Here is a 56,098-nt window from a genome sequence, read left to right as displayed (position 1 = left end):
AACAAACGCAGCCTGATGGCTGCGTTGTGGTATCTGGCGGGCAACCCCTTGAAGAGATAACCCCTGACGGGATAAAGAGCCCTTATAGAGAGAACCCTTAGATAGCCAGAGCCTCAAGCTGCGCTTTGGCCGCTTCCATCCCCTTGCTCTGGGCATCCGGGCCCATCCCCATCCCCTCGGCGTAGATGAAATCCACCTCTTTGATACCGATGAAACCGAGCACGGTACGCATGTAGGGAGTGACCAGATCGGTGGCACTGCCAACGTGCATGCCGCCACGAGGGCTGATCACCAGCGCACGGGTATTTTCAACCATACCGACCGGACCGGTCTCGGTATAGCGGAAGGTGACGCCAGCGCGAGCCACCAGATCGATCCAGTTTTTCAGCTGGGTCGGGATGTTGAAGTTGTACATGGGGGCCGCAATCACCACCAAGTCGCTCGCTTTGAGTTCGGCGATCAGCTCGTCGGACTGGGCGATCACCGCCAACTGACGCTCGCTCAGGTTATCACCACCGCGCAGGCCGGAGGCCAGCTCGCCATCCAGCACCGGCAGGTTGAGTGCTGCCAGATCACGCACGGTGACGACATCATCCTGATGGTCAACCAGGAAGCCGTCGATCAGGGCGTTGGATTGGGAATATTGACCCAGGATGCTGGATTTGAGTACGAGGATATTGGCCATGGTGAAACTCCATTTGGTTGTCGGTTGAACAGCCTTGCTGTCGATGGAGGTCACTCTAAACATTGTGCTTATTTGCTGATAGCGAAAATAGATGCTCAACTTGTTCAAATTTTTTGATGCAAGGCCACTTCCTCGCCAGCCAACCCTGCGGCCGCGCTTCAACCCTTGGCAGAACAAACGATTGCCGTTATGATCCGCCGCACTTTTTTCCAGCGACCCGGATCCCATGATACCCTCGCGCAGGCACTCTCCTTTGGCCGGTGCAGTCTGGATGATGGTGGCAGGACTCTGCTTCGCCGCCGTCAACAGCCTGAGCCAGTATGTTAGCTTCAAACTCGGCCTCCCATCGACCCAGGTCGCTTTTCATCAATACCTGATCGCCCTGATCTGCCTGCTGCCCTGGCTGGTTCGCCATGGCTTGCGCCAATCCCTGATGACCAATCAGTTCCGGTTACACCTGTTGCGGGTATTGCTGGCAGTGATCGGCATCCAGCTCTGGCTCTGGGCGCTGGCGTACCCCGTCCCCATCTGGCAGGGGATCGCCCTGCTGATGACCTCGCCGCTGTTTGCCACCCTGGGTTCCGCGCTGCTGCTCAAGGAGCAGGTGAGCCGTGCCCGCATTCTGGCCACCCTGGCGGGCTTTGCCGGCGCCATGCTGATCCTCGCCCCCTGGACTGACGAGTTCAACTGGGCCTCCCTGCTGCCGGTGGCGGCGGCGCTGTTCTGGGCAGGTTACTCCCTGATGGTGCGCTATCAGGCGGCCAACGAATCATCCCACACCATAGTGGTGTATCTGCTTATCTTCAGTACCCCGTTCAACGTCATGCTGGCCCTGCCGGAGTGGCAGTGGCCGAGCGAGAGCCAGTGGCTGCTGGTAGCCGCTTCCGGCGTGCTGACGGCGCTGGCCCAGATGTCCATCGCGCGCGCTTACAGCGTGGCGGAGGCCTCCTTCGTACAACCTTTCGATTTTGCCAAGCTACCGATGAACGTGCTGGCGGGCTGGCTGGTATTTGGCTGGGCCCCCCCCGGCCGTCTGTGGCTTGGCGCCGCCATCATCATTGGCGCCATTACCTTGCTGACCCATCTGGAGCAGCGCGCTCACAAACCCGTTTCCTGAGGTACGCCATGCGTGCCTCTTTTTTTGTCCGCTATTCGTGCGATAGCGATCATCAACAATGACCATCGACATCAGGAGAGATCGTATGTTTGGAACCGCAACCCGCCCCGGCGCCACCCGTGCCCTGCTGCTGGGCTCCGGCGAACTTGGCAAGGAGGTCGCCATCGAGTTGCAACGGTTTGGGATCGAAGTGATCGCCGCCGACCGCTACCCCAATGCCCCCGCCATGCAGGTGGCGCACAAAGCCCACGTGCTGGATATGCTCGATGGCAACGCCCTGCGCGAGCTGGTCGCCGAGGTTAAACCCGACCTCATCATCCCCGAGATCGAGGCCATCGCCACCGATACGCTGGCAGCCCTTGAGCAGGAGGGGGTCAAGGTAGTGCCCAACGCCCGCGCTACCCAGCTCACCATGAACCGGGAAGGGATCCGCCGTCTCGCCGCCGAGACCCTGAGTCTGCCCACCTCACCCTACCGTTTTGCCCAAAGCAAAGAGGAGTTTGTCGCCGCAGTCGAGGCTATCGGCCTGCCCTGCGTGGTGAAACCTGTGATGAGCTCGTCCGGCAAGGGGCAGAGCGTACTGCGCGATCTCGCCAAGCTGGATGAGAGCTGGACCTACGCCCAGGAGGGTGGCCGCGCCGGCCGTGGCAAGGTGATCGTCGAGGGCTTCGTTCCCTTCGAGTACGAAATCACCCTGCTCACGGTACGCGCCGTCGATGGCATTCACTTCTGCGAGCCGATCGGCCACCGGCAGGAAGATGGCGACTACCGCGAATCCTGGCAGCCGCAGATGATGAGTGAACTGGCGCTGGCCCGATCCAAAGAGGTAGCGGCCAAGGTGGTCGAGGCGCTCGGTGGTTACGGCCTGTTCGGGGTCGAACTCTTCATCAAGGGGGATGACGTGTGGTTTAGCGAAGTCTCGCCGCGTCCCCACGATACCGGCATGGTGACCCTGATCTCTCAGGATCTCTCCGAGTTCGCCCTGCACGTACGCGCCATTCTGGGGCTGCCGGTCGGCACCATCACCCAGTACGGGCCGAGTGCCTCTGCCGTGGTACTGCGCGAAGGGCACAGCCAGGATATCCGCTATCAGGGAATTGGTGAGGCATTGGCGCTGGTGCCGGGCGCCCAGCTGCGGCTGTTTGGCAAACCGGAGAGCGCCGGTCGCCGCCGTCTTGGCGTGGCGCTGGCACGCGCAGCGGATTGCCAGGATGCGGTAGAGAAAGCCAAAGCCGTGGCCGCCAAGGTCGATGTGCTGTTCTAAGGGCTTTTTTGCCACAGCAAAACAAACGTTTGCCGATGTGATCGGGCGCAAGGGGCATGGCAATGCCCCTTTTGCATTTCCTCGTCAGGCTTATAATCCCCTCTTCAAATTTGTCAGGAGTACAAGATGTTAGCTGCCGTGATCTTCGATATGGATGGTGTTCTGATCGACTCGGAACCCTTTTGGCAACGGGCCCAAATCGCCGTTTTCTCCGAACTGGGTCACCCCCATACCGTCGAAGATTGTGAGTCGACCATCGGCGTGCGCATAGATCAGCTGGTTGCCCACTGGTATCGCCTGCGCCCGTGGAGCGGCCCAACTCAGGAAGAGGTGGTACAGCGCATTCTGGATCGGGTCAACGCACTGATCCTCTCCGAAGGTCAGGCCAAAGCCGGTGTGCTGGAGGCGCTCGACCTTATCGAAGCCCGCGGGCTGAAAGTGGGTCTGGCCACCTCCTCCCCCTTTGCGATGGTAGAAGCGGTGCTCGGCAAACTTGGCATTCGCGATCGCTTTATCGCGGTTCACTCCGCTGAAGTAGAGCGTTTCGGCAAACCGCACCCGGATGTCTACATCCACGCCGCCGAAAAGCTGGGGGTAGAGCCGGTTCATTGTCTGGCCATCGAAGATAGCTTTACCGGCCTGCTGGCGGCCAAGGCGGCCTCCATGACTGCGCTGATCGTGCCGGATCCCGCTTTAGTGGGTGATCCACGTTTGGCCATCGCCAACTACCAGCTCGGCTCGCTGGCCGAGCTCAATGCTGACACCCTGGCCAGCTGGGTCAAGTAGCGCCTATCGGCGCCTTGCTGCGCTCGCGTTCTCATATCCGCAGGGGGCTCCAGCCCCCTGTTATTACCAGACAAAACCGTTGGCCCCCCCCCTCTTTTTACCTGTCATTCACAACCAGGTTGTTCCTCTCGCACACGACCAGTCCAGCCGGTTGCACCTTGCCATCCATCAGGCTTGATCTCTGTCATAAACGTGCGTTTGCTCGCGGTTAACCCCCTGCAGCCCGACTAGAATCAGGGTAGATAGGCGGCCCCAGGGCCCGAGGAGGTTATCATGATCGAGTACACCAGCAAGCGCATCGTCTGCCCTCACTGTGGCCACCATACCCGGGTCGAGCTGGATGCCAGCCAGGGTGATCAGGAGTTTTACGAAGATTGCATGGCCTGTTGCAATCCGATCCACCTGCGGCTTCACCGCGACGAAGCCCGCGACTGCCTGCAACTCTTTGTGGATGCCGACGACGAGCAACTGTTTTGATTGCGAGTCACAAAAGGCCGAGCAGCTGTTTTGCCTGCAAGTCGCAAAGAGCTGAGCAGATGTTGTGCCTGCGAGCCATAGAAAGTTGAGTGGATATTTTCACCATGTAAATAACAAGGGCCTGCACACTGCAGGCCCTTGCTTATGAGGCGATTGACACCGAGCCGTTTCCTTTCAGTTACCCCCGCGTGCCGCCAGTACCCGCTCCACCGTATCGACGATGGCCTGAGTCTGGGGATCGATCTCGATATTGGTCTGCCAGCCAGCCTTGACCCAACCCAGGTTGGTGCGGGCCAGGGTCTCGGGGATCAGGTGGACGCAAAACTCCCGCTCGCGCACCTCACCTATGGTCAGACTGATGCCGTCGATGCCGATGTATCCCTTGGTCAGCACATATTTCATCAGCTCGGGAGCAAGGCGATACCACACCTGACGGTTGTTGGGTGTGTCGATCACCGAGGTAACCTCTGCCATGCCGATGATATGGCCAGACATGGCATGACCGCCGATCTCGTCACCAAAGCGGGCAGCCCGCTCCACATTGACCTTGTCCCCCACCTGCAACAGGCCGAGGTTGGTGAGACGCAGGGTCTCCTGCATCAGATCGAAGCTGACCAGCTCACCCTCTACCCGGGTAACGGTCAGGCAGCAGCCGTTGTGAGCGACCGAGGCGCCGAGGGCCAGCCCTTCCCCCCACGCCGAGCTTGGCATGCGGATCACGTGGGTACGAAATGAAGCACTCTCTTCGATGGCGACCAGTTCGGCCACACCTTGCACAATTCCGGTAAACATCATCACCTCTTTGTTTCTGGTAACACGCTCTGTTTTTTATCGCGGCCTGTGGCCGCTTCTTTTACATAATCCGTTTTTTACACAATTCGTTTCGTACAAACTGTCACACCTGCTCCGCCGCCTCAGACCGCGCCAGCACACGAGCCCGGCGCTGGGAATGGATGACCACTATGCCAGCCAGCACGATGAGTAGACACCCCGCCATACTACTGAGGGTCGGCATTTCACCAAACATCAGATAGCCGCAGAGGGTAGAAAAAAAGATCTGGAAATAGAAGAAGGGCGCCAGAGTAGAGGCCTGCGCATACTGCATCGCCTTGATAAGGCAATATTGGGAGAGCAGGGTCACCACCGGTAGCGCCAGCAGATAGGGCCAGTCGGCAAGCCCAGGGTTGCGCCACAGTGCAGGCTGCCAGCAGAGTGCGACCATTGCCACCATCCCCAGCATGAAGCAGGTGACGATTAGGATATCGAGGGTGGTCAAACGTGGATCCACCAGCTTGGTGATGAGGTTGTAGCCGGTGTTGGCCAGTACAATGACCAGTGGCAGCAGATAGTAGAGGTTCGCGTCGCCCCCGTCGGGATGGGTCACCACCAGCACGCCAAACAACCCCAACAGCACGGCCGCCACCTTGGTCCGGGTCAGACGCTCCCTGAAAAAGATCACACCCGCCACCACGAAGGCCAGCGAACCAAGCTGGCAAATGATGGTGTAGACGTTGAGCGGTACATGGGCCAGCGCAATCACCGAGACCAGCGCACAGACCAGAAACAGCAGCGAGCGCAACAATAGCCAGCGATCCACCGCCAGCAGCGCCGACATGGTGCGCCTTGGCAACAACAGCAGCAGACCGAGGAAAGGAACAAAGAAGCGAAACCAGACCATCTCCATCACGGAGTAGCCATGGAGTACCAGATATTTGTCCGCGCCATCCTTAAGCGTCAGGGCGAGAAGTGCAAACAGCGTCAGAAAGATCGCCAGTGAGTTGCGCGAAGAGAACAGCATCAAAGAGGCCGAAACAGGAAAAGGGGGCAACCAAACTAACGGGCTTGCCGCAAATTACAACCGCGAGACTGACAAAATGGGAGCAAAACCGCTATATTTGCTCGCCTTTTTACTTTCAAGGAAGCAAATCATGATGGTTTATGAGTGCTGTGAAGCGATCCGTATCGCCTATAACCAGATTGGATCCGGTGAGCAGGGCTATGTGCCGAAGGCCATCGCCGCCACTATCCGCGCCCTCAACGCGGTCGCCGCCGATGAGCGGGTGCCCGCCGAGCTGCGCGAACAGGCAGCCTATGCCGCTGCCAACCTGCTGATCAGCGATCACGAAGACGCCTGATCCTGCCCCCCCGGGGCGGCAACTATTTCGTCCTGGCTGAATTTCAGGCTAGAATGCCTCCCCCACCCTTTGCACTTTCGTCCGAAAGTGCAAAGGCTCTTCCCGATTTCCGCTCTTTTTTACTCTTATCTGATCCACTCGGAGGTGTCATTGCAACGTTATTGGTCCGAGGCGAAGCAGCTCGTCCGTCTAGCCAGCCCCATTCTGGTCGCCCAGGTGGCCCAGGTCGCCATGAACTTCGTCGATACCGTGATGGCGGGACAGGTGAGTGCGGTCGATCTGGCCGCCGTGTCGGTGGCGTCCAGCTTCTGGCTACCGGTGATCCTGCTGGTGCAGGGGATCATCATGGCGCTCACCCCCATCGTCTCCCAGCTCAATGGCGCCCGTAAACGGGAGGCAATCCGTCCGGCAGTTCATCAGGGCTTCTGGCTGGCACTGATCGTCACCCCGCTGGCGATGATTGCGCTTTATTACAGCCCGCTGGCGTTGCAGTTCATGGATGTGGAGCCGGTGATGGCGGCCAAGACCACTGGTTATCTGCACGCCATCCTGTGGGGCCTGCCCGCCTTCGTGATGTTCCAGGTGCTGCGCAACTTCAGTGAGGGGCTCTCCCACACCATGCCTACCATGGTGATCGGCTTTGTCGGGCTGGCGGTCAATATTCCCGCCAACTACATCTTCATTCACGGCCACTTCGGCATGCCGAAACTGGGCGGGGTGGGCTGTGGCGTGGCCACGGCCATCGTGCTGTGGGCCATGCTGCTGGCGATGATCCTCTATGTGAAGCTCTCCCGTCACTTCACCGAGATCCGGCTCTTCTCCCAGCTGGCTCGCCCCAACGGCAGCCGGATCTGGCGCTTGTTCCGCTTAGGGTTCCCCATCGCCATGGCGATCTTCTGCGAGGTGACCCTGTTTACCGTGGTGGCCCTGATGCTGGCCCCCTTCGGCGCCGAAACGGTGGCGAGCCACCAGATTGCGCTCAACTTCTCCAGCCTGGTCTTTATGCTGCCCCTCTCCATCGGGGTGGGTGTCACCATCCGGGTCGGTCACAGCATCGGCGAAGGGCAACCCCATCACGCCCGGGTGGCGGCTCGCACCGGCTTGATGCTGGGGATGGCCATCGCTGCTGCCACTGCCGCCATGACGGTACTGCTGCGCGAGCAGATCGCCTCCATCTATACCGATGATCAGCAGGTGATCGTCCTGGCGGCCATTTTGCTGTTCTTCGCCGCCATCTATCAAATCTCCGACTCGGTGCAGGTGGTCGCGGCCGCCGCACTACGCGGTTACAAGGATACCCAGGCGATCTTCTACGTCACCATCGTCGCCTACTGGGGACTGGGGCTGCCCACCGGCATGATCCTGGGTCTGACCGACTGGCTGGTGCCGAGGATGGGGCCGCAGGGCTTCTGGATCGGCTTTATCGTCGGTCTCACCAGCGCGGCCCTGATGCTGGGGGCGAGATTGCGCTACATCTATGGCCGTTTTGCCACTCCGGAAGCCTGCACTACCCTGTCGCGATCTCAGTAACAGGGCTTGGCGAGCGACAACTCGCCTGCAAAATCAACAGGCTGCGCAAGAACTGGGCAAACAGTCTCCTTTGTGCATATGGCCTGTTGACAGCCTTGGGGGGCATGGGTAGTATGCCGACCACGTCAGCAGCGCTGGCGTAGTGAAGTAAGAGAAAGTGGGTTTATAGCTCAGTTGGTTAGAGCACTACCTTGACATGGTAGGGGTCGTTGGTTCGAATCCAATTAAACCCACCACTTTTCTGTGATGCGTCCTTAGCTCAGCTGGTTAGAGCACCACCTTGACATGGTGGGGGTCGGTGGTTCGAATCCACTAGGACGCACCATTACAGAACACTGATTATGCGTCCTTAGCTCAGCTGGTTAGAGCATCACCTTGACATGGTGGGGGTCGGTGGTTCGAATCCACTAGGACGCACCATTCAGTTTGAAAGAAATGCAGATGTGGGTTTATAGCTCAGTTGGTTAGAGCACTACCTTGACATGGTAGGGGTCGTTGGTTCGAATCCAATTAAACCCACCACTTCTGCATAAAGAAATAAAAGTCGCATTGCGCACCCTGCGTCCTTAGCTCAGCTGGTTAGAGCATCACCTTGACATGGTGGGGGTCGGTGGTTCGAATCCACTAGGACGCACCAGATTAAAAAAGCCCGCTCATCGAGCGGGCTTTTTGCATTCTGCCATGCAGCCACTCCCCTGCCCCGCCAATCTGTTCATCACCGACTGGGCAATGGCGCAGAACCTTGTTCCCATAAAAAACCCGTGCCATCCGATAAACGACACGGGCCGGATAGATGCCGCCAGCGCCTCAGCTCTGCACGGCAATCTCGTACTTCTTTATCTTGCGATAGAGGGTAGCAATCCCAATCCCCAGCGCCTGTGCGGCCAGTTTCTTGTTGCCGAGCCGCTGTAGGGTCTCTTCTATCATCTGTTTCTCCATGCTCTCAAGGCCGCTCTCACCAGGGACGGGTTCAGGCAGTTTCTCCGGCGTGGCGGCGAGCGGAGCAGTGGCAGGCACATTGAACGCCGCATCCAGATTGGTCACCGGGATCGACTGGGCCGCCACGCGATGGGGCTCCTGATTGCGGATGATGTTGGGGGGCAGCAGGCTGGCGTCAATTACCTCGCCCGCCTGGCTGACGTTGACCAGATATTCGATGAGGTTGCTGAGCTCGCGCACGTTGCCCGGCCAGCGATACCCCTTGAGCAACGCCATCACTTCGGGCGCCAAACCGGGATAGACGATGCCAATGCGGCTGGTGTGCAGGTTGAGGAAGTAGTGGGTCAGAAGCTCCACGTCCCCTTCCCGCTCCCGCAGCGGCGGCAGGTTGAGGGGGATGACGTTGATGCGATAGTAGAGATCTTCACGAAACTTCCCTTCGGCGATGTATTGATCGAGATGCTGGTGAGTGGCGGCGATGATGCGAATATCCACCGGCACCGGTCGGCTGGCTCCGATGGGGGTCACCTCCCGCAGCTCCAGCACCCGTAGCAGCTTGGCCTGCATGGTAAGCGGCATGTCGCCAATTTCGTCAAGGAACAGGGTGCCCTGATGGGCCGCCTGAATCAGGCCCTGCTTGCCACCGCTGGAAGCGCCGGTAAAGGAGCCCTTCACATAGCCAAACAGCTCGCTCTCCAGCAGTTGTTCGGGAATGGCGGCACAGTTGATGGCGATGAAAGGCTTATCCTGTCGCGGACTCAGGCGATGGACGGCGCGGGCCACCACCTCTTTACCGGTGCCGCTCTCGCCGCAAATCAGCACGCTGGAGGGACTCTGGGCGATGCGATGCAGCAGTCGTTTGAGGGTGCGCATCGGCTTGCTCTCGCCGATCAGCTGATCGATCCGCACATCCGGATCCGGCTCCTGCACCTGACCGGAATGGGACTGGTGAAACGCCATCAGAAAGAGTTGCTGGCCCTGCACATGGTGTAGCTGGCCGATGATCAGCTCCTGACGACCTTCAAAGGTGATGATGTGCTGAAGATGACCACTCAGCCCCTGTTGGGAGAAAGTGAGCGGGCGGATCCCCACTTCGCGCCCCTGCAGCTGTTCCTGCTGGCAACCCAGATGATGGAGTGCCGCCTCGTTGGCGTAGAGCAGTTGACTCTTGTCATCGAGCAGCAGGCAACCCTGATCCATGTTGGTCATCAGATTGAGGAACACCTTGTTGACCCCGTCCGACAGCCCGCGTGAATCGAGCAACTTGGCCACAAAGATAGTGGAGATGTGGCGCACATAGTCACACACATCCTGCAGATTGTTGTTGAGGCGCGCCTGCTGCTCGTCGCTGAAGGCCACCAGACTGATCACCCCGATACAGCGCTCGTCCACCATGATGGGCACCCCGAGGAAGGCGCGCTCACGGCAGCTCTCCTTGCAAGTACAACCGTCACACACCGGATCATCGCTGGTGTGGGTAACGATCTTCTCCCGCTGGTTATCAATCACATAACGCAGCAGGCGGGAGTCGCCCTCCAGCTGACGTCCGAAGAACTTGCCATAGGGCCCGGTGCCAGCCACCCGAACCATATCGGCATCCACAATCTCGACCTCAAGCTGCAGCACACTCGCCAGCATCTTGGCAAAGCGCAAGATGGTCGGCTGGATCTGCATCAACAGACACTGGTTGCTCACGGATCTCATCCATCATTCCTTTTTGTTCTTGTTATCCTCCCCCTAAAGGGAGTCATGCTGGCCAGATACTAAGGGATATCAGGGGGAACTACTTCGGGGGGGATCACGAAAAGGGAAAATGATCCGTATCCTCCGCGACTTCAGAGGCACAGATAAAATTCAATAAAAACATAAAGATGAAAACACATGCAGCAAGATAAATCACTTGGGCCAACCAAGCCTGCTGATCCGCAAAGTCCATCGACAGATCATGCTGAAGGTGGGGAAAACAGCCACTGAAATGGCATTTGGCTCACGCGCCGCATACCTGTTTCAAGACTTGGCACTCATGGTCGAAATCCGCTTTATCTTGCGGCTGAATGTAACTTTGCCAGCGGGCAAACAGCTCGGCCGTCGGATAACGATGCAGACGAATACCGGTGCGATAGAGTTTGGGAAAAAGTGGGTCTGGCTGGGATCTCACGACCAGACCGCGCAGCTTCTCGCCAGAGGGAATGGCAATCACCAGCTCATCCCCCTCTTTCAACCGTATGGCCCCCAGAATACCGATGCCGCCGATGGCTATGTCGCGCACCACCACATAGGGCACCGGGTTGAGCAACTCCAGAAACCAGTTGCGACGGCGACATTCTGCCTTGTAACCACCGCCACTGAGGATAAAACGGCGGTGTCTGCGCCAGTCATAACCGGTAGGCAATGCTGGGTCATAGCGCGATTTTGCCTGCCCCACAGGATCAGATTGCTCACTTGTGCCCATCCGGTTTCCCTCACTGGCATTGGTTAAACAGTGTCAGTCAGCTCTTTTTCAACTATAGCTGTCGCCGTTAGGCTCAGGGTCGGATACGGGGACGACAGATATATTACGGAGGCAATGATGGACAGAGATGGCATGGATGAGATACGAACGACTGCGGCTCGGTTCGATCAAGCAATAGACCAGTGAGTCGCACCGCCGCAGCGATGCAATCTGACTTAGCCGGGCAGATGAAGTGCCAACAAGACCGCCAGCGGGATCACCAGCACAGAGAGGGCATTGCCGCCGAGCACGATACTGGCCACCTTGTCCGGCTGACAGTGATACTGCTCGCAGAGCATGTAATTCAACACCGCAGGGGGCAAGGAAACCGACAACATCAACAGCGGGATCCACTCCGTCTTGAGCGGCAACAGCCAGATCGCCAGCAGCAGCGACAATCCCCCCGCCAGCAGATAGAGCAGGTTGCACTTGAGCGCGAGGCCAAGGTGATCGAGCTCTCCCTCCATCAGGCGAATGCCCAGCGCAAAGAGCATCAGGGGCACCGAGATCTGACCGAGCAGCGAGGCCGTGGTCACCACATATTCCGGCAGCGTAATGTGCAGGTTGGCCACTAGCAAACCGGCCAGCGCGGCCCACAACACAGGGCTGCGCAGCCACAGCCAGCGGGAGGTATTGGCCGAGAGAATAAACATGCCGACCGAGAAGTGCAGCAGATTGGAGAGCACAAAGAGGATCACGATGGCCCCCAGTTGCTGCTCGCCAAACGCCAGCACCATCAAGGGGATACCAAGATTGCCGGTATTTCGGAACATGGCGGGCAAGATCAGGGCTGCCCGCTCAATTCCTTTGAGTTTGAGCAGCGCGAGCAGCAGACCGGGTAACAGAATAACCAGCGCCCCCGCCGCAATCAGCGGCAGATGCTCCGCCAGCACCAGCGGATACTTGACCAGCGCGGAGAAGACCAGCGCCGGGGTAAACAGCTCGATATTGGCCCGATTGACGTAACCGAGCGCGGCCCCCGGTCGCAATCGCCCATAGAGGGCGCCGAGCCCGACCACACCGAACACCGGAATGACGATATTGAGCAAGGCGCTGAACATGGGCGGCGTCCGTTACAGTTCGCGGGCCGGTTTGCCCATCAGCACCACCGGATCCAGCGTCACTTCCAGTGCGCCGTTACTGACCCAGAGCTGACCATCGGAGATAGTGCAGGTGAGCTGCATGGTACGCTCGACCATGGAGGTCAGCGGCAGGGTCTGGCTGTCGGAGAGTTCGATGATGCTGAGGTTGTCATGCTGGCTGAGCTTGCCCTGGTTCTGCTTCCACCAGACGCTGGTGCCACGACCGCCGTAGAGGTAGAGCACCACCTGACGGGCACGGTTACAGGCCTTTTTCAGCCGTTTTTCATCGGGTTGGCCCAGCTCGATCCAGAGTTCTATTTCGTCCGAGTAGTTCTTGCACCAGAGCTCGGGTTCGTCATCGGCGCTCAATCCCTTGGTGAACTCCAGTCGCTCGGCGGCGTGCCAGGCAAAGGCCGCCAGCCGGATCATCATCCGCTCATCGGTTTCGGAGGGGTGGCGCGCCAGCGTGAGGGAGAAGTCCTGATACAGATTGCGATCCATATCAGACAAACTGATCTGAGCCTTGAATACGGTTGCCTTGAGAGCCATAGAAAACCTTGAACACCTGATAAGAGAAGGGTGAGTGGGAAATACGGGCGCCAGTGTAATCAAAATCGGCGGCAGGTTCGACCATCCTGACCAAAGATTTCCCCTTACCTGCCGGGATAAGTGCTTTAAAAGACACAAAAAACAAATGCCAGTCCGAAGACTGGCATTTGGCGGCATGAGAAGCGACTCACTTCTCGGCGGACTGTACCCCGAACGCGTTCAGCAGCATGCAACAGGTCACTGCCACCGCCACGAATCCGCTCAGAAAGATAAAGGGCATGGCCCCGTATCCCAGTACTGTCCAGATGGTGTGTTCAAGAAGACTCATTGTTGTGTCCTTCATCCGGTGAAAGGTGTGTTCCTTCTGGCGGATATTGGCCCCGCTCTTGATGCCTCCATTTGACCTCAATCAGCGGTTGGGTCCTATGCCACCAAAGTGATAAATGCAGGGTTCATTTGCGCTGGATCAAGCTTTTTGGCCAAATATCCATGCAGTTCAAGCAATTACCACCGCCAATCAAGGATAGACACAAACACGGCAGAATAAAAAAACGCGCCGGATGGCGCGTTTCTTGGACAGCACAGGCAAGGGATCAGTTGTCGCACAGATCGCTTGGCATGTCCTGACGCAGGCGGGTCCACAGCTTGCCGGACTCGATACCGTACTGACGCACCGTCATGAACACGGCTTCGTGGTTCTTGGTCTCCGCCAGATTGAGCAGGGTCTTGTAGTAGGCATCTGCGGTCTCGCGGGCCTGCTTGTCGGAGAAGTAGTAGCTGCCGACCCGGCTGTACAACCCTTTGAAACCGTTCAGGATCAAAGCATAGATCGGATTGCCGGAAGCAAACGCCAGCTGGTGGTGCAGGCGATAATCGAACTCGGCATAAGCCTGGGCGTTGTTCTCGACCCCATCGGCGCCACGCAGGATCTCGGCGGCCTGCTCCGGATTGTGACGGATCGCCCCGCGGATAAAGATGGTGCAGATATGGGTACGGGCGGAGAGCAGCTGAGCTATCAGATCAGGTACCTTGTCCTGATCCAGACGGGCCAACGTCTCCAGAATATTGAGGCCGGAGGTTTCCCAGAAATTGTTCACCTTGGTCGGCTTGCCATGCTGTATGGTCAACCAGCCATCACGGGCCAGTCGCTGCAGCACTTCGCGCAAGGTCGTCCGCGTCACCCCGATCAACTCGGATAATTCACGCTCGGCGGGCAGAATAGATCCGGGAGGAAAGCGATTGTTCCAAATGGACTCGATGATGTATTCCTCGGCAAACCCAGCTGGGCTCTGCGCTTTTATAACCATGAATTGACTCTGTTGTAATGCGTAAAAAGGCTGACGAATGATATCAAAGCGATGATGGCTGGCAAGCATAAGGTCAGTCCTCTGCTCACATATGGCAAATATAGTGTTGGGAATATGTATCTAATCGCCACGAGGGAGCCAGCCACCCCCGACAAGGTGGTTATAAAACAGACAGATGGGCAGAGATCCATCGGCTATCATTTATAATCGTCACACTTTTTGATTAAAATCACGAGGAATCAGACAGATAAAGGCCAACATCCGGAGGCACAGGTCGGATCATCCTTGACTGCATAGAAGCAGATCCTAACAACAAAGTTGAGACCCATTATCATGCCAATAAGCCTAGGGCAGGCATTAGCCAAGAACTTCTTGGGCAATGCACCACAGTGGTACAAAAACGCCATCTTGCTATTTCTGGTGATCAATCCGATCGCCTTCCACCTTGATCCTTTCATTGCGGGTTGGTTACTGGTCGTTGAATTTATCTTCACCCTGGCCATGGCCCTCAAATGCTACCCCCTGCAACCGGGTGGCCTGCTCGCGATCGAAGCCGTGTTGATCGGCATGACCTCCGCCGATCAGGTCAAGCATGAGCTGGTCGCCAATATCGAGGTGCTGCTGCTGCTGGTGTTTATGGTGGCAGGTATCTATTTCATGAAGCAGTTGCTGCTCTATGTCTTCACCAAGCTGCTGATCGGCGTACGCTCCAAGATCCTGCTCTCCCTCTCCTTCTGTCTGGTCTCCGCCTTCCTGTCAGCTTTTCTCGATGCACTGACGGTCATTGCCGTGGTGATCAGCGTTGCTACCGGTTTCTATGCCATCTATCACAAGGTCTCGTCCGGCAAGGGATTTGGACATGCACATGACCACACCCATGATCAGGAAGTAAAGGAAGACCACTATCAGGCTCTCGAGCAGTTCCGCGCCTTCTTGCGCAGCCTGATGATGCATGCCGCCATCGGTACCGCGCTGGGTGGTGTCTGCACCCTGGTGGGCGAGCCACAGAACCTCATCATCGGCGAACAGGCTGGCTGGCACTTTGGCGAGTTTGCCATTCGCATGGCCCCCGTCTCGCTCCCCGTCTTTATCTGCGGTTTGCTTACCTGTGTGCTGGTCGAGAAGATGGGATGGTTCGGTTATGGTGCCAAATTGCCGGAGTCGGTGCGCGCCATCATGGAGGAGTACAACCTGCATGAGAATGCCAAACGCACCCAGCAGGACAAGGCCAAGCTGATGGTACAGGCTCTGATCGCCATCTGGTTGATCGTCGGCCTGGCTCTGCATCTTGCAGCGGTAGGATTGATTGGCCTCTCGGTCATCGTGCTGGCAACCTCGTTCACCGGTATTACCGAAGAGCATGCTCTGGGCAAGGCCTTTGAAGAGGCGCTGCCCTTTACCGCCCTGCTGGCTGTGTTTTTCAGCGTGGTCGCCGTCATCATCGATCAGCAGTTGTTCAAGCCGGTGATCCAGTGGGTTCTTTCGGCGGAACAAGAGCAACAATTAGCTCTTTTCTATGTAGCCAACGGTCTACTCTCCATGGTCAGTGACAACGTCTTTGTCGGGACCGTCTACATCAACGAAGTCAAGACTGCCCTGCTCAATGGTGCCATCGACCGCGCCCAGTTCGATCTGCTGGCGGTAGCCATCAACACAGGTACCAACCTGCCGTCGGTCGCCACCCCCAATGGTCAGGCCGCCTTCCTGTTTATGCTCACTTCGGCATTGGCGCCGCTGCTGCGTCTCTCCTATGGCCGCATGGTCTGGATGGCGCTGCCCTATACATTGGTGCTGGGGCTGATCGGCTTTTTCTCTGTCGAATTGCTGCTTGGCCCTGCCACTGAGTGGTTCTATCAGCACGGATGGCTGGTGATGGAGAGTACGCTGCCAGCGGTACAGCCAGCGCTGCATTAATCCATTGATATGGTTTCCGAGGGCCCTTTCAGGGCCCTTTTCTTTTCTGCCCCGCTCTGCTCTAATTCAGCCACTGTTTTTTCTGAGAGATCAATTAGATGATCGAGTTTCTCCGCCGTATCGCCGCCCATCGGCTGGCCTGGGGCTTGTTGGCAGCATCAGCCCTGTTCCTCGAGTTGTGTGCCCTCTTCTTCCAGCATGTGCTGGGCCTCTCCCCGTGCGTGATGTGTGTTTACGAACGGTTGGCGACCCTGGGTGTGCTGGCCGCCGGTCTGCTCGGCATGGTGGCGCCGGATAAGTGGTATGTTCGCTGGAGTGCCATGTTGCTGTGGGGCTACAGTGCCTTCCGTGGCTTCCAGCTGGCCCTCAAGCATGTGGACTATCAGGTTAACCCCTCCCCGTTCAACGTCTGCAGCCCGTTTGCCGACTTCCCGAGCTGGGCTCCGCTCGATCAGTGGCTCCCCTGGCTCTTTATGCCTGAAGGGGATTGTGCCCAGATCACCTGGCAGTTCTTCGGTTACTCCATGCCCCAGTGGCTGGTCGTCATCTTCGCCGCTTACCTGTTGGTCTTCACCGTAGTGGCCATCGGCAATCTGGTGAAAGGGCGCTGCTGCAACTGATCATCATGCCGCGTGGAGATAAAAAGGGGGGAGCCATGATGGCTCCCCCCTTTCTCGTTATGGCTGACCCTATTTCTGGTTACGCCCTGGCAGTACCCATCTTGGCCTTGACCGCGCCAATTACCATGGGCAACAGGGAGATACCGATGATGCCGAAGATCAGCAGGGTAAAGTTGTGACGCACCACCGGCAGATTGCCAAAGAAGTGACCGGCATAAACGAAGGAGAGTACCCACAGCAGGCCGCCAACCAGGTTGAACGCCAGGAAGCGCGGATAGGTCATGGCCCCCATCCCTGCCACGAACGGCGCGAAGGTACGCACGATGGGCAGGAAGCGGGTGATGATGATGGTCTTGCCACCATGCTTCGCATAGAAGGCGTGGGTCTTCTCCAGATAATCCCGGCGGAAGATTTTGGAGTCCGGGTTGCGGAACAGCTGCTCGCCGAAGAAGTGCCCAATGGTGTAGTTGACCACGTTGCCCAGCACGGCAGCGATGATCAGCACGGCCGCCAGGGTATGGACGTCCAGCACGCTGCCCACGGTAAGCGCACCGGCGGCAAACAGCAGGGAGTCACCCGGCAGGAACGGCGTCACTACCAACCCGGTTTCACAGAAGATGATCAGAAACAGGATGGCATAAACCCAGACGCCATAGTTCTCGAACAGCTCTTTCAAATGCACGTCAACGTGCAGGATAAAGTCGATTGCAAAGAGGATCAGATCCATTTTTTCCATACCCATAAAGTGAACGGCGTGGAGTCTACGCCAATGCCATTCGGGCGACAATCACCGGCCAGCCTCTTTTTCATCCTGCAGAGCCCACCTTCAAATGAAACCGTTTTTCCGCTTCCTTCGAGGGTGGGAGCGCACAGAGTGATGTCGAGCGTGGTGTTGAAAAGGTGAACTAGGAGGCCTGTTCCAGATCGCTGCGCACTGCGGGGGGAAGGCAACGCTCCCAACCCCACAGCAACACCAGCAGCAGGGTCACGTCATCGAACCAACCCAGCAAGGGCACCACGTCAGGGATAAGATCCACCGGACTAATGCCATAGAGCAGGATAAGGATCACCAGTCCCCTCGCCCACCAGGGGGTACCGGGATGGCGAAAACCATGATAGAAACGACGAAGTCGTTGCCAAATCAGCCAGCGTTTGCGGCTCATGACTCAATCAACTCGCTGTGCAACTGCTGGATCTGATCCCGCAGTGCTGCCGCCTGTTCGAACTCCAGATCCCGGGCATGTTGGAACATCTGCTCCTCCATCCGCTTGATTTCTTTGGCAATCTCGCTGGCAGAGCGGACATGGTACTCCCCTTGCGGCTCGGCCGCCTTGCGCATCCCCTTGCCAGGTTTGCCTGCCGTGCGGCTGCCGCCCATGTCCATCACATCGCCAATGGACTTATTGAGCCCCTTGGGGGTGATCCCATGCTTGAGGTTATAGGCATGCTGCAAGGCGCGGCGCCGCTCGGTCTCCTCAATGGCGATCTTCATCGAGTTGGTGATGGTATCGCCGTAGAGAATGACCTTGCCGTTGAGGTTACGCGCCGCCCGGCCGATGGTCTGGATCAGCGAGCGGGTCGAGCGCAGGAAGCCCTCTTTATCCGCATCCAGAATCGCCACCAGCGACACCTCCGGCATGTCGAGACCTTCCCGCAGCAGGTTGATGCCCACCAGTACATCGAACTTGCCGAGGCGCAGATCGCGGATGATCTCCACCCGCTCGACCGTGTCGATATCGGAGTGGAGGTAGCGCACCTTGACGTCGTGCTCCGCCAGATACTCGGTCAAGTCTTCCGCCATCCGCTTGGTCAGGGTAGTGACCAGCACCCGCTCCTCGACGGCGACCCGTTTGCGGATCTCGGAGAGCAGATCGTCCACCTGCGTGGTCACCGGACGCACCTCGATCTCCGGATCGAGCAGGCCGGTTGGGCGCACCACCTGCTGCACCACATCGCCGCCGGACTTCTCCAGCTCGTAGGGGCCCGGAGTCGCCGAGACAAACACCGTCTGCGGCATCAGCGCTTCAAATTCGTCGAACTTGAGTGGCCGGTTGTCCAGCGCCGAGGGGAGCCGGAAGCCGTACTCCACCAGGGTCTCCTTGCGGGAGCGGTCCCCTTTGAACATGGCGCCAATCTGCGGCACCGTGACGTGGGACTCGTCGATGATGAGCAGGCCGTCCCCCGGCAGGTAGTCAAACAGGGTGGGCGGCGGCTCCCCCGGCGCACGGCCGGAAAGGTAGCGGCTGTAGTTCTCGATGCCGGAGCAGTAACCCAGCTCCTGCATCATCTCCATGTCGAACTGGGTACGCTGGCTGATTCGCTGCTCTTCAACCAGCTTGTTGAGGGACAACAGCTGCTCGCGGCGACTGCGCAGCTCCTCCTTGATATGCTCGATAGCCCCCAGAATGGTCTCCCGCGGGGTTGCGTAGTGGGTCTTGGGGTAGATGGTATAGCGCACCACCGTCTGCTCGATGGCGCCGGTCAGCGGGTCGAACTGGGAGAGGCGCTCCACCTCTTCATCAAACAGCTCTACCCGCAGGGCCAGCTTGTCCGATTCGGCGGGGTAGATGTCGATCACTTCACCGCGCACCCGGAAGGTGCCGCGTTGAAACGCCATGTCGTTGCGGGTGTACTGCAGCTCGGCGAGGCGACGCAGGATATCCCGCTGGTTGATCACATCCCCCACTTTCAAGTGCAACATCATGCTCAGATAAGCCTGGGGATCCCCCAAACCATAGATGGCCGACACCGAAGCAACGATCACCACGTCGCGCCGCTCCAGCAGCGCCTTGGTGGCCGACAATCGCATCTGCTCGATGTGATCGTTGATGGAGGCATCCTTCTCTATAAAGGTGTCGGTGGTCGGCACATAGGCTTCGGGCTGGTAATAGTCGTAGTAGGAGACGAAATACTCCACCGCATTGTCGGGGAAGAACTCCTTCATCTCACCATAGAGCTGGGCGGCCAGGGTCTTGTTGGGAGCCAGGATCATGGTCGGGCGGTTCAGGGTGGCGATGACGTTGGCCATGGTGAAGGTCTTGCCCGAACCGGTCACCCCGAGCAGGGTCTGATGGGCCAGCCCCGACTCGATGCCATCCAGCAGTTGGGCAATCGCCGTGGGCTGATCCCCGGCGGGTTGAAACTGGCTGGCTAACTTGAACAATTTGCTCATGAACACTCCCGACACAAAACAGCAGAGGAGCAGTGTAACCGAGGGTTTGGCAACGGTACACCCGTGCCATCATCCCGCGAATGGCTTGACCACCCCGGACACCTTCTGTATGATGCTCCTCCTTGCCTGATGTTCCCCCGTAGTTCAGTCGGTAGAACGGCGGACTGTTAATCCGTATGTCACTGGTTCAAGTCCAGTCGGGGGAGCCAATTCCTCACCATCTCGGTGCAAGTTATCCACTTTAGTGCCCTCTCCTGCCAATTTTAATGCACAAGATCCTTCTTGCTGCTGACGCTCCCTTTTGTTACCCGTCCCGGCTCGACAGATTTTTCTCCTGTCGCATCTAACTATTTGATTTTTATAAAAACATTTTTTTTCCGGTATTTTTTGAACAGCCCTTGCATCCCAGTGCTGGCGCGGCTTTCAGGGCGATGAACAAGTTTCATAAACAGGGTTATCCACAGATTCTGTGGGTAAGTTCAGCAAGCCCTGTCAGGACGCGGGATTGCCCTTGATGGCCCCCGGCAAAGAGTCATTTTGCTGGCCAACCTGATTTTATGCTGTTTTTTTGCCCCCTCAGGAACAGCGGGGTGACAGGTTCTATTGGCACTTTTCAGAGGTATCTTTTTGCCAACCCTTTCCCTGTGGGCGAACGGGCAAATATCAAGCTGATTTGACCCTCAGCCAACCATGGCGGCCATCGGTTGAATCTGCTGAAACTGATCCCCGCCAAGCGGCCGGACAGCAGAATCTAAAATATCGGCCTGCGCCAGAGCACTTCGGTCGCGGGCAGCAGATTTCACTAATTGACAACGACGGTTACAGCAAAAATTGCCAGATTTCATCCGCTTGTCTCCCTATCACGCCGCCGGTTCCACAAATAGCGTCCGATAACGTCCGATTAATCGATCCCTTGCGCTTCTTTATTGGGGATAGATCCGGCACAATATCGACCCCACTTTTTTCCTCGGTTTTTCCGGGCATGACCATAGATTTCGTGACACTGCTACATCAAAGCGACTCCCTGCTGCTGTTCGTGGTATTGGCCTTCGGCCTGCTGCTTGGCAAGGTTCGAATTGGCAACTTTCAGATTGGCAACACCATAGGTGTGCTGTTTACCGCCCTGCTGTTCGGCCAGATGGGTTTCGAATTTGCAGCCACCACTGAAAACGTCGGCTTTATGCTGTTCATCTTCTGTGTAGGGATCGAGGCGGGCCCTCACTTCTTCAGCGTCTTCCTGCGCGACGGCATCCACTACATCACCCTGACCCTGGTGATCTTGCTGACCGCCCTGTTGCTGACGGTGGGGCTGGCCAAGTTCTTCAATCTGGGACCGGGCATGGCGGCGGGGATCCTGGCGGGTTCCCTCACCTCGACCCCAGCGCTGGTGGGTGCCCAGGATGCCTTGCGCAGTGGTCTGCTCAACCTACCCCATCAAACTGATATGCAGGCGGTGCTGGACAATATGGGCATCGGCTACGCCCTGACCTATCTGGTGGGTCTGGTGGGCCTGATGCTGGTGGTGCGCTATCTCCCCTCACTGGCACGCCTCGACCTCAATACCGAAGCGCAAAAAATCGCCCGTGAGCGGGGTCTCTCCGACAGCGAGAGTCGCAAGACCTATCTGCCCATCATCCGCGCCTATCGGGTGGGTCCCGAACTGGCAGCCTGGATCGGTGGTCGTACCCTGCGAGAGACCGGCATCTATCCCCATACCGGTTGCTATGTAGAGCGGATCCGCCGCAACGGCATTCTGGCCAGCCCCGATGGCGATGCCGTTATTCAGGAAGGGGACGAAATCGCCCTGGTGGGCTATCCCGAGAGCCACGAGAAGCTGGACGTCAACTATCGCAACGGTAAAGAGGTGTTTGATCGCAACCTGCTTGACCTGCAGATCGTCACCGAAGAGATCGTGGTAAAGAATGACTCCGTGGTAGGCCGTCATCTGGTGGAGCTCAACCTCACCGAGAAAGGGTGCTTCCTCAACCGGGTAGTGCGCTCCCAGATCGAGATGCCGTTCGATCGCAACATCATGCTGCAAAAAGGCGACGTACTGCAGATCAGCGGCGAGAAGCAGCGGGTCAAACTGCTGGCCAACAAGATCGGCTTTATCAGCATCCACAGCCAGACCACGGATCTGGTTGCCTTCACCACCTTCTTCGTGCTCGGCCTGCTGATCGGCTCCGTTTCGCTGGTGTTCGGTCAGATCGAATTCGGTCTCGGCAACGCCGTCGGCCTGCTGCTGGCAGGTATTCTGATGGGTTACCTGAGGGCCAACCACCCGACGGTAGGCTATGTGCCGCCCGGTGCGCTCAGATTGGCCAAGGATCTCGGTCTTGCGGTCTTTATGGTGAGTACGGGTCTGAAAGCCGGTGGCGGCATCCTCGACCACCTCAGCGAGGTGGGTACGGTAGTGCTCTTCTCTGGCATGCTGGTGACCACCTTGCCGGTGCTGGTTGGCTATCTGTTCGGGGTCTGGGTGCTCAAGATGAACCCGGCGCTGCTGCTCGGTGCCATCACAGGTGCCCGTACTTGTGCCCCAGCGATGGATGTGGTCAACGAGGCAGCCAACAGCTCCATTCCGGCGCTCGGTTATGCCGGTACCTATGCGGTGGCCAACGTGATGCTGACCCTGGCGGGCTCCTTTATCATCGGCTTCTGGTTTTAGCCAGCAGCCATCACATTACCGCTAACAAAGAAGGGAGCCTCAGGCTCCCTTCTTGCTATCTGCCCCGCTAGAGAAATGTAGATCAGGCTCATTGGTGTGGCGTCACCTCCCCCCCACCATCTGCGCTGAAATCTGCCCCCCTATTCCACAATGGGCGATCTCTGCTCTGCAATGAGTGATGGCAGATCCCGAAGACAAAAAAAGCGCCCTGAGGCGCTTTTTTTATATCAACCGGATAATCAGCCTTTGAACTTGCTGAACACCAGAGAAGCGTTGGTACCGCCAAAGCCGAAGCTGTTGGACATGACGGTGTTGAGTTCGGCCGCTTCGTACTCGCGCACGATGGGCAGACCTTCCGCTTTCTCGTCCAGAGTCTCGATGTTGATGCTGGGGGCGATAAAGCCGTGTTCCATCATCAACAGGGAGTAGACAGCCTCGTGCACGCCCGCCGCGCCCAGCGCATGACCGGTCATCGCCTTGGTGGCAGAGATCTTGGGACCGTTGGCGCCAAACAGAGTCTGGATAGCTTCCAGCTCTTTGGTATCACCGACCGGAGTGGAGGTGCCGTGGGTGTTGATGTAATCAACCTTGCCCACCCCCTGCATTGCCATCTTCATGCAACGCACCGCGCCTTCACCGCTCGGCGCGACCATGTCGTAACCATCGGAGGTGGCACCGTAACCGGTCAACTCGGCATAGATGTGAGCGCCACGGGCCAGCGCATGTTCCAGCTCTTCGATCACCAGAATGCCGCCGCCACCGGAGATAACGAAACCGTCGCGGTTCGCATCATAGGTACGGGACGCTTTTTCCGGCGTGTCGTTGTACTTGGTGGAGAGGGCGCCCATGGCGTCAAACTGGATGGTAGAGGACCAGTCCAGCTCTTCACCGCCACCGGCGAAGACCACATCCTGTTTGCCAAGCTGGATCAGCTCAAGCGCGTGACCGATGCAGTGGGCAGAGGTGGCGCAAGCTGAGCTGATGGAGTAGTTGACACCCTTGATCTGGAACGGGGTCGCGAGGCAAGCGGAAGTGGTGGAGGACATGGTGCGCGGCACCATGTAAGGGCCCACACGCTTGACCCCTTTCTCACGGGCGATGTCCACAGATTCAGAGGTGTTCTTGCCGGAGGCACCACCTGAACCGACCACCAGGCCGGTACACTCGTTGGAGACCTGATCTTCCGCCAGACCGGCATCTTCAATGGCCTGCTGCATGGAGAGGTAGGCGTAGGCCGCAGCGTCACCCATGAAACGCATGACTTTACGGTCGATCAGTTCAGACGGATCGAGTTTGATGTTACCCCAGACACGGCTGCGCAGGTTGTGCTGCTCGAACTGCTCGGAATAGGTGATGCCGGATTTACCTGCTTTCAGGGAGGCCAGCACTTCTTCCTTGTTGTTGCCGATACTGGAGATGACGCCGATACCGGTGATCACTGCTCTTCTCATTAATTCATCTCGTCTGGAAAAACTGGCGCCAAGTCTACCCGCTTTCGGCTGCCAAACTGGTCTGCTTTCACGTAGAATGCCCGCGATTTTGTGACGCGAGCCGAGGAAAACGTGAGTCAAACATCCTTACATCATGCCCGATTGGACTGGAATGAAGCGGGAACTCCTGTCTCCAGTGACTTCGGGGATGTGTACTTTTCCAATGATAACGGTCTAAGTGAAACCCGCTACGTCTTTTTGCAGCAAAACCGGCTACCTGCGCGATTTTCGCACCACGATAGTGACAGTTTCGTGATAGGTGAAACAGGTTTCGGCACAGGCCTTAACTTTCTGGCGACAATGCAAGCCTTCCTGGAACAGGCGCCCCAATCCGGTAACGGCTCCCGTCTGCACTTCATCAGTTTCGAGAAATACCCCCTGACCCAAGACGATCTGCACAAGGCGCTGGCCGCCTGGCATGAACTTGGCCACTTGAGTCAGGACCTTGTCGCCCAGTGGCCGCTGCCGATCTCCGGTTGCCACCGCCTGCATTTTGCGGGCGGCCGCATTCGCCTCGATCTCTGGTTTGGCGACATCAAGGATATGCTGCCGCAGGTGCCTCACCGGGCAGAAGGGTTGGTGGATGCCTGGTATCTGGATGGTTTCTCCCCGGCCAAGAATCCTGAAATGTGGACACAGGAGCTGTTTGATGGTCTCGCTCGCCTCGCCCGTCCCGATTGCTCCATCGCCACCTTTACCTGTGCCGGTTTTGTCCGTCGCGGCCTGATTGCCGCCGGTTTTGCCATGAAGAAGGTGAAGGGCCACGGTAGCAAGCGGGAGATGCTGGTGGGGGATCGCACCGACAAGCAGCCGCAACAGACCATAGTCCCCTGGTATGCCCGTCCTGCCGGACGCGCTGGCGAGGTGGTGATCATCGGCGGCGGCATCGCCTCGGCCATGACGGCGCTCTCTCTGGTGGAGCGGGGTCGCAAGGTGACGTTGCTGTGTGCAGATAGCGAACCGGCCACCGGCGCCTCCGGCAACCGCCAGGGCGCGCTCTATCCACTGCTCAACGGCGAGCACGATGCCCTGTCGCGCTTCTATTCGCTCGCCTTTGGCTATGCCCGCCAACGGCTGCTGGCATTGGCCGAACGCCATCCTATCGCTTTCGAATTATGCGGAGTGACCCAGCTCGGTTATGACGACAAATCGGCAGCCAAGTTAGTGAAAATGAACCAGGGCCCCTTCCCGTCCGAACTGATGCATCCCCTCTCTACATCAGAGGTAGAGCAGGTGGTTGGCCTGCCCTGCGGCCACAGCGGCGTCAGTTACCCGCTGGGGAGCTGGCTCTGTCCGGCCGATCTCACCCGCGCAGCTATCAAAGAAGCACAAGCCAGCGGGCTGCTGAAGGTCGTGTTCAACACCGAAGTGGTCGCTATTACTGAACTGGCCGATGGCTGGCAAGTAGAGAGCCAGGATGGCCGCCACTGGCAGGCCCCCAATCTGGTGGTCGCCGCCGGTCACCAGTTGCCAGCACTGCTCCCCTTTGCCGAGCTGCCCCTCTATCCGGTGCGCGGTCAGGTTAGCCATGTGCCGACCACGGCCAGCTTGCGTCAGCTCAAGACCGTGCTCTGCTACGATGGCTACCTCACACCCATGCACAACGATCAACACTGCATCGGCGCCAGTTATGGCCGTAACCAGAGCAGCCTTGAGTTTCGTGCCGAGGAGCAAATCCAGAATCAGGTGCGGTTGCAAGCCTGCCTGCCGGAGCAAACCTGGCCCGCCGAAGTGGATGTGAGCGGCAACGAGGCGCGCGTAGGGGTGCGTTGTGCCAGTCGGGATCACCTTCCGGTGGTGGGGCCAGTGGCCAGATTGCAAGGTCTGGCGGATCACTATGCGCAGCTGCAGCATGATCAGCACAACGCCCAGCCACTCCCCCTTCACCCCGGCCTCTATGTGCTGGGGGCGCTCGGTTCGCGGGGTCTCTGCTCGGCGCCGCTCTGTGGCGAGCTGCTCGCCAGCGAGATCTGCGGCGATCCCCTGCCGCTGGCCGCCGATCTGCTGGAAGCGCTCCACCCAGCCCGTTACTGGGTGCGCAAACTGCTCAAAGGCAAGGCGCTGGTCTAAACCGGACTCTGCAAGCAAATAGAATGGCCGCCCATCGGGCGGCCATTCTATTTATCAAATCGTGCGATGCTGGATATTGCGTCTTGAGATAGCGCTCACTTGGGCCAGTGCACCCCAAGCTGTTCGCCGTAACCTGTCTGACGCTGGAATCCGTCGAGCCGTCCCTTAATCTTGTTCAGCTCGCCACTACCTGCTGTCCACGCGGCATAGCGCAGCGCCTGACAATCTGCATGACCGGGTAATCCCGCAATGGCGCCACCCACCTGATTTGCCCCCTGCTGCACCATCTCCTTGAAGCGGGATTCGTAGTCAAACATGCTGGAGAGCAGCCGCCCCCAGCGCTGGCGGGCAGGATCGTTACTGTTCGCGCTCTGACGCCAGCGGGGCAGCAACACAGTGGCGTTGGTGGTCACCGTCACCCGGTTGAGCTGGCAGCGCCCCGGCAACTGCTCGGTATCCAGCTGCCAGTCCACCTGATAACTCGCCTTGCCGAGTACGGGCTTGCCATTCACCTTGGGAGCACTCTGGGCAATCGCCCGGGCAAGCTGCTCCGGACCGGTTGCATTGACCTCATAAAAACGGACATTGATGCGGGACTCTGGCACCACTTGCGGCCGGCTCGGCTGAGCCTGACTCATCAGGGGCAACAGCAACAACCCGACCCCCACTACTCCATAAACCTTGCTGACCATGCCAGACTACCTTCCTTGATTGCACGGGCGGAGTACCAACCTTGGTGAACCCCACCGCCACACAGATGACGGGTATAGCCTATGTGTGACGACGAGGCGGCGCAATACAATGATGCGCCCAGAAATCAGAGCACGCTCACAGGTTGCGTGAGCAGAGTATGGCACAAGGGCAAAACTGTATTTTTATTGAGCATGACGGCTGATGCGCTGCCAGTCGAGGTGATAGTTTTTCACATTGATGTCATGACCATCTATCTGAATAAAATGATCATTTTTAAGGCGGTTGGCAAAAAAGTCCTGATCTGCCCCCTCATTGAGCCACAGCTCGCAAAGTCCCCGTTTTCCCTCTTTGGCATAGAATCTCGGAGTAACCAGCAGCGCGACTCCATCTACCCGGATGGCATGACGGGCCAGGCAGTTTGCTTCCGTGGTTTTGGATGCCAGCGCGGCAAAACGGGGTCTGTTCCCCTCGGCAACCACCAGAACGCCGTAAGAGTGAGGAGCCATGAGAGGCCGCATGGCGACCGCCTGATGAGGACCGGTTTGATGAAAACCGTCATTGGTTACCGCAAACACGCAAGTAGGTGAAAATAGCATCGCAAGCAGGAAAATAGAGCGTTTAATGCCTAAAAAACCACCAGTCACCATATAAAAGCCTCAAAAGACAACCAAGGCTGGCAAGGGTAGGTAGCCAAACCCGCTGGGTAAAGTACCTTTACCTTTCTTTAATTCTGTTCATGGGGTTAAACGTTGATTTAGCTCACACAACATCCTGTTTCCAGTCGCCACTCTACCCCTATCGGAATAGACTCCCTCCACTCTCATCCAATCAGAAGGCAACATATGCTGGAACTCATCGTTGGCACCCTGATCACCCTGGTGGTGGGCCGTGCCATTTTCAAAGGATACTCCGCGACCGGGGTGCTGCTGAGCGGCGGCTTGCTGCTGCTGGTCATCACCGCCATGATGGGCAAGCCGGTACTGCCGAGCAAGGTGGTCAGCACCGGTTATATCGCTACCGATATCTTCGAATACGTCCGCTTCCTGCTCAATGACCGTGGCGGTGGACTGGGGATGCTAATCATGGTGCTGTGCGGCTTCGCCGGCTACATGAGCCATATCGGCGCCAACACCATTCTGGTCAAGCTGGCCAGCAAACCGCTCGGCATCATCAAGTCCCCCTATATCCTGCTGGTGGCTGCCTATCTGGTGGCCTGCGCCATGTCGCTGGCGGTCAGCTCCGCTACCGGCCTCGGCGTGCTGTTGATGGCAACCCTGTTTCCGCTGATGGTCAACATGGGGATCTCCCGTGGCGCGGCTGCAGCCGTGTGTGCCTCGCCAGCCGCCATTATTCTGGCACCGACCTCAGGGGACGTGGTGATGGCCGCCCAAGCCGCCAACATGCCGCTGCTGGACTTTGCCTTCAAGCTGACCCTGCCCATCTCGCTGGTGGCGATCGCCTGCATGGCGGTGACCCACTTCTTCTGGCAGCGCTACCTTGACCAAAAATCCGGCGAGCACAACGAGCCGGTTGCCCCGGGTGATCTGGTGACGACTGCGCCGGCCTTCTACGCCATCCTGCCCTTTACCCCCATCATCGGGGTGCTGGTGTTTGACGGTAAATGGGGCCCGCAACTGGATATCGTCACCATCATCGTCATGTGCATGGTGCTGGCCAGCCTGCTGGAACTCGTGCGGATCCGCAATGGCAAGGAGCTGCTGGACGGTCTGCTGGTCTGCTGGCGCAACATGGCTGATGCCTTTGCCGGTGTGGTCATGCTGCTGGTCGGTGCCGGCGTCTTCGCCCAGGGTCTGATGACCATCGGCTTTATCGACACCCTGCTGGCTCACGCGCAGGATCTCGGTTCGGGCGGCCTGATCATGATGCTGTCACTGGTGGTGATCACCACCCTGGCCGCCTTCACCACCGGCTCGGGCAATGCCCCCTTCTACGCCTTCGTGGAGCTGATCCCCAACCTGGCCAGCAGCCTTGGCATCAACCCGGCCTATCTGGTGATCCCGATGCTGCAAGCCTCCAACCTGGGTCGCACCATTTCTCCGGTCTCCGGGGTGGTGGTCGCCTGTGCCGGGATGGGCAAGCTCTCGCCGTTCGAGGTGGTCAAGCGCACCAGTATGCCGGTCGCCGTCGGCCTGCTGGTGGTGATCGTCGCCACCCAGATCATGGTACCCGCCTGATCATTGACCAGCCCGGCACCCTGCCGGGCTGGTATCCTCCCCCCCCTTTGCAGTAGACTCGGTGCTCATTTTCCCCCTAAGGAGGACCGAGATGAGTATTACGGTTCAACTTGCCCATTTCAGTGATTGCCACTCCCACTTCGATGGCGCGCCCATGAGCTTCTCCCCTGTCGGTGAAGGCCAATGGCGCACCCAGTGCGGCGGTTATGCCCGGATCCTGACCCGACTGACCCAACTGCGTGCAAAAGCCGCAGCTGCCGGCCAGCGTTTTCTGTTTCTGCACGGTGGCGACTCCTTTCAGGGCTCGCTCTATTTCAACCGCTTCAAAGGGCGCGCCAACGCCGACCTGCTCGCCATGCTGGCCCCCGATGCCATGGTACTTGGCAACCACGAGTTCGATCTGGGCAACGGCCCGTTGGTGGAGTTCTTGCGCCAGCTCGATTTTCCGGTGCTGGCCGCCAATCTGGACAACAGTCAGGAGCCTGCCGACACGCCACTCGGGCTATGGGATATTCCCCACCTCTACGACGCCCATCAGCCCTGGCATCGTCGGGTGATCGACGGGGTTCCCTTTGCGCTGCTCGGCATCACCCTCGCCCAAATGGCTGCCATCGCCAACCCGGATCCCCACACCCGTTTCCACGCGGTCGCCGAGACCCTCACTAAAGTGCTGCGGGAGATCAAGCGCGAAGGGATCCACCATATCGTGCTGCTGAGCCACCTCGGGCTGGATCAGGACAAGCTGCTGGCCGAGCGCTTCCCCGAGCTCAGCCTCATCATCGGCGGCCATACCCACAGCCTGCTCGGCGATCTCGCGCCGCTGGGTCTGCCAAGCGAAGGTACCTACCCGCTGATGAACAACGGGGTGGCCATTTTGCACGCTGGCCACAGCGCCCTCTGCCTCGGTGTCTGCGAGCTCACCTTCGATAAGGCAGGCCGCGTCGTGCAAAGTCAGGGGCAGCTGGAGTGGCTCCCCTGGCAGCCCTGGCCATTTGCCTCCACCCCACCCGCCGGGCTCACCTTCTGCGAGCCGGATCCACAGCTTGAACAACATCTGGCCAAACGCTATCGGCCTGAGATAGAGACCATGAGCCAGCGCATCGTCACCCGACTGGCGGCGCCACTTCCCCATCAGCGGCTGCCGGATGCCACCCTGCCCCACGGCAGCCAGCTCGCCCCGCTGGTGGCCCGCGCCATGCTGATGGCGGCCCGGGAACAGGTAGGCGAGGTGGACTTTGCCCTGCACAATGCTGGCGGCGTGCGCTGCTCGCTGGAGCCGGGCCCCCTGAGCGAAGCAGATATCGCCGGTCGCCTGCTGCCGTTTGCCATTCCCCTCACCCTCTATCGGGTGCACGGTCACGAGTTGGCGGAAGCGCTGGAGAATGCCATCGACAACGCCACCAACAACGGCGTGGTCGGCAATGGAAATGGCAGCTTCCCCTACACCGCGGGGGTGCGATTCACCTATCAGGCCGATCGGCCCAAAGGCCAGCGCATCACCCGACTGGAGTGGGAAGCCGCCCCCGGCCAGTGGCAAGCGGTCAATGCCAAACAGGTCTATCGCGGGGTATCGAGCGCCTATACCGCCTCCGGCAAGGAGGGTTACACCGCACTGGCGCGCACCCTGACCCAGCACAATCAGGAGCTCGGCATCACCCTGGCCGACGCTTTTATCCGCTGGGCCCGTCACCTGCCCACGCTGGAAGCGCAGCCGCCCCTGCTTGAGTACTTCAGTTGATATCGGAGGGATGCCTTTGCCACATCCCCTGACGGCAATATTGCCGCAGCCAGCGCCCGGTTCCCTGCAAGAACCGGGCTTTTTCGAGAATATTTGCCCCACACGGGCCCGCCCCATTGCATCGCACTCACTAGCTCGGCAAGATAGGCCCGCTTTCAAGACCAGCTGCAGGAACAGGCGACTTCATGAATCACTCCATCAGTTTCACTCCCCCTCGCGTCAACCCGGGTATCAAGCCAGCCATCGTGCTGCTGACCGCCTTGCTGGCGCTGCTCTTCTGTCTGCGCAACCCGCTCTTCCACGCCATGGCGCCGGGCTTTGATGCCTCGCTGTTCGCTGTGATGGGCAAGATGTGGAGCGAAGGGGGCGTGCTCTATCGCGACATGATAGACATCAAGGGGCCGATGATTTTCGCCCTCGACGCGCTGGGTTATCGAATGGGGGGATTTGTCGGGATCTGGGCACTGGAGTGGGTGCTCTGCTGGCTCGGACTGCTGGCCAGCTGGCAAGCCTTTGCCCAACTTGGCCTCTCGTTCAAGGCGCGTCTTGGCGCCATGCTGGCGGTACTGGCTCTCTACGGCACCCGTTACTACTACGGCAACATGACCGAGGACTGGACCTTCCACCTCGCCCTCATCGCCCAGTGGGCCTTCATCACCCTGCTGCTGGACAAAGGATTTCGCTGGTGGCCGGCGCTGGTAGCGGCCCTCACCTTCGCCATCGTCGCCTGGATGCGCACCAACAACGGCGCCTTCTGGGGAGCCTGGTATCTGGTGCTGTTCTGCCACTGGTGTCTGCACGAAAAGTGGCGTGATGCCATCTTGCTGCTCATCTCCAGCCTGCTCGGTTTGGCGCTGATTGGCGGCCCGCTTTACGCCTACTTCCAGCAGCATGATCTGCTGGCGGCCTTCAAATACTACGCCTTCGACATCTTCTTCGAAGGGAGCTACGGCAACGGCTTCTCCCCCATGGTGGGCGCCGTCGGCCTGCTGCGCACCGGCCTTGTGATGCTGCTGCCCGCCTTTATTATTCTGATGCTGAGCCGCCGTCAGGAGTGGTATCTGCCCGCCCTGCTGGCAACCCTGTTTGGGGTGCTGTTTACCCTGATCGCCAACTCGGTCTCCGGCCATGTGTTCGATCACTACGACGTGCTCTATCTGCAACTGGCGGTGCTGCCGCTGGCGGTATTGCTGGCTCGCAGCGAACAGCAGGCTGATGCCATCGGCCTGCTCTGCATCTCGCTGGTAGTGCTCACCGCCAGCTGGCTGCTGGCTCAGCAGCTCGCCTTTGGCTGGAGCACCAAGGAGTGGTCCCTCGAGCGGGTCAACGAGGTGCTCGGCACCAGCCTGCTGTGGGCGCTGCCGGTGCTGATCCTCATCCCTCTCTGGCGCGCCTGGGATGTGCGCAGTGCCACCCCCTGGCTGGCAACGCTGGCCATGCTACTGCTGATGATCAACAACGCCTGGGAAGGGACCCTCAAGGGTCGCCCCTTCAATCCGGCCGCGCAGGTACGGGTTGATCGCATCAAGGCCGAGACCAGCCCGAGCGACAAGATCTGGGTCGATGGTATCCAGCCGCAATATTATCTCTGGACCGATCGCCAGCCGGCATCCGCCTACCTCTTCTTTGCCAACGTCAATCCGCCCTATGACGTGCGCGAGCGGGTGCTGGCCGATATCCAGCGCCAGAGCCCGAAGTTCATCATCGCCAAGCCGGATCGGGTGAGCGAGGAGCTGAAAAAACCCAGCTCCCCTTCCCATCTCGCCTTCTATCAATACCTGACCAGCCACTACGAAGAGGTGGATCCGGGTCTCTATCGCCGACGCTGATCGTCAATACGCCCCGCAGGGCGGCCATTGTTGCAATGGCCGCCCTTTTTCTTGCGCCAAAGCCCCTTGCAGCGACGGCCCGCAGTAGGCAAGCCCGCCCGAGATAACTACAATGACGCTCTTTTTGATGTAACGAGTGACACCATGGCGGAACTGACTTATCTGGGCGGCTATCCAGACCCCCTCAAGGCACAGGTACAACAGCTGATTGCGGCGGGCAAGCTGGGGGAGATGCTGGCCAAACGCTATCCGGAAAGCCACCAGGTCCAGAGCGACAAGGCGCTGCTCGCCTACACCATGGAGCTGAAGAACCGCTACCTCAAGAGCTCGGCGCCCCTGTCAAAGGTGGTGTTCGATGGCAAGATCAATGTGATCAAGGATGCCCTCGGCCTGCACACCTACGTCAGCCGGGTGCAGGGCAGCAAGCTCAAGGCCAAGAACGAGATCCGCATCGCCGCCCTGTTCAAGGAGGCGCCGCCCCCGTTCCTGAAAATGATCGTGGTGCACGAGCTGGCCCATATCAAAGAGAAGGATCACAACAAGAGCTTCTACCAGCTCTGCCAACACATGGAGCCCGACTATCATCAACTGGAGTTTGATCTCAGGCTTTGGCTCACCTGGCGTGATATCGACAAGGCCAACCGCTAGGCTGACAACCGTTTCAGGGAGGAAACATGTCATTTGCCGCAACCCCCTTTGGTGCCACGCGCTTTATTGCCACTTTGGTAATGGCCAGCTTGGGCTGCGCTGCCCGCCCCCACCGCGCGTTACGTGGGCTGCTGGCGCTGCTGATTCTGCTCGCGGGCCACAGCGCCCGTGCCGATGAGCGCTGGCAGAGCGACAGCTATCTCACCGAGAGCTTTATGGCCATCGCCATGGAGCGGGAGTATGGCGAAGCCAGGCAGACCCGTTTTGCCCGCTGGCAGCAGCCGATCCGGCTGCAACTTATCAACGAGTCGGGTGACAAGCCGCTGCAGGCAGACGTGGTGAAGGTACAGGCGGCCCATCTGGCTCGCATCACCGGCCACTCCATCAGCATGGTGGCCGCAAAGCCCAACCTCACCCTGATCATGACCGACTACAACAAGATGAAGAGCTGGGCCAACCGCACCATGGGGGGGGATCCATCGGTCAAGATGGCGCTCAAGGAGGGGCTCTGCCTTGCCAACTTCGCAACCAATGCAAAACACGAGATCAGCCGTGCCACCATCATCATTCCGGTAGACTACAGCCGGGCCAAGGGACGCTTTCTCGACTGCGTGGTGGAGGAGTTCACTCAGGTGATGGGGCTGCCCAACGACTCGGACAAGGTGTTTCCCTCCATCTTCAATGACAACAGCATCGACAGCTTTTTGACCGGGCTGGACTATGTGCTGCTAAAGATGGCCTATCACCCGGCCCTCAAAGCCGGAATGAGCAGTGACGAGATCCGCGCCGCACTGCCCATTGCGCTGGCCGACCTGCGCGCTAGGGGGGAGATCCGCGAAGCCAATCGCCGGGTGCAGCAACAGAGCCTGAAAAGCTGGGCGGGGTTGTAACGGGCCTGGCTTAACCCAGAGCCAGACAAACCACCGCGAACCTCTCACCACCCACAAAAAACGCAGCCACTTGGCTGCGTTTTTTGTTGTCCGGGGCTCTGCGAATCGTTAGCAGGCATGCCCGTTTTTCAGCTGCCCATTTATCCACCGCCCAGAATTATCCACTGACCGTGGGGATCAGGAGGCGACGTTCTCTTCCGGCATCCAGCTGTCGGCGTTCTCCCACACCTCCTGCACCATGGCTTCGGCCAGCTCTTTATCTTCCTTGCTGGCACGGCTGACGGTCAGGGCCATGGCACTGCCCGGCGCGACCCGCACATGGATGTCGGGGAATTTTTCGCCAAGCTGCTTGAGCAGCTCCTGACGCAGCGCCTCCATGGTCGAGGTCGGGATCTGATGTTTTCTGTCGATGATGATTTCAAGACGCATAGGAAACTTCTCCATGATTTATAACTGTATTTTTATCCAGTATTCATAGGAAGTAAAGTGCCAACTTGCACCAATCAGAAAAGATCCAGCTGCTGACCACAGATCCGGTCGAACGACTCGCCGATAAAGGGCAGGATGGCATCGGCAATGGGCCGCAACTGCTTATCGATATAGTGCTCGTAATCGATGGCGCTGCGCCGGTACTCCAGCGGCTCGGGGCCATTGAGGGTCATCAGATAGGCGATGGCGCCCCGATGCTGATAGCGCTGGGGCAGACCGCGGCGCAGGTTCTCCTCATCGGCCAGCCGCGCCGCTCGCACATGGGGCGGTACATTCTTCTGATACTCTTCGAGCTTCTGGCGTAGCCGTTTGCGGTAGATGAGCAGATCGTCGTGGCGACCGGCGCGGGTCTCATCTACCATGGTGCGCACATAGCCGCTGGGATCTTCATCGTGAAACACCAGTTCATAGAGGCGGGTCTGGAACTGCTTGGCCAGCATGGTCCAGTCGGTGCGCACCGATTCGAGCCCCTTGAATACCAGCTGTTCACTCCCCTCACTGGCCTTGCCAACCAGCCCCGCATAGCGCTTCTTGCTGCCCTTCTCCAAGCCGCGGATGGTGGGCATCAGAAAGCGGCGATAGTGTGTCTCGTACTGGATCTCGAGATAACTCGGCAGGTCGAACTCGCGCCTGATCAGTGCAGCCCAGTTATCGTTGATCATCTTCGCCAGCCGCTGGCCAATCTCGTCCGCCTCATCGGGGCTGGTCTCGCGCCCCAGATGGACAAAGGTGGAATCGGTGTCACCATAGATCACCTCGAACCCCTTCGCCTCAATCCACTCGCGGGTCTGCTGCATGATGCTGTGGCCACGCAGGGTAATGGACGAGGCTAGGCGCGGATCATAGAAACGGCAGCCCCCCGACCCCAGCACGCCGTAGAAAGAGTTCATGATGATCTTGATGGCCTGGGAGAGTGCCTTGTTGCTGGCAGCCTTGGCTCTATCCCTCGCCGCCCACAGGGTGGCGATGAGTTCCGGCAAGAAGTGCCGCTCGCGGGAGAACATGGCGCCGCGAAAGCCCGGAATTGCGTGCTCGGGATGCTGCAGCCCTTCGATAAGTCCCATGGGGTCGATGCAGAAGGTGCGGATGATGCTGGGGTAGAGGCTCTTGAAATCGAGCACCAGCACATGGCGATAGAGACCGGGTTTGGAGTCCATCACATAGCCACCGGGGCTCGCCAGCCCCCCGTCGGCCGGCAGATTGGGGGCCACGTAACCGCCACGATGCAGCCGCGGCAGATAGAGGTTGGTAAAGGCCGCCACCGAGCCCCCTACCCTGTCCAGCTCAAGACCGGTGAGGGAAGCCCGCTCGATGGCAAAAGGGATGAGGTGGCAGTAATCGAAGATCTCCCACACCAGCTTGCAATCTTCCAGGTTGTAGCGGGCGAGCGCCTCCTTGTCGGAGTGGAACAGCTCGGTGATCTTCTCCCCCCGATTGGCCACATCCTCAATATCCTTGCCACGGCCGAGCAGTTCGCTCGCCACCGCATCCAGGCTGTAGCTGGCAAACTGCCAGGTGGCGCTTTTCAGGGTATCGATGCCATCGAGCACCATGCGTCCGGGAATGATGACGTTGCCGGTTTGGGGATCGCCCCGTGACGAGCGCCAGAAGCAGAGCTCACGACCCCGCCCGAGCCGCAGCCGCCGCTTGTTAAGCTCGGCGCGGCGTAGCAGCAGGCGAAAGTCAAAGTTGACCACGTTCCAGCCGATGACCAGATCGGGGTCATGCAGGCTGAACCAGCTCTCCAGCGCACTCAGCAGGGCGCTCTCGTCCTCTACCCACTGGACCTGGGTGCCCCAGCTCTCGGCATCCGCCTCCGGGGTGCCGATCATGATGACCCGCGCATCCTGCTCGCTGTAAAGACCGACCGAGAAGAGGGCCCCGTCCATGGCGCACTCCACGTCGAGGGACACCCAGGAGAGGGTCGGTGTCACCGCCTGCGGCGCGCAGCGCGCCTCGTTCACCTCCCAGTAGCCCTGCTTGCCCCCCTTTTTTACCGCCCGGCCATCGAAGCGCACACCAGCGGTGATGAAACGCTCCATCAGGAAGCGCTCCGGCAGCCGGATATCCGCCTCGAAGTGCTCCAGCCCGCGAATAAGCAACAGCTCGATGGCACGGTGAAAGGCACTCAGAGTAGCGAAATAGCAGCCCACCACAGGGCGACCGTCGAAGGTGTGCATCGGCAGGCGGCGAAACCGTCCGCTCACCCCGGCGCCTTTGAACAGCTCGGCGGCTTCTGCCATATGGCTCTGCGGCAGGAAGAACACCGGCTCCTGCCCCGGCACCACCACCCGCACCGGCCCCTGCGCGCTCCAGAGCCACATCACGATTTCGGTGGTTGCAGGCAGCCCGTTGCGGCCGCGCATGTCCCGACCGTGGCGGGTCAGGATAAAACCGTCGAGCGGCGGAGTGGCGGGTACGGTGGGCTGGGTTGCAGTCATGAAGCGTAAAGGGGCTGTCCGAGAATTGGACTATTGTACGTTCATACAGTGCCTGCTCGCAATCGTCACGCTGGCTGCGAGGCGGGAGTCAAACTGGTAAGCTCGATCCGGTCGTTATTCCCGCCCATCCCGTTCTGACCACTCTTCGCCGACGAAAGGAGTCTTTGTGGCAATCTATTCCCTGCTGGATCAGCTGGCTATCCCCTACCAGCGCTTTGACCATCCTCCGGTGTTTACCTGTGAGGAGGCGAGCAGGCTGCTGCCCGACCTGCCCGCCGCCAAGACCAAGAACCTCTTTTTGCGCGATCCGAAAAGCGAGCGGCTGTTTCTGGTGGTGAGTCAGGAGGATCACCGGGTCGATCTCAAGGCGCTGGCAACCATGCTCGGCGTCAAGCGGCTGAGCTTTGGCTCCCCCGAGCGGCTCGATGCGGTGCTCGGCCTTACCCCGGGCTCGGTAACCCTGCTCGCCATGGTGCGCGACAGGGAAAAAGCGGTAGAGCTGGTGATAGACGAGGCCATCTGGCAGGCCGAACAGGTGCAGTGCCATCCGTTGGTCAACACCGCGACTCTGATCATCCGCCTCAACGACGTGCGCCGTCTGCTGGCCAACCTCGGTCGTGAGGCCACCGTCATGCGCTTGCCTGCTGCAACCTGCAATTAGCACAACGTCTGGCGATTGGGTGCACCCTGCCTCCAACACAACCACCTTTCACGCAGCGAAATTGACTGACAAGGCAATAAAATGGCTCCTTATGCGCTGATAAATCGAGTCAGCAATTGCCATCGTGCAAGAAGTCGGAGGTGAGCACATTCGGCCATTTAACCCATTGATAATAGGTTGGATTCATGTTGTGATCGGCCACTGCCAGCGGGCGATACCCCATCGCCTGTTCGTTCACAGGTGACTTCCCAGAGAGCCCCTTGATGCCAAGTCTGTTTTCCTCGGCCCAGTTGTTGAGTCTGGTGCTGTTCGTCACGCTGTCACATGTGGGGGTCGCCACCATTTTCGCCACCATGTGGCACACCCATCGCCAGATCAGGGCATTGATCTACTGGTCAGCGGGGGAACTGGTGATCGCAGGGGCTTTTTGCTGCCTGCTGCTGCGCCCCCTTGAGGGAAATGCATCCCTTGCCAATATTCTCTGCACCAACCTGCTGTTGATGTCGACCACCCTGCTCTATGAACGGGGGATGCGCCACTTCTTTCGCCGTGAAGCCGACCAACTGGGCTGGCTGCTGCCCGCCGTTACCCTCGGCGGTTTCGTCCTGTTTGCCCTGACCGCCCTGCAGCAACCCCTCTTTGATGTGCACAGCCGGATCATCGTGCTCTCCGGCGTGCTCTCGCTGCAGATTGCGCTGCTTATCTGGCAGCTCTGGCGCTACCAACGGCTGGCCCCTGTCTATCGGGTGCTGCGCTTTGCCATTCTGCTGCTTGGCCTGCAACTGCTGTTGCAACTACTGCGGATCGCCAAACACCTCTGGCAACCGGAGCTGGCGGCCAACTCCTTCACCGACCCGCTGCTCGGGCCTGTGATCCTGCTCAGCCTGCTCTTTACCATCGCCCGCAGTTATCTGCTGCTGAGCCTGGTCCACACCCGCCAACAGCAAGCCTTGCTGGCCACCCAGCGCAAGCTGGAGCGGCGCGCCAATCAGGATGAGTTGACTGGCCTGTTCAGCCGCCACTATTTCGAACGCCAGGTTGCCCTGCGTGCCCGCGAGGTGAGGAGCCCCAGCCAGCTGCTGCTGATCGATCTGGACAACTTCAAACAGATCAACGACCGCCACGGCCACCCCGCCGGTGATGCCATGCTGCGGGCCGTGGGTCGGGTGATCGCCAATACCCTGCCTTCTGAGGGCATGGCCGGTCGGCTTGGCGGCGATGAGCTGGCCCTGCTGCTGATGGCGGACCCGCAGACCCTGCCCGACTACTGTCACAGCCTGCAACAGCAGATCGCCGAGGCGACCCGGGCGCTGGCCGGTGGCCCCATCAGCCTCAGCATCGGCCTCACCTCGCTACACCCTGACGAGGGGTTTGAAGCGGCCTACCTGCGCGCGGATCTGGCCCTTTACGCCGCCAAACAGGCTGGAAGGCAACGGGCCTGCGTACAGGAGCTCCACCACAACGAGCCGCAGCCGCTGCTGCCTTGTGCGCTCCTGTCATGAGCGCAGTGCTCGCTCTGCAGTGCCGACCGGCCAGGCTGGCAGATACCCCGGCTTACCGGCGCTATGTCACCGAATGCGCCGAGGACGGACAGCCGCTCTATCAGGTGGCGCAATTTGACCCGGACGGCTGGCTACAGAGCCTGCTGGACCACGCCAAAGGGCGCAACTTGCCCAGTGGATACCTGCCGACCACCACCTATTTTGCCCTTGATGGCGAGGAGATCATCGCCACCCTGCGTCTGCGTCACGGTGACAATGAGGCAACCCGCCAGTGGCTGGGTCATATCGGTTACGAAACCCGCCCCTCTCGCCGTGGCGAAGGGGCCGCGACCATGCTGCTGCGCTGGGTGCAACAACAGATACTGGCAGCGCCGGTGCTGATCAGCTGCGGCGAAGATAATCTGGCTTCCCGCAAGGTCATTACAGCAGCCGGTGGCGTGTGGCTGGGGCGGCGCTTCCATCCGGGGGATCGCAACTGGCTGGAGATGTATCAGCTAGCCCCCAGCCCCAGCCCCAGCCGACCATAGCCGCAGCAGTAATAAAAAGAGCGCCCCGAAGGCGCTCTTTTTGCGAACGTGGCAAGACCGTTAGTAGCTGTCTTCCTGCTCCGCCTTCATCCGGGCCTGACGGGCATAGGCCTCCTCCTCGGCGCTCTCGATCTCCTGCAGCACCGAATCGAGATCGATGGCGGCGCGGCTCTCTTCAAAGTGGCCGCTCAGCTCGCTATCGGGGGTGAGTTTGCCATCTTCAAACAGCGCCCACATCTCCTGGGCATAACGGGTCTTGAGCAGCTCGGGGGCATACATGCCGTAGTAGTTGCGCATGTTGTTGACGTCCCGCTCCAGCATCGCCTTGGCCTGGTTGTTGGCGGCGGCATCCACCACCTGCGGCAGATCGATGATCACGGGGCCCTGCTCATCCACCAGCACGTTGAACTCGGAAAGATCGCCGTGAATAAGACCGGCGCAGAGCATCCGCACCACATAGCGGATCACCTTGGCATGGTCGATGACCGCCTGCTCGGGGGTGAGTGCCACATCGTTGAGGCGCGGCGCAACATTGCCATCCTCATCGGTGATAAGTTCCATCAAGAGGACGCCATCGAGGCAGACATAGGGCTGCGGCACCCGCACACCGGCCGCCGCCAGCTTGAACAGGGCGTCGACCTCGGTGTTCTGCCACACCTCTTCATGCTGCTTGCGGCCGTACTTGGAGCCCTTCTCCATGGCGCGAGCGCTGCGGCTGTTACGCACCTTGCGCCCCTCCTGATAGACCACGGCCTGCTTGAAGCTGCGCTTGGACGCCTCTTTATAGACTTTGGCGCAGCGGATCTCGTCGCCGCAGCGCACCACATAGACGTCGGCCTCTTTGCCGCTCATCAACCGGCTGACGACCTCATCGACCAGGCCGTCATCAACCAGAGGTTGGATTCGATTTGGAATTTTCATGGCCGCCCTTTTACCCTATTTCCGCTCTCGAAGATAGCTCCGCGCACGCTCACCTGCCTCTCCCTTTCATAAGACACCCTGTTATCCCCTGTTTGCGCTGTTTTTGTCCACCCGTTCGCCTTAAAAACCACCAGCAGCGGGCCATAAGCGCGAGCCCCCTGTACCAACAAAAATGGCCCGCAAGCGGGCCAATTTTCAAGGTTCGGGCGGCAAACCCTGACGAATGCGCTGGATCCCCGCTTCATAGAGGCCGTCATCCCCCTCCTGATGCTCCAGGGTTTCGAAGATCTTGAGAAACCACATGTACTGCTCGGGATGGCGCGCCACCTGCATCTCTACCACCCGATTCATGGCATTGACGTCTGCCAGCAGATCGGCGGTGGGATAAGGGTCAAACGGCGGCTCGATCTCCAGCAGATAGCGTCCCTCATCCTCGTCATAGCTGGCGAAGATGGGCACGGCCCTGGCACCGGTCAATTTCACCAGCTTGGGCAAGGCTGGCAGGGTTGCTTTGGGGCGGCCAAAGAAGGGAACAAACACGCTCGCCTCGCGGCCGTGATCCTGATCTGGCAGGTAGAAGAAACTGGCACCAGCGCGGATCGACTTGATCGCCGGCTTGATCCCGGCGCTGCGCTCGTACACCTTGCCCCCTTTGGCCCGCTCGCGGTTGATGTACCAGTCGAACACCTGATCTTTCGGGCTCTTCATCATGGTGCACATCTCGATGCCCATCATGGAGAAGTAGCGGCCAATCATGTCGACCGCCCAGGTATGAGGCACCACCAGGATCACCGGGCGGTCCGCAGCCTGCTCCGCTTGCACATGCTCCCAGCCGGTGACCTTGATGCGGCGGGTCAGCCGCGCCTTGCTGCGCCAGCTGAGCTCGCCAAAGCCCATAAAGGTCTTGAGCCCGACCCGGATCGATTTGAGCAGCAGCGCCTGACGTGCTGCGGCATCCAGCTCGGGAAAGCAGATCTTGAGGTTGGTATCGGCGATATAGGCCTGCTTTTTCGAAAAACGCAGCAGGGTTGGAGAGACCAGATCGGCAAAGCGATCCCTCAGTCTCGCGGGGGTAAATGCCAGCAGGGAAAGCAGGCCCAGCGCACACCAGCTGCCCCACCATTTGGGATGCAGCAGGCGGCTATGAAATGAGGTATCAAATACCGGATCTAACGCAGACATGGCGGCCATCAAGTCATCAAAAACAAACGGTTATTGTAGTTATCCTGACATTTTTTTCTACCCTGGGGAGGATGGCCATCGACCTGCAAGGCACTGATCAGACTAGTTATCATAAAAAATGGCCCACCTGGGGCCATTTCAATCAACGCAAATTCTGGGTCAGCCGTGGGGCGACAATCCCTTGCGGATCCGCTGGATCCCCGCCTCGTAAAGGCCATCCAGCCCCTCCTGATCCTGACGGGTATCGAAGATCTTGAGGAACCACATGTACTGGCCCGGATGGCGCATCAGCTGCTGTTGCACCATGTCGTTCATGCGACAGGTATCGGCCATCACATCCTCGGTGGGATAGTTGTCGAACGGTGCCTCAATCTCCAGCCGGTAGCAGTGGTTCGCTTCGTCATAGCAGGCGAGCAGCGGCACCGCCTTGGCGCCACTGACCTGCACCAGACGGGGCAAGGCAGGCAGGGTCGCTTTGGGATAGCCAAAGAAGGGGGCGAAGATGCTCTTCTCGCGGCCATGATCCTGATCCGGCAGATAGAAGAAGCTGCGACCGCTCTTGATGGTCCTGATCACCGCCTTGATCCCGGCGCTGCGCTCATAGACGCGGCAACCGTTCTTGGCTCGTGCACGGTTGAGGTGCCAGTCAAACACCGGATTGCGCGCCCGTTTCATCATGGTGCACATGGGCACCCCGCGCTGGGTGAAGCAGTAACCGGCGGCATCCACCGGCCAGGTATGGGGCACCACCAGGATCACCGGACGGCCGGCCGCCCGCTCCGCCTCGATATGCTCCCAACCGATCACCTGCATCCGGCTCATCAGATAACGCTGACTGCGCATGGTGAACTCGCCAAATCCCAACAGACTCTTGAGCCCGACCCGGATCGAGGTCAGTGCAATGGCATCCCGCTCTTCCGGGCTCTTGTCCGGGAAGCAAATCTCCAGATTGGTTCTGGCGATATAAATCTGTTTTTTCGAGATACGAAACACCAGCGGTGCCAAGGCTTCGGCCAAACGGTCGCGCAATCGCACCGGCACAAAGGCGAGCAACATCAGCACGCCGAGCGCCAACCAGCTGAACCAGTAGCGGGGATGGAGAAAACGGGCTTCAAAAGAGGAGTCAAATACGGGATCTTGGGACGACATGTATCGGGGTCGAGCAAAAAAAGTGGTGCTGCATTGTAGTCGTCCTGACAGGTAATACCAGTTAAATCCATGGCAAATAGCCCGCCACGGGCGCCACATCAAAAAACCATAAAAAAATGCCCCGCACTGCGGGGCATTTTGCTCGTTACACAACCAGGGTGGAGGCTCTTTGTCCATCCATCGTATGACTGGTCGTTTATCCCGTCGCTCTCGGAGCGCACTGCTTATCCATTTCCCGATGTCACATCTTCTTCAAGATTTAACGGTGAGCACCCTGGCGGGCCATGCCGTTATTCATTTCGGTATTACGCTGCGGCAGAAAAAACATCAGGTAACGCAGTGCCACATACCCGACGATCACGGTAGCCACCCCCAGCTCAAAGTGGGCCAGCAGTCTGATCTGCTCGACGTAGTGACTCCCTTGCGCAAACCCTTCAACCAGATGGGCCACTTTGAACAGAGCGGTGGCACCGATCACCAGCGGGAAGGTGAAGGCGGCATAACCCGGCGAAAAGGGCAGACGCAGCAGTTTGATAAAGGCCAGATAGATGATGCCGGTCATCAGGATGGCGATCCCCAGCAGCACAGCCACCAGCAGCAGTGACGGCTCCTGGCTGACGGTCAGGTAACCGGCCAGAGAGAGGCTGGCAGGGGCCGCCAGAATGGCGATGGTCGGTTTGGCGGCATCCGGCACTTCATGGCTGAAGATCAGGCGATAGAGCATCAGCGGCAGCATCAGGCCATAGCAGATGATCCCGAACCAGAGCAGACCGTTGGCCAACGGGGCAAACTGACCACCCGGGAAGGCGACGTCAGCCACGATGATCCCCACAGGCGGCACGAACCAGCTCGGCACCATGTGGTGGATTTCAAACTCTTTGGCGCGATGCCAGATAAAGGTGGCCAGGAACAGCAGGTGAACCGCCACGGCAAACAGCCAGAGGGCCTCGCCCGCTTGCGGCGCAAGCATACCCAGCGCTTTGGAGACCACCATGGTGCCCATGGCATAGGTCGGCACCACACTGCCCACCACAGGGTGAGCGAGATCCTGCAACAGCAGGCGGGGGTGAAGCAGAAACTTGAAGGTCAGGATCACCAGCAGCACGGCAGCAATGGCAGCGCCCAGCAGTTGCATCCGGCCATCGAAGTGACCGGCATTTTCCCAACACCAACCAAGGCTGGCGATGCCCAGCGCCAGACCCGCCATGGGGGTTGGGGCGGCAGCCAGTGATTTACGGGTTCTTGCGATCATGATGACACCTTTCTATTGATGACTATGGCGATAGGATAATGCCCCCTTATCGTTTACGATATCTAAATGAATTAAATCAATCATTCAGGAAAACCAAACACGATGAAACTGACCCTGCAGCAGCTGAAAGTGTTCGCCACCATTGCCCGCTATGGAAACCTTGGCCTTGCCGCCAACGAGCTCTGCCTGAGCAAGGGGGCCGTCTCCCAGTCGCTGCAGGAGCTGGAGCGCCAGCTCTCCACCCCGTTGTTTGACCGCATTCACCCCAGATTGCAGCTCAATAACGAGGGGCGCCTGCTGCAACCGGCCGCCGAAGAGCTGCTGACCCGGATGCAGGATATCGAGAACCTGTTCAGTCCCGATGCCGAACCGAGCGGCCAGCTGCGCCTTGGTGCCAGCCAGACCATCGGCAACTACCTGCTCCCTACCCTGCTCGCCAGCAGCAAACAGGAGCTGGGGCTCCCCCCCAAGGTGACCATCAACAACACTCACCTGCTCTGCCATGCGCTGGCCAACTTCGAGCTGGATATGGCACTGATCGAGGGGGAGAACCACCACCCCGACCTGCTCGCCGAACCCTGGCTGCAGGACGAGATGCTGGTGGTGGCCCCACCCGGTCACCCGCTTGCCAACAAGAAGGAGCTCTCCCTCTCCCGTCTGGGGGGCGAGACCTGGGTATTGCGTGAAGCACAATCGGGCAGCCGCGAGCAATTTATCCAGCAGATCCAGCCCGAGCTGCCCCGCAGGCAACCAGGGCTTGAACTCAACACCCTGGAGGCGGTGATGCTGGCGGTGGAGAAGGGGCTTGGTATCTCCTTTATCTCCCGGCTGGCAGCCTCGGATCGCCTGGCAGATGGGCGGCTGATCGCCCTGCCCCTCTCCCGCCGCTTCCCGCGCCAGCTCTCCCTTATCTGGCACAAGCAGAAGTACCACTCCACCTCCCTGCGCCACTTTATCCACTTCTGCCGGGCTCAGGTGAAGGATGCCGAGGTGAGCCGCGCAGAGTAACGCGCGCTCGGAGCGCCGCTGACAGGCCGCCCGCCAATGATGGAAAAAGCAGAGAGGGAGCCACGGCTCCCTCTCTTTGATTCGCTTGCTCGGTATCACTGCGCCAGACTGCGCAACCAGCTGATCTCATCGCCCCAGATGGACTCGTCTATGGTCTCGAGGATCAGCGGAATGCGATCGAAGCGATCATCATTCATGATGTGGTGGAAAACAGCCTCCCCCAGATTGCCCTCCCGCAAGCTGTGGTGGCGATCGACCCGGCTACCGAAGGTGCACTTGGCGCCGTTGATATGCATCCCCTTGAGATAGTGAAAACCCACCGTGCGGTCGAACTCGGCAAAGACGGCAGCGCAGCTCTCGGCGGTGCGCAGATCGTAGCCAGCGGCAAAGGCGTGGCAAGTATCGAAACAGATCCCGACCCGGCTCTTGTCCTCCACCCCCTCGATGATGGTGGCGAGGTGCTCGAACGACCAGCCGAGGTTGGTCCCCTGCCCAGCGGTATTCTCGATCACCGCCGTCACCCATGCACTGCGCTCCAACGCCCAGTTGATGGACTCGCTCACCAACTTGAGGCTGGACGCCTCTGGGATCTGCTTGAGATGGCTACCGGGATGGAAGTTCAGATAGCAAAGCCCCAGCTGCTCGCAGCGTTTCATCTCGTCGAGAAACGCATCGCGGGATTTGGCCAGACCATCGGGATCCGGGTGGCCCAGATTGATGAGGTAACTGTCGTGGGGCAGGATCTGCTCCGGCAGAAAACCGGCCTTGTCACAGGCCGCCTTGAAGGCACGGATGGTGGCATCCGACAAGGGCGCCGCCTGCCACTGACGTTGATTCTTGGTAAAGAGGGCAAACGCGTTGGCCCCGATGGCCTGGGCGCGGGCGATGGTATTTTCCACCCCGCCGGCCGCACTGACGTGGGCTCCAATATATTTCATACAATCTCCTCAATACGGCAAGCCGCCATTATGCCGCTCCCGCCCGGCCACGCCAAACCGGGATATCCGATAGCGGGTATCGACAAATAGCGCCACCTTGGCGAATCGAAGCACTGCGTTTCATGGCGTAATCGGCCTGCACTGTCGCAACCGCTCCGCAGAAGGGATAGTTAGAGCCCGTCCACGCCAGCATGGCTGCCCATAAAAAACGCAGCGTATCGCCTGAGCAATAACGCTGCGTCTTTGGCTCTCTCGGCCGTCCCCCTTGCCGTGGCCCGAATGGCCAGCGACAAGGGAGCAAGAATGCGCGGGGAGAGTCGCCTTAGAAGGGCATTTTAAAACCCGGCGGCAGTTGCATGCCACCGGTCAGTTCGCCCATCTTGGCCTTGTTCTGCTCTTCCACACGACGCACGGCATCGTTGCAAGCGGCAGCAACCAGATCTTCCAGCAGCTCCTTGTCATCTTCCATCAGGGAGGGGTCGATCTCGATGCGACGGACGCTGTGGCTACCGGTCATGGTGACCTTGACCATGCCCGCACCGGCTTCACCGGTCACTTCCATCTGAGCCAGCTGCTCCTGCGCCTTCTGCATACGCTCTTGCATCTGTTGGGCCTGTTTCATCAGGTTCCCCATTCCACCTTTACCAAACATATGTCGTCTCTCGTCTTGAAATCCGGCATCCAGCGCCGGGCTGTGGGCTTGTCTGTCCTAGATGGGGACAGCCAAACTGCTTTTCAACCGGAAGCAAGCTCCCGGCCACGGAATTTAGCGGTTGAGGGGCTCGATGCTCTCGTGATGAAGCACGGCACCAAACCGCTGAACTAAAAACTGCACGTTGGGATCCTGCTCCAGATCCCGGGTCACCTGCTCGCGCACCCCGAGATAGAGGCGGTGTTCGATCTCGAGGGGGGTCTCCTGGTCAGGCACCACACCGAGCGTCACCTCAACCTGCACCGGTTGACCCAGCGCCGGCCCGATGATCTCGGCCAGATCGGCGCGCGCCTTGTCGCTCACCAGATGGCGCTGCTCGGGCTTGAGGGTTAGCAGTACCTTGTCCCCTTCCCGCGTCATCACCGAGTTGATGGCCAGCTGGCGCAGCCGCCCTCCCACCTGAGTGTGAGCGATCAACTCGGCCCAAGGGTCGCCGCAACCATTGAGCAGCGAGGAGGGGATAAGGCGAGTCGCCTCCCCCTCTTGCGGCTCGCTGTCGCTTTCGAGCTCATCCCAGTCGATGGTCTCCATCACTGGTTGAGGGGGTTCATCCTGCGTCACAGGGGCAGCAGCCACCGCCGTGGTAACAACGGGCGGCTGGGTCGCTGGGGTGGGCGTCACCGCTGGCGCCGCAGCGCTGCGCTCACCGGGTCGATAGCTCGGCTGCCCGTCGAGATCCCAGGGTGGCAGATCGGTTGGCTGGGCCGGAGCCGTGACAGGGGCGTGGCTCATCACCGGAGTCTGCCCGGCAAAGCCCTGATTGAGGTACTCTTCGTATGCCCCGTTGTCACCCTGCGGCTCGTAACCGTCGCCATAGAGATCTACTGGCGGCAGATCATCATAGTGACCCATCGCCGCCATCCCCTGCCCGGCCGATTGGCTGACCGGAGCAGGTTGTTGGGTGACGGCCGGTGCAGCAGCGGGCGCGACAGGACGAGCTGGCGCAACCGGTACTGCGCGCGGCGCGGGCGCCGCTGGGGCTTCCTGACCACGCTGGCGGCTGCGCAGCATGTTTCGCTTGCCAAGCAGGCTCTGCATGCTCGATACCGCTGAAACAGCTTCAGGTGCGCTAACCGGCGTGGTTGTCGGTTCGCGCGCGGGATCGAAGGGGGCGGTCAGCGGCTCGCTACGGGAATGGTCCGCGTAGGCTGCGGCAGAAGCTTGTTCATCAGCATCTGCGGGCTGTGCAGCTGAGTGCGCTGGCGCATCGGGCTGCGCATGGGTCAACGCGGGCTCGGGTTGATACCCCATGCCTGCGGCTTCACGCAGCAGCTCATCCTGCTGGCTGAACAGCTCGGCGGCTTGCGCCTCCTCCTCGCTATCGGCGGGGTTGCCGATATCATTCGTCATCGCAGGCAGGGAGACATCAACCGCGGGCACGGCACTGGTGGCAACAGGGCTGGCTAGCGGTGCAGGCACGGCGCCGCTGATCGGTGCCACTGCGGCCGATTCAGCGGCCGGGCGCTTTCCCGGCAAGGAGGCTACCGGAGTGGCGCTGCTCGCCGCATTGCTCGTCATTGACGGGGGCAACGCAGTGAGGCTGGCCGGATGCAGGGCATCGCGCCGGGGCGAGAAGGCGAGCATCCGCAGGCAGGTCATCTCCAGCGCGGTGCGGCCATCGGGAGCCCAGGGCAGATCTTTACGGCCACCTAGCACAATTTGGTAGCAGAGCTGCACCTCTTCCGGGCTCATCGCCTTGGCCAGTTGCAGCAGGGAATCAGCATCCGCCCCCTGCTCCTGCACACTGGCAGGCAGCAGTTGCGCCATGGCGATGCGATGGAGCAAACCTTCCAGCTCGGCGTGGAGCTGATCAAAATCGGGGCCCAGGGTGGCGATCTCGGTGATCTTGGCCATAGTCGCGGGGGCATCTTGCCGCAAAATGGCTTCCAGCAGCTGGTGCAGATGGCGGTGATCGAGCGTGCCCAGCATCGCCAGCACGCTCTCGAGGCGCACGCTGCCATTGCCGTGGGCCAGCGCCTGATCGGTCAGGCTCAGGGCATCTCGCATACTGCCGTCGGCGGCTTTGGCCAGGGCCAGCAGGGCGCGTGGTTCGAAGGGCTGCCCCTCCTGATCCAGCACCCATTCGAGCTGCTTGGCGATCTGGGTCTGATCCAGACTCTTCAGATGAAACTGCAGACAGCGCGAGAGAATGGTAATGGGCAACTTCTGCGGATCCGTGGTGGCCAGCAGAAACTTCACATAGGGGGGCGGCTCTTCCAGGGTTTTCAGCAGCGCGTTGAAGCTGTGACGCGACAACATGTGCACTTCATCGATGAGATAGACCTTGAAGCGGCCGCGGGCCGGACGGTACTGCACGTTGTCGAGCAGCTCGCGGGTATCTTCCACCTTGGTTCGCGACGCCGCGTCAATCTCCAGCAGGTCGACAAAGTTGCCCTGATCGATCTCGCGGCAGGTATCACAGACGCCGCACGGGTGGCTGCTGATCCCCTGCTCGCAGTTGAGGCTCTTGGCCAGAATACGGGCGATGGTGGTCTTGCCGACCCCGCGGGTACCGCTCAGCAGATAGGCGTGATGCAGCCGTCCCTGATCCAGGGCGTTGGTCAAGGCGGTCAGCACATGTTGCTGGCCTACCACTTGTTCAAACGTATGGGGGCGCCATTTACGCGCCAGAACCTGATAGCTCATAAATCCATCATGCAGGGAAGACAGGGCATTGAGGCCGGATGCTAACACAAATGGCGGGCTGGCTGTATCGGCTATCGGTCAGAGCGGGAGGGATCGCTTGATTTTCAAACCGATGCCCGCAAGGGCACCGGTTCAATGCAGGCCCAATGCAGAGGATCGGGCCGAAGAGGCATTACTCGCCGGCCAGCTCGACCAGTGAGGCCACCTTGATGCCAGCGGCAGTCAGACGGGCATCGCCGCCCAGAGACGGCAGGGAGATGATGAAGGCCGCATCGGCCACTTCACCACCGGCGCGGCGGATCAGCTTGACGGTCGCATCGACGGTACCGCCGGTCGCCAGCAGATCGTCCACGACCAGCACCTTGTCACCGGGCACGATGGCATCGGTGTGCAGTTGCAGGGTGTCGGTGCCGTACTCGAGGGCATAGGACTCCTCGATCACTTCGCGCGGCAGCTTGCCCGGCTTGCGGACCGGCACGAAGCCCAGCCCCATGGCATAGGCAACCGGCGCGCCAAAGATGAAGCCGCGAGCTTCGGTGCCAACAATCTTGGTGATCCCTTGATCACGATAATGATTGGCCAGCAGATCGATAGTGGCCTTGAAGGCATCGGCGTTCTCAATCAGGCTGGTGATGTCACGAAACAGAATGCCCGGCTTCGGATAGTCGGGAATGGTCTTGATGCTTGCTTCGATAAATTTCAGGGTTTCCGGATTCATGTGTTGACCGCTTATTTTTTTGACCCAGGGGTGGCCATTTTTTCTCAATTCCCTTCTGCGGGAAATAAAAAAGCCTGTCACGCAAAAATGACAGGCCGACTCCATAGCATTATTGCTGCAATAGCTTAGGGACTTCACTTCACCATTGCAACTGGCTCCAGCACCGGCAGACGCATTAACCAGGTGAGCAGGATCACCATTATGACAACCAGCAGCCCCTTGACCCACAGCAGTGGCACCACCGCCAGCGACACCGAAAAGGTGAGCAAAATGAAGATAATGGCGCGCCGTCTGGCCTGACGACGAATGCCGCGATACTGCTGCCAATCCACGATGGGCGGGCCAAACCAGGGATGGGTCAGCAACCAGCGATGAAAACGGGGCGACGAGCGGGCAAACAGGGCGGCAGCCAGCAACATGAAGGGGGTAGTCGGCAAGAGCGGCAGCACAATGCCCACAATACCAGTGGCAAATGCCAGCCACCCGAGCGCCATCAGACACCAACGCTTCATTCCTTCTCCTTGCGTGATTTATCTCCCTCTAGCCTAACAGAGTTTGAGCGGGTGCTGACAGCAGGCCGCAACCCCACTACAATCTGCGCTCTTTTTTCTCCCCACTCTCGTCGGAAAGCCGTTATGCGCGTTATTTTGGCCCCCATGCAGGGGGTACTGGATCACCTGATGCGGGAGGTACTCACCTCCGTCAATGATTACGATCTCTGCGTGAGCGAGTTTATCCGGGTCGTCGATCAGCTGCTGCCCGCCAAGGTGTTCTACCGCCTCTGCCCTGAACTGCTGCAAGATGGCAAAACCCGCGCAGGCACCCCGGTGCGGGTACAACTGCTGGGGCAACACCCTGAGTGGCTGGCCGAGAACGCCGTGCGCGCTGTCGAGCTGGGCTCCCCCGGCGTCGATCTCAACTTCGGCTGTCCCGCCCCTACGGTCAACAAGAGCAAGGGCGGTGCGGTGCTGCTCAAAGAGCCCGAGACCATCTACCGCATCGTCAAGGCGGTGCGTGACGCAGTACCCTCCCATCTGCCGGTGAGCGCCAAAATTCGCCTCGGTTACGATGACAAGGATCTCTATCTGGAGAACGCTCAGGCGGTCTTCCAGGGGGGCGCCAACGAGCTGGCCGTTCATGCGCGCACCAAGCGCGAAGGGTACAAGGCCCCCGCCCACTGGGAATATGTGGACGCCATTCGCCGCGCCCTGCCCATCCCCGTCACCGCCAACGGCGAAATTTGGGATCATAAAGATGCCCTCACCTGCGCCAGGGTCTCGGGTTGCGATGCCCTGATGGTCGGGCGCGGCGCCATCTCCCTGCCCAATCTGGCCAATGTGATGAAAACCGGCTGCCCGCACATGAACTGGGCCGAGGTGCTGCAGTTGATGGTGAGCTATACCGAGCAGGATCTGGCCAGCGAAAAAGCCGACTACTACCCCAGCCGCATCAAACAGTGGTTCAGCTATCTCAAGCGGGAATATCCCGAAGCGGACCAGCTGTTTCAGGAGATCCGGGTGCTCAAAGAGACGGATCCGATCCGCGATGCCCTGCTGCAAGCAGCCAAAAGCCACGGCTAACCACGTTTAACTTGACGCATATCATCTTGATAGAGTTATCGGATCCCTATACTGCCCCGAATCTGTCGTCTGTCCTGTGGGGGATAATGTGTGTGAAATGACGCAAGCACAGTTGACTGTCTGGCGTAATCGCCTGCTGTCAGACTGGGCCCAAGTACGAGAAACGCTGATCGGTCAGCTCAAAGCCTGCCGCCGTGACGAGTGGGCCGAGCAAGTAGGTCACTGCGAGCAGGATCAACTGGTGGAACTGACCAGCCGACTGGATCTGCCGAAGGTAGAGCAGAGTGTGGCCCGCCTCAAGCGGATCGATGCGGCACTCTGCCAGATGGATCTTGGCCTCTATGGCCTCTGCTCTGATTGTGAAGAGCCGCTTTCCATCGAACAGCTGGAACAGGATCCGACTCTGCAACGCTGCCCGCGCTGCGAAGCCCGCTATCGCAAGGGATTCCACGCCCACGAACTGTGAGGGATGCACATCTGTGCATCCGCTCAACCCTCAGCACTGGTTACTCCGTCGTTCCTGTCCAATACTCAACCGTATCAGCCTGTTCGAGGGTATGCGTTGTGTACAGACTCTTGTTGTTATGGTGTTTGTGTTGCCAGGCTACGGCACAAGAGTCATTGGTCGTGGGCTGGGTCGACTGGCAGCCCTTCAGTTATCGCAATGAACAGCAACAGCTCCGCGGACTGGATGTGGAGCTGCTCAACGCCATCTTCCTGCGTGCCGGTTATCAGGCCAGATTCAGTGAAATGCCCTGGGCTCGCGTGTTGCACGAGCTGAAATTCGGCACGGTTCAACTGGCCATGTCAGCCAATATCACCGCCGAGCGGCAGCAATATGCCCGCTTCAGCCACCCCTATCGGGAAGAGGAGACGGCCATCGTCATCCGTCGGCAAGATGCCGCTCGCTGGCGCGGGATCACCACCCTGGAGCAGTTGATCAACACCCCTGACTTTCATATCGGGGTGCTCAAGGGCTTTGATTACGGCAATACCTTCCGCCAGTTGATGGCAAGGCCCGAGCTGCAGCCCCGTCTGCAGATGCGCCTGCGGCTGGATCAGCTGCTGAAGATGTTGCAAGGGGGACGGATCCAGGGGTTTATTCTGGATCCCCACGGACTGCAGGAGTGGCAGGGTAAGGATGGCGTGCAGGACAAACTGTATATTCTGCTGCATATCGAACAGACACCTGTTCACCTGATGCTGAGCAAAGAGAGCACCACTGAGGCGCAACTGCAGCGGATCAATCAGGCTATCGATCAATTGAAACAGAGCCCCGACTATCAGCAGATCCTCGATCGCTACCAGTTCAGATCCCTGCATTCACAGGAAAACACTCATAAGTAAGGGGAGCATCAGCTCCCCTTGCAGTCTCAAGCAAACCCAATCCTGTTTCAAACAACCCTGGTTGCAACTTGCCAGGACGTTTTGGTCACCGATAACGTGATGGGTTAAGCCTGGCTATCAGCGTCCCAACACAATGTCGGCAAGGTGGGCGAAGTGGTGGATTTCGTGGGTTGCATCGCACTCGCCCGCTTGCCGCGCCGGGTTGTACCAGCAGGTTGCCAGCCCCTGCGCCGCCGCCCCGGCAATATCGGTTTTCGGGTTATCCCCCACCATCAGCACCCGGGCCGGATCTGGCTGCCCCATCAGGGAGAGGGTGTGCTGGAAAATAGCTGGCGCCGGCTTGGTCACCCGGATCTCGTCGGAGATCACCAGCGGCTCGAACCACTCGCTCCAGCCCAGTTTGCCGAGCCGCCCCCGCTGAGGCACGCTGAAACCATTGGTGATGATCCCCATCTGCACCTTGCTGCGTAGCTGCTGCAGGGTCTCGACCACCCCTTCGAGAGGCATGCTAAGGGCAATGATTTGCTCTAGAAAGGTGTTGTTCATCGCCATGGGATCGGCGGAAACCTGCTGGGCAAAGAGGGAGAAGCGGGTCTGCTGCAACGCCGTTGCATCGATCTCGCCGTCGTTGTACTGCTGCCAGAGCCCGTGGTTGAGAGCGTGGTACTGCGCCATGCTGGCGTCATCAGCCTGTACGCCATAGATCTGCAAGGTGTGCGTCAGCGCGGAGGCGACCGGAAAATCGAGCAGGGTTTCATCCAAATCGAACAGCACCCAGTCATAGCTTGGTTGTTTCACAGAACTCCTTGTTATCATTCAGATTGTTCAGAGGCTTGGCGACCAACTCTGCCAAGCGGGCTGGCCAGCAGATCCAGCGTGAGACGCACGCCGAAGCCGGTCACTTCGCTGGAGACCACCCCATTGCCCCCCTTGTTGCGAAAACCGCTCAGGTCGAAGTGCAGCCAGGGGGTCTGCTCGGGCACGAAGTGGGCGAGGAAACGGGCCGCATCAATGTGATCCGGCGAACTGCCCGGCGCACATTGCAACAGATCCGCCCACTCGCTTTCGATGTTGTCGTCGTAATCGTCATCAAGCGGGAAGGGCCAGATCCGCTCGCCGCTGCGCTGACCCAGATTGACCAGCGATGTCATCCATTCGCTGCGATTGGTAAAGACGCCGCTGTAGCGGCTACCCAGCGCCCGTTTGCAGGCCCCGGTCAGGGTTGCGTAATCGAGCAGCAGATCCGGAGTATCCTGCACCGCCATCGCCAGGGTATCGGCCAGTACCATTCGCCCTTCGGCATCGGTATCGACCACCTCGATGGAGGTGCCATTGATGGCGGTCACCACCTCGCCAGGGCGATAGGCGTGAGGGCCGATATGGTTCTCGGCAATGGCCAGCCAGCAGTGTACCTCGTAGGGCAACTGGGCTCGGCTGATAGCGTAGAGGGTACCAAGCGCCACTGCACTGCCCCCCATGTCCAGATGCATGCCATACATGCTGCCAGAGACCTTGAGGTTGTAACCGCCAGAGTCGTGGCAGATCCCCTTGCCCACCAACGCAATGCGGCGCACTGGCTTGGGTGGATAGTAGCTGAGCTTGACCATGGCCCCCTGATTGTCTTCCGAACCACGAGCAACGGCCAAAAACGCCCCCGCCCCCAACTCGGCCAGCTGCGCCTGATCATAGTGATGGCACTGCCACCCCTCATCTTGCGCCAGCTTGCTGACAAACTCGCGATAGCTGGCGGCCGTCAGCTCGGAGGCAGGCAACACCGCCAGATGGCGAGCCAACCCGTTACCCCCCGCTTCGCTGTAAAGGCGCGCCAAGTCCAGCACCACCGCGGGTGAAACCTTGATCTGCTGGTAGCTCCAGCTGCTTTCGCTGCGGCGCTTGCTGGTGGGCAACGAAATATTGGCAGCAAGCAGGGCTGACAACATCACTTCGGCCAGCATCACTCGCTCGGAGGGGGAAAAACCTTCCAGATGCAACCCGAGGCGCTCCACATTAAGCCCAGAAAGAGGAGCAATCCAGCCTCTGATCTGTTTATAGAGGCGGTGATCCCGCGTCACACTGCCGGCCACAAACATCACCTGCAACAGGGTATTGCCATGCATCAGAGTAAAGGGCGCTTTTTTCCCCAACGCAAGCTGGGTCTGGAGACCCGCAAGGGCGGGGAGCGAAAGCAAGGACTCCTTCTGCTCTTCGGCGATCAGCAGCAGTTGCAACGGCAGCCCTTGGGCAAGGGCTTCGGCCAGCGTGGCATCCCGGCTTTCAATAGCAGGAGGAAGATAGGTGAAGGGAGTGATCACAAGCGCGTGCCTCATCCATGAAGAGATACCTGATGATACCCAACAAATGGTTGATACGACCAGTTTTGGTCTTGAAAAAGCGTCAGAAATAGCAGCAATCACCAGATGGTGACGAGCATCAAGAAGGATTGTTCAATGATTGGCAATGCAGGAAGGGAACGTACAGAAAATTGGTTGCGGGGGCCGGATTTGAACCGACGACCTTCGGGTTATGAGCCCGACGAGCTACCGAGCTGCTCCACCCCGCGTCCGAATTGTCACCCTCAAGCCGAGCAGTAGCTTGATGGCGTTTGTCTGCTTTCGACTGTTTACACAATCGCAGGCTGACGAAAAGTTGGTTGCGGGGGCCGGATTTGAACCGACGACCTTCGGGTTATGAGCCCGACGAGCTACCGAGCTGCTCCACCCCGCGTCCGAATTGTCA

At 59.3% G+C, this 56,098-nt stretch carries 51 protein-coding genes and 8 tRNA genes; 28 read left to right on the top strand and 31 right to left on the bottom strand.

Features of this window, described 5'->3' with window-relative positions; all coding sequences use genetic code 11:
- Positions 1-97: 97 nt before the first annotated feature.
- A complete protein-coding gene (locus tag AB5Y97_RS00370; RefSeq protein WP_201946785.1) occupies positions 98-685 on the bottom strand; it encodes an FMN-dependent NADH-azoreductase in 588 nt (195 codons plus the stop codon).
- 226 nt (positions 686-911) lie between these two features.
- Between AB5Y97_RS00370 and AB5Y97_RS00365 the strand changes: the two genes are divergently transcribed.
- From AB5Y97_RS00365 to AB5Y97_RS00350, 4 genes are all read left to right on the top strand, one after another.
- On the top strand, positions 912-1,802 hold the full coding sequence (locus AB5Y97_RS00365; RefSeq protein WP_100653666.1) for a DMT family transporter: 891 nt from the start codon (positions 912-914) through the stop codon (positions 1,800-1,802).
- Between the two features lie 85 nt (positions 1,803-1,887).
- The gene (gene purT, locus AB5Y97_RS00360; RefSeq protein WP_201946786.1) at positions 1,888-3,066 is read left to right on the top strand and encodes a formate-dependent phosphoribosylglycinamide formyltransferase; all 1,179 of its coding nucleotides are present in this window, start codon (positions 1,888-1,890) and stop codon (positions 3,064-3,066) included.
- Positions 3,067-3,192: 126 nt separating this feature from the next.
- Positions 3,193-3,852 carry a hexitol phosphatase HxpB gene (hxpB, locus tag AB5Y97_RS00355; protein WP_201946788.1) on the top strand — a complete coding sequence of 220 codons (660 nt, stop codon included), beginning with the start codon at positions 3,193-3,195 and terminating at the stop codon, positions 3,850-3,852.
- 273 nt (positions 3,853-4,125) lie between these two features.
- Positions 4,126-4,329: a CPXCG motif-containing cysteine-rich protein gene (locus AB5Y97_RS00350; protein ID WP_005336871.1), complete on the top strand. Its 204-nt coding sequence runs from the start codon at positions 4,126-4,128 to the stop codon at positions 4,327-4,329.
- Between the two features lie 174 nt (positions 4,330-4,503).
- Here AB5Y97_RS00350 and AB5Y97_RS00345 read toward each other — a convergent pair whose 3' ends face one another.
- Both AB5Y97_RS00345 and AB5Y97_RS00340 read right to left on the bottom strand, forming a co-directional pair.
- Positions 4,504-5,121 carry a riboflavin synthase subunit alpha gene (locus AB5Y97_RS00345; RefSeq protein WP_201946951.1) on the bottom strand — a complete coding sequence of 206 codons (618 nt, stop codon included), beginning with the start codon at positions 5,119-5,121 and terminating at the stop codon, positions 4,504-4,506.
- Positions 5,122-5,224: 103 nt separating this feature from the next.
- A complete protein-coding gene (locus AB5Y97_RS00340) occupies positions 5,225-6,127 on the bottom strand; it encodes a DMT family transporter (RefSeq protein ID WP_201946790.1) in 903 nt (300 codons plus the stop codon).
- A gap of 130 nt (positions 6,128-6,257) precedes the next feature.
- Here AB5Y97_RS00340 and AB5Y97_RS00335 point away from each other — a divergent pair, with 130 nt between their 5' ends.
- From AB5Y97_RS00335 to AB5Y97_RS00305, 7 genes are all read left to right on the top strand, one after another.
- Complete coding sequence (locus AB5Y97_RS00335; RefSeq protein WP_005352334.1) at positions 6,258-6,464, top strand: YaeP family protein; 207 nt, start codon at positions 6,258-6,260, stop codon at positions 6,462-6,464.
- Positions 6,465-6,614: 150 nt separating this feature from the next.
- Entirely contained in the window at positions 6,615-7,994 is a 1,380-nt protein-coding gene (locus AB5Y97_RS00330; RefSeq protein ID WP_040069252.1) for an MATE family efflux transporter, read from the top strand.
- 159 nt (positions 7,995-8,153) lie between these two features.
- Positions 8,154-8,230, top strand: a tRNA-Val gene (locus AB5Y97_RS00325).
- A 12-nt stretch (positions 8,231-8,242) separates the two neighbouring features.
- Positions 8,243-8,319 (top strand) — tRNA-Val (locus AB5Y97_RS00320).
- Positions 8,320-8,337: 18 nt separating this feature from the next.
- Positions 8,338-8,414, top strand: a tRNA-Val gene (locus AB5Y97_RS00315).
- 25 nt (positions 8,415-8,439) lie between these two features.
- Positions 8,440-8,516 (top strand) — tRNA-Val (locus AB5Y97_RS00310).
- Between the two features lie 38 nt (positions 8,517-8,554).
- Positions 8,555-8,631, top strand: a tRNA-Val gene (locus AB5Y97_RS00305).
- A 170-nt stretch (positions 8,632-8,801) separates the two neighbouring features.
- Here AB5Y97_RS00305 and AB5Y97_RS00300 read toward each other — a convergent pair.
- The 6 genes from AB5Y97_RS00300 to fadR all read right to left on the bottom strand — a co-directional run bounded on the left by AB5Y97_RS00300 (position 8,802) and on the right by fadR (position 14,362).
- A complete protein-coding gene (locus AB5Y97_RS00300) occupies positions 8,802-10,637 on the bottom strand; it encodes a sigma 54-interacting transcriptional regulator (protein WP_088868863.1) in 1,836 nt (611 codons plus the stop codon).
- 283 nt (positions 10,638-10,920) lie between these two features.
- Entirely contained in the window at positions 10,921-11,385 is a 465-nt protein-coding gene (locus AB5Y97_RS00295; protein WP_368157022.1) for a hypothetical protein, read from the bottom strand.
- 215 nt (positions 11,386-11,600) lie between these two features.
- Positions 11,601-12,485 carry an AEC family transporter gene (locus tag AB5Y97_RS00290; protein ID WP_368157020.1) on the bottom strand — a complete coding sequence of 295 codons (885 nt, stop codon included), beginning with the start codon at positions 12,483-12,485 and terminating at the stop codon, positions 11,601-11,603.
- 12 nt (positions 12,486-12,497) lie between these two features.
- Complete coding sequence (locus AB5Y97_RS00285) at positions 12,498-13,055, bottom strand: YaeQ family protein (protein ID WP_100653659.1); 558 nt, start codon at positions 13,053-13,055, stop codon at positions 12,498-12,500.
- A 187-nt stretch (positions 13,056-13,242) separates the two neighbouring features.
- Positions 13,243-13,383 (bottom strand): TIGR02808 family protein, encoded by a 141-nt coding sequence (locus AB5Y97_RS00280; protein ID WP_005345965.1) that lies wholly within the window; start codon positions 13,381-13,383, stop codon positions 13,243-13,245.
- Positions 13,384-13,648: 265 nt separating this feature from the next.
- Entirely contained in the window at positions 13,649-14,362 is a 714-nt protein-coding gene (gene fadR, locus AB5Y97_RS00275) for a fatty acid metabolism transcriptional regulator FadR (protein WP_026034983.1), read from the bottom strand.
- A 333-nt stretch (positions 14,363-14,695) separates the two neighbouring features.
- Here fadR and nhaB point away from each other — a divergent pair, with 333 nt between their 5' ends.
- Both nhaB and dsbB read left to right on the top strand, forming a co-directional pair.
- On the top strand, positions 14,696-16,276 hold the full coding sequence (gene nhaB / locus AB5Y97_RS00270; protein WP_201946797.1) for a sodium/proton antiporter NhaB: 1,581 nt from the start codon (positions 14,696-14,698) through the stop codon (positions 16,274-16,276).
- Positions 16,277-16,374: 98 nt separating this feature from the next.
- Positions 16,375-16,896: a disulfide bond formation protein DsbB gene (gene dsbB / locus AB5Y97_RS00265; protein WP_005336895.1), complete on the top strand. Its 522-nt coding sequence runs from the start codon at positions 16,375-16,377 to the stop codon at positions 16,894-16,896.
- Positions 16,897-16,975: 79 nt separating this feature from the next.
- On the opposite strand, the gene AB5Y97_RS00260 is transcribed toward dsbB, so the two are convergent.
- The 3 genes from AB5Y97_RS00260 to uvrB form a co-directional block, all read right to left on the bottom strand.
- Positions 16,976-17,623, bottom strand: coding sequence for a DedA family protein (locus AB5Y97_RS00260; RefSeq protein WP_047437729.1), 648 nt, complete (start codon positions 17,621-17,623; stop codon positions 16,976-16,978).
- A gap of 178 nt (positions 17,624-17,801) precedes the next feature.
- On the bottom strand, positions 17,802-18,059 hold the full coding sequence (locus tag AB5Y97_RS00255; RefSeq protein ID WP_201946799.1) for a YkvA family protein: 258 nt from the start codon (positions 18,057-18,059) through the stop codon (positions 17,802-17,804).
- A complete protein-coding gene (gene uvrB / locus AB5Y97_RS00250) occupies positions 18,056-20,068 on the bottom strand; it encodes an excinuclease ABC subunit UvrB (RefSeq protein ID WP_201946801.1) in 2,013 nt (670 codons plus the stop codon). The genes AB5Y97_RS00255 and uvrB overlap by 4 nt, the downstream gene beginning before the upstream one ends.
- Before the next feature lie 133 nt (positions 20,069-20,201).
- Between uvrB and AB5Y97_RS00245 the strand changes: the two genes are divergently transcribed.
- Positions 20,202-20,277 (top strand) — tRNA-Asn (locus AB5Y97_RS00245).
- A gap of 471 nt (positions 20,278-20,748) precedes the next feature.
- Here the strand turns inward: AB5Y97_RS00245 and AB5Y97_RS00240 are convergent.
- Positions 20,749-20,913: a hypothetical protein gene (locus AB5Y97_RS00240; protein ID WP_155728475.1), complete on the bottom strand. Its 165-nt coding sequence runs from the start codon at positions 20,911-20,913 to the stop codon at positions 20,749-20,751.
- Between the two features lie 137 nt (positions 20,914-21,050).
- On the opposite strand from AB5Y97_RS00240, the gene AB5Y97_RS00235 reads away from it, so the two are divergent.
- Complete coding sequence (locus tag AB5Y97_RS00235; RefSeq protein ID WP_005336899.1) at positions 21,051-22,736, top strand: aspartate:alanine antiporter; 1,686 nt, start codon at positions 21,051-21,053, stop codon at positions 22,734-22,736.
- A 239-nt stretch (positions 22,737-22,975) separates the two neighbouring features.
- Here AB5Y97_RS00235 and fabB read toward each other — a convergent pair whose 3' ends face one another.
- Complete coding sequence (gene fabB / locus AB5Y97_RS00230; RefSeq protein ID WP_368157016.1) at positions 22,976-24,187, bottom strand: beta-ketoacyl-ACP synthase I; 1,212 nt, start codon at positions 24,185-24,187, stop codon at positions 22,976-22,978.
- 90 nt (positions 24,188-24,277) lie between these two features.
- Between fabB and mnmC the strand changes: the two genes are divergently transcribed.
- Positions 24,278-26,296 (top strand): bifunctional tRNA (5-methylaminomethyl-2-thiouridine)(34)-methyltransferase MnmD/FAD-dependent 5-carboxymethylaminomethyl-2-thiouridine(34) oxidoreductase MnmC, encoded by a 2,019-nt coding sequence (mnmC, locus tag AB5Y97_RS00225; RefSeq protein WP_201946802.1) that lies wholly within the window; start codon positions 24,278-24,280, stop codon positions 26,294-26,296.
- Between the two features lie 95 nt (positions 26,297-26,391).
- Here mnmC and AB5Y97_RS00220 read toward each other — a convergent pair whose 3' ends face one another.
- Positions 26,392-26,988, bottom strand: coding sequence for a DUF922 domain-containing protein (locus AB5Y97_RS00220; RefSeq protein ID WP_368157014.1), 597 nt, complete (start codon positions 26,986-26,988; stop codon positions 26,392-26,394).
- 183 nt (positions 26,989-27,171) lie between these two features.
- The gene (locus AB5Y97_RS00215) at positions 27,172-27,636 is read right to left on the bottom strand and encodes a hypothetical protein (RefSeq protein ID WP_201946806.1); all 465 of its coding nucleotides are present in this window, start codon (positions 27,634-27,636) and stop codon (positions 27,172-27,174) included.
- A gap of 195 nt (positions 27,637-27,831) precedes the next feature.
- Here AB5Y97_RS00215 and dcuC point away from each other — a divergent pair, with 195 nt between their 5' ends.
- From dcuC to AB5Y97_RS00190, 5 genes are all read left to right on the top strand, one after another.
- Entirely contained in the window at positions 27,832-29,184 is a 1,353-nt protein-coding gene (dcuC, locus tag AB5Y97_RS00210) for an anaerobic C4-dicarboxylate transporter DcuC (RefSeq protein ID WP_201946807.1), read from the top strand.
- A gap of 91 nt (positions 29,185-29,275) precedes the next feature.
- A complete protein-coding gene (locus AB5Y97_RS00205) occupies positions 29,276-30,922 on the top strand; it encodes a bifunctional UDP-sugar hydrolase/5'-nucleotidase (protein WP_368157011.1) in 1,647 nt (548 codons plus the stop codon).
- A 185-nt stretch (positions 30,923-31,107) separates the two neighbouring features.
- Positions 31,108-32,751: a hypothetical protein gene (locus tag AB5Y97_RS00200; protein ID WP_201946810.1), complete on the top strand. Its 1,644-nt coding sequence runs from the start codon at positions 31,108-31,110 to the stop codon at positions 32,749-32,751.
- Positions 32,752-32,895: 144 nt separating this feature from the next.
- On the top strand, positions 32,896-33,399 hold the full coding sequence (locus tag AB5Y97_RS00195) for a M48 family metallopeptidase (protein WP_158112516.1): 504 nt from the start codon (positions 32,896-32,898) through the stop codon (positions 33,397-33,399).
- A 26-nt stretch (positions 33,400-33,425) separates the two neighbouring features.
- Positions 33,426-34,289, top strand: coding sequence for a DUF2927 domain-containing protein (locus tag AB5Y97_RS00190; protein ID WP_201946812.1), 864 nt, complete (start codon positions 33,426-33,428; stop codon positions 34,287-34,289).
- A 177-nt stretch (positions 34,290-34,466) separates the two neighbouring features.
- Here the strand turns inward: AB5Y97_RS00190 and AB5Y97_RS00185 are convergent, their stop codons facing one another.
- Together AB5Y97_RS00185 and AB5Y97_RS00180 are read right to left on the bottom strand one after the other, a co-directional pair.
- Positions 34,467-34,718 carry a DinI family protein gene (locus tag AB5Y97_RS00185; RefSeq protein WP_005352362.1) on the bottom strand — a complete coding sequence of 84 codons (252 nt, stop codon included), beginning with the start codon at positions 34,716-34,718 and terminating at the stop codon, positions 34,467-34,469.
- 74 nt (positions 34,719-34,792) lie between these two features.
- Positions 34,793-37,219 carry a DNA polymerase II gene (locus tag AB5Y97_RS00180; protein WP_201946813.1) on the bottom strand — a complete coding sequence of 809 codons (2,427 nt, stop codon included), beginning with the start codon at positions 37,217-37,219 and terminating at the stop codon, positions 34,793-34,795.
- A gap of 166 nt (positions 37,220-37,385) precedes the next feature.
- On the opposite strand from AB5Y97_RS00180, the gene AB5Y97_RS00175 reads away from it, so the two are divergent.
- From AB5Y97_RS00175 to AB5Y97_RS00165, 3 genes are all read left to right on the top strand, one after another.
- A complete protein-coding gene (locus AB5Y97_RS00175; RefSeq protein ID WP_201946815.1) occupies positions 37,386-37,880 on the top strand; it encodes a prolyl-tRNA synthetase associated domain-containing protein in 495 nt (164 codons plus the stop codon).
- Positions 37,881-38,143: 263 nt separating this feature from the next.
- Positions 38,144-39,382: a GGDEF domain-containing protein gene (locus AB5Y97_RS00170; RefSeq protein WP_201946817.1), complete on the top strand. Its 1,239-nt coding sequence runs from the start codon at positions 38,144-38,146 to the stop codon at positions 39,380-39,382.
- Positions 39,379-39,909: a GNAT family N-acetyltransferase gene (locus AB5Y97_RS00165; RefSeq protein ID WP_201946819.1), complete on the top strand. Its 531-nt coding sequence runs from the start codon at positions 39,379-39,381 to the stop codon at positions 39,907-39,909. The genes AB5Y97_RS00170 and AB5Y97_RS00165 overlap by 4 nt, the downstream gene beginning before the upstream one ends.
- 60 nt (positions 39,910-39,969) lie before the next feature.
- Here AB5Y97_RS00165 and AB5Y97_RS00160 read toward each other — a convergent pair whose 3' ends face one another.
- From AB5Y97_RS00160 to AB5Y97_RS00145, 4 genes are all read right to left on the bottom strand, one after another.
- Positions 39,970-40,830 (bottom strand): PA4780 family RIO1-like protein kinase, encoded by an 861-nt coding sequence (locus tag AB5Y97_RS00160; RefSeq protein WP_201946821.1) that lies wholly within the window; start codon positions 40,828-40,830, stop codon positions 39,970-39,972.
- A 195-nt stretch (positions 40,831-41,025) separates the two neighbouring features.
- Entirely contained in the window at positions 41,026-42,021 is a 996-nt protein-coding gene (locus tag AB5Y97_RS00155) for a lauroyl-Kdo(2)-lipid IV(A) myristoyltransferase (RefSeq protein WP_162518405.1), read from the bottom strand.
- A gap of 150 nt (positions 42,022-42,171) precedes the next feature.
- Positions 42,172-43,161 carry a lauroyl-Kdo(2)-lipid IV(A) myristoyltransferase gene (gene lpxM / locus AB5Y97_RS00150; RefSeq protein ID WP_031227861.1) on the bottom strand — a complete coding sequence of 330 codons (990 nt, stop codon included), beginning with the start codon at positions 43,159-43,161 and terminating at the stop codon, positions 42,172-42,174.
- A gap of 259 nt (positions 43,162-43,420) precedes the next feature.
- A complete protein-coding gene (locus AB5Y97_RS00145) occupies positions 43,421-44,413 on the bottom strand; it encodes a TDT family transporter (RefSeq protein WP_199415472.1) in 993 nt (330 codons plus the stop codon).
- A gap of 102 nt (positions 44,414-44,515) precedes the next feature.
- On the opposite strand from AB5Y97_RS00145, the gene AB5Y97_RS00140 reads away from it, so the two are divergent.
- Positions 44,516-45,421, top strand: coding sequence for a LysR substrate-binding domain-containing protein (locus tag AB5Y97_RS00140; RefSeq protein ID WP_368157004.1), 906 nt, complete (start codon positions 44,516-44,518; stop codon positions 45,419-45,421).
- A 95-nt stretch (positions 45,422-45,516) separates the two neighbouring features.
- Here the strand turns inward: AB5Y97_RS00140 and nfo are convergent, their stop codons facing one another.
- From nfo to AB5Y97_RS00115, 5 genes are all read right to left on the bottom strand, one after another.
- On the bottom strand, positions 45,517-46,359 hold the full coding sequence (gene nfo / locus AB5Y97_RS00135) for a deoxyribonuclease IV (RefSeq protein ID WP_368157002.1): 843 nt from the start codon (positions 46,357-46,359) through the stop codon (positions 45,517-45,519).
- A 322-nt stretch (positions 46,360-46,681) separates the two neighbouring features.
- Positions 46,682-47,011: a YbaB/EbfC family nucleoid-associated protein gene (locus AB5Y97_RS00130; protein ID WP_005333445.1), complete on the bottom strand. Its 330-nt coding sequence runs from the start codon at positions 47,009-47,011 to the stop codon at positions 46,682-46,684.
- Between the two features lie 114 nt (positions 47,012-47,125).
- On the bottom strand, positions 47,126-49,717 hold the full coding sequence (gene dnaX, locus AB5Y97_RS00125) for a DNA polymerase III subunit gamma/tau (protein WP_201946826.1): 2,592 nt from the start codon (positions 49,715-49,717) through the stop codon (positions 47,126-47,128).
- Positions 49,718-49,889: 172 nt separating this feature from the next.
- Complete coding sequence (apt, locus tag AB5Y97_RS00120; protein WP_201946828.1) at positions 49,890-50,435, bottom strand: adenine phosphoribosyltransferase; 546 nt, start codon at positions 50,433-50,435, stop codon at positions 49,890-49,892.
- A 134-nt stretch (positions 50,436-50,569) separates the two neighbouring features.
- On the bottom strand, positions 50,570-50,947 hold the full coding sequence (locus AB5Y97_RS00115) for a YbaN family protein (RefSeq protein ID WP_005352406.1): 378 nt from the start codon (positions 50,945-50,947) through the stop codon (positions 50,570-50,572).
- 123 nt (positions 50,948-51,070) lie between these two features.
- Between AB5Y97_RS00115 and dusC the strand changes: the two genes are divergently transcribed.
- The 3 genes from dusC to AB5Y97_RS00100 all read left to right on the top strand — a co-directional run bounded on the left by dusC (position 51,071) and on the right by AB5Y97_RS00100 (position 53,362).
- Complete coding sequence (dusC, locus tag AB5Y97_RS00110) at positions 51,071-52,015, top strand: tRNA dihydrouridine(16) synthase DusC (protein ID WP_201946829.1); 945 nt, start codon at positions 51,071-51,073, stop codon at positions 52,013-52,015.
- Between the two features lie 97 nt (positions 52,016-52,112).
- Positions 52,113-52,481, top strand: coding sequence for an RNA polymerase-binding protein DksA (locus AB5Y97_RS00105; RefSeq protein ID WP_019445807.1), 369 nt, complete (start codon positions 52,113-52,115; stop codon positions 52,479-52,481).
- Positions 52,482-52,642: 161 nt separating this feature from the next.
- The gene (locus tag AB5Y97_RS00100) at positions 52,643-53,362 is read left to right on the top strand and encodes an ABC transporter substrate-binding protein (RefSeq protein WP_201946831.1); all 720 of its coding nucleotides are present in this window, start codon (positions 52,643-52,645) and stop codon (positions 53,360-53,362) included.
- Between the two features lie 117 nt (positions 53,363-53,479).
- Here the strand turns inward: AB5Y97_RS00100 and yjjG are convergent, their stop codons facing one another.
- The 4 genes from yjjG to AB5Y97_RS00080 form a co-directional block, all read right to left on the bottom strand.
- Positions 53,480-54,160, bottom strand: a complete 681-nt coding sequence (gene yjjG, locus AB5Y97_RS00095; RefSeq protein ID WP_201946832.1) for a pyrimidine 5'-nucleotidase — start codon at positions 54,158-54,160, stop codon at positions 53,480-53,482.
- Between the two features lie 14 nt (positions 54,161-54,174).
- Positions 54,175-55,674 (bottom strand): leucyl aminopeptidase family protein, encoded by a 1,500-nt coding sequence (locus AB5Y97_RS00090; RefSeq protein WP_201946953.1) that lies wholly within the window; start codon positions 55,672-55,674, stop codon positions 54,175-54,177.
- A 171-nt stretch (positions 55,675-55,845) separates the two neighbouring features.
- Positions 55,846-55,922 (bottom strand) — tRNA-Met (locus tag AB5Y97_RS00085).
- 87 nt (positions 55,923-56,009) lie between these two features.
- Positions 56,010-56,086 (bottom strand) — tRNA-Met (locus tag AB5Y97_RS00080).
- Between the last annotated feature and the right edge of the window lie 12 nt (positions 56,087-56,098).

This window comes from Aeromonas sp. R10-2, from assembly GCF_040908445.1.
GTDB lineage: Bacteria > Pseudomonadota > Gammaproteobacteria > Enterobacterales > Aeromonadaceae > Aeromonas > Aeromonas veronii.
This window is presented reverse-complemented; position numbering and strand designations above follow the sequence as displayed.

Bases quoted from the DNA above. Each gene is read 5' to 3' on its own strand.
- AB5Y97_RS00130 (WP_005333445.1), bottom strand. From the start codon at position 47,011: ATGTTTGGTAAAGGTGGAATGGGGAACCTGATGAAACAGGCCCAACAG.
- uvrB (WP_201946801.1), bottom strand. From the start codon at position 20,068: ATGAGCAAATTGTTCAAGTTAGCCAGCCAGTTTCAACCCGCCGGGGAT.
- AB5Y97_RS00170 (WP_201946817.1), top strand. From the start codon at position 38,144: ATGCCAAGTCTGTTTTCCTCGGCCCAGTTGTTGAGTCTGGTGCTGTTC.
- fadR (WP_026034983.1), bottom strand. From the start codon at position 14,362: ATGGTTATAAAAGCGCAGAGCCCAGCTGGGTTTGCCGAGGAATACATC.
- AB5Y97_RS00235 (WP_005336899.1), top strand. From the start codon at position 21,051: ATGACCATAGATTTCGTGACACTGCTACATCAAAGCGACTCCCTGCTG.
- dsbB (WP_005336895.1), top strand. From the start codon at position 16,375: ATGATCGAGTTTCTCCGCCGTATCGCCGCCCATCGGCTGGCCTGGGGC.
- AB5Y97_RS00180 (WP_201946813.1), bottom strand. From the start codon at position 37,219: ATGACTGCAACCCAGCCCACCGTACCCGCCACTCCGCCGCTCGACGGT.
- AB5Y97_RS00160 (WP_201946821.1), bottom strand. From the start codon at position 40,830: ATGAAAATTCCAAATCGAATCCAACCTCTGGTTGATGACGGCCTGGTC.
- AB5Y97_RS00140 (WP_368157004.1), top strand. From the start codon at position 44,516: ATGAAACTGACCCTGCAGCAGCTGAAAGTGTTCGCCACCATTGCCCGC.
- hxpB (WP_201946788.1), top strand. From the start codon at position 3,193: ATGTTAGCTGCCGTGATCTTCGATATGGATGGTGTTCTGATCGACTCG.
- AB5Y97_RS00285 (WP_100653659.1), bottom strand. From the start codon at position 13,055: ATGGCTCTCAAGGCAACCGTATTCAAGGCTCAGATCAGTTTGTCTGAT.
- AB5Y97_RS00370 (WP_201946785.1), bottom strand. From the start codon at position 685: ATGGCCAATATCCTCGTACTCAAATCCAGCATCCTGGGTCAATATTCC.
- AB5Y97_RS00300 (WP_088868863.1), bottom strand. From the start codon at position 10,637: ATGAGATCCGTGAGCAACCAGTGTCTGTTGATGCAGATCCAGCCGACC.
- AB5Y97_RS00255 (WP_201946799.1), bottom strand. From the start codon at position 18,059: ATGAGCCGCAAACGCTGGCTGATTTGGCAACGACTTCGTCGTTTCTAT.
- nfo (WP_368157002.1), bottom strand. From the start codon at position 46,359: ATGAAATATATTGGAGCCCACGTCAGTGCGGCCGGCGGGGTGGAAAAT.
- AB5Y97_RS00290 (WP_368157020.1), bottom strand. From the start codon at position 12,485: ATGTTCAGCGCCTTGCTCAATATCGTCATTCCGGTGTTCGGTGTGGTC.
- AB5Y97_RS00340 (WP_201946790.1), bottom strand. From the start codon at position 6,127: ATGCTGTTCTCTTCGCGCAACTCACTGGCGATCTTTCTGACGCTGTTT.
- AB5Y97_RS00350 (WP_005336871.1), top strand. From the start codon at position 4,126: ATGATCGAGTACACCAGCAAGCGCATCGTCTGCCCTCACTGTGGCCAC.
- AB5Y97_RS00280 (WP_005345965.1), bottom strand. From the start codon at position 13,383: ATGAGTCTTCTTGAACACACCATCTGGACAGTACTGGGATACGGGGCC.
- AB5Y97_RS00155 (WP_162518405.1), bottom strand. From the start codon at position 42,021: ATGGCCGCCATGTCTGCGTTAGATCCGGTATTTGATACCTCATTTCAT.
- AB5Y97_RS00365 (WP_100653666.1), top strand. From the start codon at position 912: ATGATACCCTCGCGCAGGCACTCTCCTTTGGCCGGTGCAGTCTGGATG.
- AB5Y97_RS00260 (WP_047437729.1), bottom strand. From the start codon at position 17,623: ATGGATCTGATCCTCTTTGCAATCGACTTTATCCTGCACGTTGACGTG.
- AB5Y97_RS00220 (WP_368157014.1), bottom strand. From the start codon at position 26,988: ATGGTCAGCAAGGTTTATGGAGTAGTGGGGGTCGGGTTGTTGCTGTTG.
- AB5Y97_RS00200 (WP_201946810.1), top strand. From the start codon at position 31,108: ATGAATCACTCCATCAGTTTCACTCCCCCTCGCGTCAACCCGGGTATC.
- AB5Y97_RS00205 (WP_368157011.1), top strand. From the start codon at position 29,276: ATGAGTATTACGGTTCAACTTGCCCATTTCAGTGATTGCCACTCCCAC.
- AB5Y97_RS00165 (WP_201946819.1), top strand. From the start codon at position 39,379: ATGAGCGCAGTGCTCGCTCTGCAGTGCCGACCGGCCAGGCTGGCAGAT.
- dnaX (WP_201946826.1), bottom strand. From the start codon at position 49,717: ATGAGCTATCAGGTTCTGGCGCGTAAATGGCGCCCCCATACGTTTGAA.
- AB5Y97_RS00295 (WP_368157022.1), bottom strand. From the start codon at position 11,385: ATGGGCACAAGTGAGCAATCTGATCCTGTGGGGCAGGCAAAATCGCGC.
- AB5Y97_RS00240 (WP_155728475.1), bottom strand. From the start codon at position 20,913: ATGAAATCTGGCAATTTTTGCTGTAACCGTCGTTGTCAATTAGTGAAA.
- dusC (WP_201946829.1), top strand. From the start codon at position 51,071: ATGCGCGTTATTTTGGCCCCCATGCAGGGGGTACTGGATCACCTGATG.
- nhaB (WP_201946797.1), top strand. From the start codon at position 14,696: ATGCCAATAAGCCTAGGGCAGGCATTAGCCAAGAACTTCTTGGGCAAT.
- AB5Y97_RS00185 (WP_005352362.1), bottom strand. From the start codon at position 34,718: ATGCGTCTTGAAATCATCATCGACAGAAAACATCAGATCCCGACCTCG.
- AB5Y97_RS00105 (WP_019445807.1), top strand. From the start codon at position 52,113: ATGACGCAAGCACAGTTGACTGTCTGGCGTAATCGCCTGCTGTCAGAC.
- AB5Y97_RS00215 (WP_201946806.1), bottom strand. From the start codon at position 27,636: ATGGTGACTGGTGGTTTTTTAGGCATTAAACGCTCTATTTTCCTGCTT.
- dcuC (WP_201946807.1), top strand. From the start codon at position 27,832: ATGCTGGAACTCATCGTTGGCACCCTGATCACCCTGGTGGTGGGCCGT.
- AB5Y97_RS00145 (WP_199415472.1), bottom strand. From the start codon at position 44,413: ATGATCGCAAGAACCCGTAAATCACTGGCTGCCGCCCCAACCCCCATG.
- lpxM (WP_031227861.1), bottom strand. From the start codon at position 43,161: ATGTCGTCCCAAGATCCCGTATTTGACTCCTCTTTTGAAGCCCGTTTT.
- apt (WP_201946828.1), bottom strand. From the start codon at position 50,435: ATGAATCCGGAAACCCTGAAATTTATCGAAGCAAGCATCAAGACCATT.
- AB5Y97_RS00195 (WP_158112516.1), top strand. From the start codon at position 32,896: ATGGCGGAACTGACTTATCTGGGCGGCTATCCAGACCCCCTCAAGGCA.
- fabB (WP_368157016.1), bottom strand. From the start codon at position 24,187: ATGAGAAGAGCAGTGATCACCGGTATCGGCGTCATCTCCAGTATCGGC.
- AB5Y97_RS00115 (WP_005352406.1), bottom strand. From the start codon at position 50,947: ATGAAGCGTTGGTGTCTGATGGCGCTCGGGTGGCTGGCATTTGCCACT.
- AB5Y97_RS00335 (WP_005352334.1), top strand. From the start codon at position 6,258: ATGATGGTTTATGAGTGCTGTGAAGCGATCCGTATCGCCTATAACCAG.
- AB5Y97_RS00345 (WP_201946951.1), bottom strand. From the start codon at position 5,121: ATGTTTACCGGAATTGTGCAAGGTGTGGCCGAACTGGTCGCCATCGAA.
- AB5Y97_RS00190 (WP_201946812.1), top strand. From the start codon at position 33,426: ATGTCATTTGCCGCAACCCCCTTTGGTGCCACGCGCTTTATTGCCACT.
- purT (WP_201946786.1), top strand. From the start codon at position 1,888: ATGTTTGGAACCGCAACCCGCCCCGGCGCCACCCGTGCCCTGCTGCTG.